The sequence below is a fragment of the bacterium genome (assembly GCA_035527515.1).
GTDB lineage: Bacteria > B130-G9 > B130-G9 > B130-G9 > B130-G9 > B130-G9.
This window is the reverse complement of sequence record DATLAJ010000063.1, coordinates 1-51,017: the sequence shown is the minus strand read 5'-3', so window position 1 is coordinate 51,017 and position 51,017 is coordinate 1. Positions and strand designations below refer to the sequence as shown.

The window sequence follows — 51,017 nt, the reverse complement described above, 5'->3', positions numbered from 1 at the left end:
AGCGCACACCACTATCAGAACGCCATGCTTGACCGGGTGGAGCTTGTAGGGCAGAACCTTCTTGCTGATCAGGTAGCCACGCATCTCGCCGCTGATGCTATCCATCAGGTCGCTGATGAACCTTATCCCGTCCTCCTCCAGGTCCCCCTCCGTAAGCTCTATCGTTCGGAATGCGTAGATGTTGGCGATCTCCTTATAGACCCTGTGCCGATCCACCCCGAGGTCCTGAACAAGTATCTCGCCAAGCTTGCGGCGGGTGGCCTCGACCTCCGAGCTCTGTATCTGAAGCGCCTTGTCCAGTATCTCCTCGTCGATGACGCCGTTATCGACCAGAGCGCTTCCAAATCTCCCCTGGGGTGGCGCAGGTAACATTATTGCGTTGTAACCCCCGGTCTCTTAGGCTTTATGATCGCCGTCTCCGAAGAGACAACCGTTATCGCGGTCATTACTATCAGGACGAAAAACGCGACGAAGACCTGCGCCCAATCGATGATCGCCTTCATCTTGTAGGTCGTCTCCTTCTCGTAGTAGTTCGCTACTTGCAGCGCTGTCTTACGAAGCGTCCCTGTCTCCGCACCGCCTCGCAGTCTATTGAGCGCGTTGTCGGTGAACACACCTGTCTTCTCCAGCGACTCGACTAGACCCTTGCCCTCCTTGATCATCATCGGAAGTGTGATCTCCTTGATCTGACGCTCCATGTAGCGATTGCGGCACGCCTCAGCCGCAGTCCTGAGCACGTCGATGTTCTCGCCCGAACCTGAGTAGAGCGCCGTGAACACCCGGCAGAATATCTCTATGCTGGTCTTATGTAGGACAGTGCCTATGATCGGCAGCCGAATAATATACTTATCAACAAAAAGCCGACCTTTCTTGCTGAAAGCGAACCTCAACCCAATTACTATCGGAACAATAACCGCGGCAAGGATGACGAACGCCTGGTCCTGCAAAAAATGACTCATGGCGAGCGTGAACTTGGTCATTGGAGGTAGTTCCATCTTGAACTTCAGGAACATCTCCGCCGTCTTAGGGAATATGTACCCAACATAGAACAGCGTTGCACACAGCAGTAAAAACACCGTCACCATTGGCATGATGAGTGCGCTTCTAAGGTTCTTCTTGAACGTCTGGTTCCGCTCCAAAAACTTCGCAGTGCTCTCGTATATCTCCACCATGTTCCCGCTTGTCGAGGCGACGCCAAGCATGTGCGCCGCAAAACGCCCAAGCGCCCCCTCCTGTTTGGCGAATACTTCCTTCCCCTCTTTGCCGTCCTTCAGGTCGCTGCTGATCTCCTTAATTGCGTCCCTCAGGGGCTTGTTCTGGATATCACCCCCCAACAGCTGTAGAACCTCGTCATAGGGCAGCTTCTCTCGCAAAAGGTCCGCGCCGAGCCTGATGAACATCACCACGTCCCTGGTCGGAGGACGCATGTTGAAGTCAAGCACCTTCCTCCGCACCGATATGACTCTGTAACCAATTGCGCGAAGGGCGCGCGCGAGCTCCTCGGGGGAATATGCCTTCCTTTCAGCTGTGACGGTTTTCTCTGTCCCCTTCTGGACCCTGTAAACGTAAGTCCGCTTCTTCTCTAAAGAACTGAGACTGAACCGCTTGGCCCGCATCAACTCCGCAAGCTTGAGATGTGCCGCCCTCTTGTTGCTGGCTGCAAGCATCCCCTGAACGGGCCGACCGGCCGCACTCATCCCGTGGTATCTAAACTCCGCCATCTGCTCTCGCCCCTTGCGTTAGATAAAAAAGGCAGGCCCAAAACGAGTTGGGCCTGCCCACAACATACTTGATTACTCTCCGCCGCCTGACGTCTTGTTGATCACTGTCGTAACATTGACCGGAGTTACTGTCCCGACAACGTTGACCGCCGTGGCGTCATCGTCCATCTTGGCCGTAACACACGTGCCTGTAACTGTTACCTGAGTTGCAGACGCGCCAGAAACAACGTAGCTGTCGCCGTTCCTATTTGTGGCAGAGCCGATGTCATCTACTGCAATGCCCACAAACGACTGACCACCGCCACCGAGCGCAGCCGGCTTCATGTAATACTGCTGAGCCCGTGCGCCCATGGACACGACATCCTGAACCACCTGGTCGACGTTGGCCTGGTCGGCGCCCTCACTGAACAGGCCCAGACCGATTACCACCGCGATCCCGACGATGATAATACTCAACACAATCAGCAATAGTTGTTGTTGTCCCACTTTTTTTCTCCTATTAGTAATACTGTGGGGTCGCCCGAATTACGGGCGGATGTTACCTCCACACATCAAAAACGATGTATGGCTAAATCCCTCCAGGCTTTCCGTTAGCACCTCCTTTCGCATTACTCAGAATGAGCGAGGTTGAATACCTCCGCTTAGCTACCTTCTCACTTGCTTTCATTTTCACTCTCCACTTATCGGAGCATGTTCCATGCCACTTTAGCGATCTTGTTGGCCGTTGCTGCTCTGCGTCCCCACAGGAAGCCTTGTTCGCAGAGTAGTACTTGTGCTGCGTAGCTTTAGCGGAGCAGTAAAGCCGCAAGACCGCCAGCCAACTGAATCGTCCGTATCCGGACCAATTGCAGCGCAGGAGCCATAACCAACTGGCCGGGCCTTGCTCCAAGCTGTTGCTTATGTGTGATTTCAGGCAAAGTCCGTTTCCGGACACTCACCCCGTTGGGCCTCGAAGGTGGGGGAAAACATCGTCAGCCCTGAAAGGGCTGAACGTGAATAGCCCCATGCAAGCCGAAAGGCGCAGCGTGGGGACCAAAGCAGCACGATCCTCAAGAAGGGTGGTGGGTGGGCACGGAGATTCCGCGACGTTCACGCACAGGTCTTTGTTCGACCTCGTTGGGGTCGCGAAGATGGATTTGAATGCAACCGTAACCCCGCGTTGCACACGGGCTACTCACGTCAGGCCCTTTCAGGGCCATATCAGCCGAGCTGGCCAACTCCACTTTTTTGAACGTCCAAATCACCGCTTCACAGACAATAACACAATCTACCGAGGCAAAGTCTTGGGGGAACTCCCGCATCCTGTGACCAGGAAAGTCGCAGCCAATGGCGAGTTTCGGCCTCCGGGAGAACCTACGCTCTGACGAGACAGTTGACGATCACCGCCAAGCTGTCCACCTCCTCCGGCAGGAGCATGTAATATTGAACTCCCATCTTTCTAACACTGATCTCCAGCTGTTCCGTATTCGCGTCAACCGCAAACAGGATCGGCACCTCAGGGTCTCGCGACCGCAATGAGGCGATCTCAGCTGAGACCTCGGCCGGGTCAGGCTCAACCTGGACTACGATTGCCGAGGGCGTAAGCAGGTTTTCTACCGGCATGGGCCTGTTCGGCAAGGGCGCATCCATCACCCTGAACTGCTGGTCCTTCAGGATGCCTTTGATCTTGCCGCATTGAGCCCTGTCCTCTGAGGCCACTATGACCGCGAGCCTCCCCGTTGGGAACTCATCTCGGCCCCTCTTCTCATCCGAATACTGCAATTCTCGCAACCCTTTCTCCTGTGATGCATCTTCCGCTGTTGCTTACATCCATAATAGTCTATGCAGAGATTGTGCCAATCTGCCCGGCATTCTCCGAACACCTTCTCTGACAGGCGATCGAATAAAAAGAGAACACACGCGTTTCTTGTAGGGGCGATTCACGAATCGCCCACAATATCTTGTGCCAATAGAGCAGGGCGGTTCGTGAACCGCCCCTACATCCAGGGCCAGGCATCCTTAAACACAGGGATTCTCGTATGCAGATGCACTTATTGGACAGCCTCCAAGGGGAGGGAGACATCCTGTTTCAGAACTGTCCGCTTCCGGTCACTGCCCTCTCGAGCTCAAGACCATAGCGCTCGATCTTGCGGTATAAGGCCTGTCTGCTTAGGCCCAAGAGCTTCGCCGCTTTCGCCTTGTTGAAAGCGCTCAGCTGAAGCGCTTTCTCGACATGCCGCTTCTCCAGCTCGGCCAAGGGAACAAACGAGGCGTGGTTGGGGCAGAACGTAATCGCCTTCGGCAGGTCCTTCGGTCCCACAACAGGACCGCTTGAGAAGATGATCCCGTGCTCTATCGCGTGCTTGAGCTCCCGCACGTTGCCAGGCCACTCGTATCTCATGATCAGCTCGCTGGCTCTGGGCGAAAGCCGTTTCGTAGCCTGCCCATAGGTCTTACAGTAGAGCCGCAGAAAGTATTCGGCCAAAATCGGCACGTCCGAACGACGCTCCCGCAAAGCCGGCAGCGTGATGATCGCTGAGACCAGGCGGTAGTATAGGTCCTTTCTAAACGAACCATCCTCAACTCGCGCCTCGAGGTCATCGTTGCTCGCCGCAAACACACGGACATCGACCTTCTGAGACTTGTTGCTGCCAATGGGCCGTATCTTCATGGAGTCAAGCACCCGTAGGAGGGCGATCTGAGTGCCCTGTTTGGCGGCCTCGATCTCATCCAGAAGGATCGAGCCGCCTGATGCCGATGCGAACAGCCCCAACTTGCTGGACGACGCTCCGGTGAAGGAGCCTTTTGTGTGCCCGAAGAGCTCGCTCTCGAGCAGTGATTCTGGCAGACTACCGCAGTTGACAGCAACGAACGGCGCATCTTTTCTTGCGCTGAGATTGTGAATCGCACGCACGGTCATCTCCTTGCCCGTGCCGGTCTCCCCCAAGAGGAGCACTGTCGAGTCGGTCTTGGCGAGCTGGACAACGCGGCGATATACGGCCTGCATTGGCTCGCTCGCCCCGATGAGGCCGCTCAGACGGTCGCGCGGCTCGAACGTGTCCGTCAGCCTCTGGAGCTTCTTGGCCATCTGCGCCTTCTCTGCTGCTCGCCTCGTCACAAGGACGACATGGTCAATCGTGCCAAACGGCTTTGTCAGGAACTCAAAGGCTCCCTGCTTCATCGCCTGAACGCTCATTGGGATGTCCCCGAAGGCCGTGATTATCACGACCTCAACGTAGTCGCTTCGCTCCTTGACGCGGCGCTGGAGCTCCATCCCGTCCATGCCGCTCATCTTGACGTCCGTTATGACGACGTCGAAGTCTTTCCCATTGCCAACCTTGCGCAGAGCCTCCTCCGCACCCGAGGCGCTCGTTGCGCTGAAGCCATCCTCTCCGAGGACCTCACAGAGAACGGAGCGAATCGACTCGTCGTCATCAACGACTAGAACATTTCCGCGAGAGGCCATGACTTGAGACCCTCGTATTCGCACTCATTTCAGATTTTCCCTAATCGCCTCCTTAGGAGGCCCTTCCGACAACTCTCTATTCGTATCTAGTGGGAGATAGCTTTATCGCAAACGTTCTGACAAAGCCGTCAGTGAGCCGGGGCAGGAGGCAATCAATTGGGAACTGCCGCCATTTTGACTTTCGGTCTGTCTTCGGCGTATGTTTGCCCTAGTTATCCTTATATTATCAGCGAGATAGCTGCTGGAGAGTGTGGTTTTGGGCACGGCAAAGGATGCGATTGTCGTCGTTGACATGTTAAACGGGTTCCTGAAGCCCGGATTCCCGCTCTACTGTGGAGATGAGGCGAGAGCTATTATTCCTAATATCATATCGCTCATCACCTCAAAACCCGATGCGGCGAGGGTCTTCGTCTGCGACAGTCACGCCAAAGACGATCCAGAGTTTAGGATGTTCCCTCCGCACTGCGTTGAGGGCACGGAGCAGTCGCGGGTAATATCGGAGCTCGAGGGATTTGCTGGACGCATCGTCAGAAAGCGGACGCTGGATGCGTTTTTCAAGACTGAGCTTTCGGGCATTCTCGATAGTATTGGTCCGCAGAGGGTTTACGTAGTCGGCGTATGCACGGATATCTGTGTGCTTTACACCGTGGCCGGGCTCAGAGTCAGAGGGTTCGAGGTGATCGTGCCTAAGAACTGTGTGGCATCGTTCGATAAGGATTCACACGAATGGGCGCTGAGGCATTTTGCAGACGTGCTGGGAGCGAAAGTTGAGTGAGTCACAGAACGGTGGCCTGAAAGCCAAGGACGTTATGACGCCGGACGTAGTAACCGTGTCGCCATCAACGTCCCTGAAGGCGCTGGGCCGGATACTGGCCGAGCACAACATAACGGGAGCGCCTGTTGTGAACGATGATGGGCGAATCGTCGGGATCGTTTCACAGACAGACCTCATGTTATCGCAGATCCGCACGCAAACCGGCAACAAAGACTACGAGGACATCTTCGATCTCTTTAGCGCGTCGCCCGAGGTAGGCGGTGAGCCACAGGTGCGATATGGGCATGCGCCTCGTTGGGTTGAGGACATAATGACCAAGCACGTCGTCATCGCCAGCGAGGATATGGGCGTTGTGGAGTTGGCCTCGTTGCTTGCTGAGAAGGGGATTCATCGCATTCCCGTGGCCAGGGATGGGAAGTTGGTGGGGATAGTGTCAGCGCTTGATCTTTTGAAGGCGGTTGCCGGGGCCTTGCGGGGCGAGTAGTGCTTTGGGCAGCGCGCTTGATTTCGCCCTTGCTTTATTGATACTGTTGGATATCATAAGTGCGTAATTTGATAGCTTTGGGGTTTGGGGTTCATCTAAGAAAGTGTGTCGAGGCGCTTGGAAAAGCTATTGACAGCCCTTGTTTTGGTAGCTTATTCTTACGCTAGGCTAACGGAGACAGTCTGAGATATCTTGCTCTGTTGCTTGGTTTTTGCTGGCTAAGCAGTGGTGGAATGTCATTTTGAAACTTTGAGGAGGGCTCTTAATGAGAAGAGCAACTGTTGTGCTGGTTGCCTGTATTGCATTTGTCGCAGCGGTCGATATTGGTCTGGCTGGGAGCGTTTTCGAGCCGGTGAGTCTGGGCACTCATTCTGCTTTGCAGAAGGCTACGACCTATCAGCCTAAGGCTTTGCTGAGGGATGACGTCGAGGTTAAGCATGGCGGGATGTTCCCTGTCCAGTGTATCTGGGGTTCAACCTACGATGCGCGCAGCCACAACGCCGGGTATGAAGGATCGATTCCTGAGGAGGGCGATAGCACTCTGCCTCAGACGGACCCCATGTATGACCCCAATGCGGCGACGATCGATTGGCCGTTCAGCCTAGAAGGCACATCTTGGCTCGACAGCGACCAAGGCCGGTCGGCGGGACAGGAGATCGCGTTTGTGGGTTACGAGGCCAACGATCACTACATCGCCACCATTTGGGCGATGAATGACGCCACCTATCTTTACGTTGCTCTCGAGATCGATAAGGCAGCGCTGGCTTCAGGTGCTGCGAGTAACATCGCGTTCTACTTCGATCCTGACCATTACACGGACCCCGGTCAGGCGCATTTTATCCAAGACAGCGCGTTCATGGTTGCGTTCGACATCACTTACACGGGCAGCGTTGCGGCCGATAGGAGTGGATGGTGCACGGGCAACTGGGACAAGAGCGACTCGATTGCCCCGTGGCCGGACAATTTCATGGTCTCGTCCGGCATCGACTACGCAGCTGGATTTGCCCCGAACATGGCCACGAGTGGAGACGCACGGAAGACCGGGCGTTGGCATTTTCAGATGCGCATCCCGATAGAGTATCTAGGCTGCACTACGCCGCTTGGCTCGACGCTGGGGATGGCGGTCTGCCTTCTCGATGACGAGAATGGCGATGGGACAGCCGAGGAGAGCGGCGCTGGCAGCGAGGAGCTTTGGTGGCCGGTTGACGTCGAGGACACCGGCGACTGTCAGGAGAACGGCTGGGATGCGACCGATGCCATGTATATGGGCGACATCATCCTGAACTACAAGGGGACGGGCAATATCTGCTGGGGCGATAGGTTGTGGGGCGTTTATTTCGATCTCACTGAGCTGGATGAGACCAGCTGGCTCATCCTCAAGAACCCTTATGATATGGCTCAGAGAACGGCGCTTCGCTTCTATGAATCCGACTATTCGTTCGACTTCAACGAGTCGGCTGGCTCCGTTACCAGCTACGTGAATGGCCCCAAGTCAGGCCTTGTCATCGCCAATGCGTCGATGTGCATCGATATCCCACCTCATGGGGTATATGTCCTGAACCTCCGGGACGTGCCGGACAGGGATACGGGCGATCCCGGTATCCTGATCAACTTGGTTGGCTCCATCGAGGTCTCAAACCCAGATCTCTATGGATACATGGCCCACATGAAGGGCATTACAACCGGGATTCACGCAAGCTCGGTAAACCTGATGGGCAATGCCCCGAGCGTCGCAGAATACAACGACAGGTGGCCTGATCTGACCGAGCAGGCGTCGCGCTCTGTTTTGGTGAACAACTACTACACCGTAGCCCAGGCCGACAACTACAGCACCAAGATAGCGGTCTTCAACCCGTCTTGCTGCTATTCGGCAACGGTGGGGCTAAGCGCCTACGAGTGGCCGGGCACAGACTACCAGGCCACAGACGCACCCTACGCGATCACCATAATCGACCCCGCGGACGGCGTTGTCCTGCCACCGCATCAGACAGTTGTCCTTGACCTCAGCGCGTTGTTGACGAACGCTATCGCCGGCAACCCGCTGTATAGGCGTGGCAGCGTGGAGATCCAGATACTCGATGGCGCCGACGTCGGCGCCGCCACCGAAAACGAGGTCCTGATCGGCACCGCTTGGCGCTATTCAGGCACCCAGGCCTATGCAGATGCGATGAGGGTCTATTACTTGGGAGAACAAGACTGAGCAGCAGCGCTTATTTTTAACTGACCTGAGAGCCCAATAACGGGTTCTACCGGTCTTCATAGAAGCCCTCCACGAAGCGCCTCAATCATTTGAGGCGCTTCCTTTTTTGGTCTGAGCAAAAAAGAAAGCATCTATGATCACGATCAGCACGCCCGCTAGGATGGAGGTACTCGATCTGCCATACGAGCCCGCGGCTGCCTTCTATGATTGAATTGCGCCTTGATGTCAAGAGGCGCCAATCGTAGTATGTGTGGTTCAAATTGGCGAACATCTGAGTTTTTCTAAGGAGGTTTTTATGAGTAAGAAGGTAACGCTCGCTCGGCTCAAGAGGGTGCGAGCAGAGCTCGCCCGGCAGGGGTTGGACGCCATTTTTGCGGCACACAATGACGCCGTTGGCAATCCCAATGTGAGGTATTTGTCAGGATTCTCTGGCTCGACCGGCATCGTCTTGGTTGGCAAGACTGAGGCTTTCATCATCACGGACGGCCGCTATTTCGAGCAGGTGGAACAGGAAGTTGCGGGCTTTGCGCTAAAGAGGCTCCCAGTTGGCGTTACGTATAGCGACTTTCTGTGCGAGACGATCAAGAACATGGGTGTCAAGACGCTAGGGTTCGACCCTGACCACATGCTCTACTCCTCGCATCAGAATCTCGCCAACACGCTGTTGGGCGTGGAGTTGAAGCCCGTTAACGTGGTCGTTAAGGACCTTCGGATTGTGAAGTCTAAGGAGGAGATAGACCTTACCAGAAAGGCATGCGAGATAGCGACTGAGGCCTTCTTGAGACTTATTCAGGTGAATGTCCGGGGCCGGACAGAGCGCGAGCTTGCGGCGGACCTTGAACACGAGATGCGCAAGCTTGGGGCGGAGAAGGCCTCTTTCGAGACGATCCTCTGTGCTGGGTCTCGTTCATCGCTGATTCATGGTAAGCCGTCGGACAACCAGTTCAGGCACGGAGACCTTGTCATCGTAGATTTCGGCGCAGTATATGGGGGTTACTGTTCTGATCTCACTCGGACCTGCGTGGTCGGGGAGCGAACAATAGAGCAGCAAGACCTGTTTTCCATTTTGAAGAAAGCGCAACACGCAGCTGCGAAAGCAGCTGTGCCGGGGGCCATAGGCAAACATGTCGATGCCGTCGCTCGTGACGTGATCAAAGAGGCTGGCTACGGGGACAAGTTTGGGCACGGACTGGGCCACGGTATCGGACTTCTAGTGCACGAGGCGCCGCAGCTTGGGCCTATATCAGAGACCAAGCTTCAGGCGAACATGCTGACCACGATAGAGCCTGGGATGTATTTCCCGGGCAAGGGCGGGCTGCGCCTCGAGGATGACTTCGTTGTTACAGATGATGGGGCGGTTCGGATTTCGGCTGGGCTTTCTCAGGAGCTTTTCGTTCTGAAGTATGATTGACGTTGCGGAACGTTTTGACATTAGTGCGGAGCAGACGCACCATATTATATGGTGAGGTAGATAACATTTCAGGAGGTCGGGATTGATCTCATCGAATAATCTGAGACCTGGGACTAAGATAGAGATTGATGAGAGTCCTTACTCGGTGGTGGAGTTCCAACACATAAAGCCGGGAAAGGGGCATGCATTCGTTCGGACGAAGCTGAAGCATCTGTTCACGGGGGCGGTGTTGGACAGGACATTTCGAGCAGGTGAGAAGCTCAATGAGGCGGAGGTGTTCGAGCGGAAGATGCAGTTCTTGTATAAGGAGCATAACGCTTACTATTTCATGGATACGGAGACATACGAGCAGGTGGAGGTTCCCGAGGAGGTGGTTGGCGAGGCCGGGGGCTTTATGCCGGACAACATTGAGGTCAAGATGATGTTCTACAACGATCTGCCGGCAGGAGTGGAGCTTCCCATATTCGTGAATCTCAAGGTTGCAGAGACAGAGCCGGGGATGAGGGGAGACACGGTTTCAGGCGCCACCAAGTTGGCGGTTTTGTCAACTGGGGCAGCGATTCAGGTGCCTCTGTTTGTTGAAGAGGGTGAGGTGTTGAGGGTTGACACCAGAACCAAGAGCTATTGCGAGCGCGTGCAGGAAAGATAAGGTTGGTCGCGGAGTGGGCGTAGACGTTGAACTAATCAAGCAGCTGATGCAGCTGATGGTCTCGTCGAACGTGTCGGAGCTAGAGTTCGAGGGCAGCGACATGCGTCTCAAGCTGAGACGTAACGGTGCAGCGCCTTCTGTTGCGGGCAGCGCGATGGCTCAGTCAGATCAGGCGGCTCTTGCTGGGGCCGCGGCGAGTGAGCTGGTCGAGAATGACAGCGACATCGCTGCCACAGAGGCCGTGGTGGTCAAGTCGCCGATTGTCGGGACATTCTATCGTGCTCCTGCTCCCGGGGCAGAGCCGTTTGTGAATCCGGGAGACTATGTTACCAAGGGCAAGACTCTGTGCATCATTGAGGCGATGAAGGTGATGAACGAGATCGAGTCCGATCTTGAGGGCAAAGTGGTCAGGATTCTGATAGAAGATGGGCAGCCCGTTGAGTATAGCCAGCCCTTGATGTGGATCGAACCCGCCCGATAGAAGGGGATAAGCTCCTCTGATGTTCGAGAAAGTATTGATTGCTAACCGAGGGGAGATAGCCCTCAGAATCATACGCGCGTGCCGTGAGATGGGGATCAAGTCGGTCGCTGTCTATTCGGAGGTTGACGAGGATTCTCTGCACGTTCGCTTCGCTGACGAGAGCGTCTGCATCGGCCCCGCGAGGAGCGACAGAAGTTACCTAAACATAGGTAATATCATAAGTGCGGCGCTCGTGACGGGTGCGGATGCGATTCATCCTGGGTATGGTTATTTGGCGGAGGACCCTGGCTTCGCCAGGATATGTGAGGACCATAGGATCAAGTTCATAGGCCCGTCGCCAAGATTGATAAGACTGATGGGCCACAAGGCAAGCGCCAGGGCCACAATGAAGAGCTTCGGGGTGCCGACTCTGCCGGGTTCGGACGGCGAGGTAGAGACCGCCAAGGAGGCGCTCGAAGCGGCTTGTGAGGTTGGCTTCCCTGTCCTGATCAAGGCTTCTGGAGGCGGCGGCGGCAAGGGGATGAGAATAGTTCGACACGAGGAGGAGATGCCGAGGGCATTCCAGGCCGTGCAGAGCGAGGCCGCGGCAGCGTTTGGCAACCCAGGAGCCTATATCGAGAAGTACGTCGGCGAGCCCCGGCACATAGAGTTCCAGCTTCTCGCCGATGAACACGGCAACGTTATTCATCTAGGCGAACGCGAGTGTTCCATCCAGCGGCGTCACCAGAAGCTAATCGAGGAATCACCCTCCCCTGTAATAACGGCAAGGCGTCGGCATTCTTTGGGAGCTCTTGCGATCGATGCAGCGAGCAAGCTGGGCTACACGTCCGCTGGGACGATGGAGTTTTTGATGGACCCCCAGGGGCAGTTCTATTTCCTTGAGATGAACACTAGGATTCAGGTGGAGCACCCGGTCACCGAGTTCGTAACCGGCGTAGATATTGTCAAGGAAATGATAAGGATCGCTGCTGGCGAGAAGCTCAGCCTCAGTCAATCGGACGTCAAGTTCAACGGCCACGCCCTCGAATGCCGCGTCAATGCAGAGCATCCGGAGACGTTCGCTCCATCGCCAGGGAAGATCACAGCCTGCAACGTTCCGGGCGGGATCGGCGTCCGGATAGACACCGCCATCTATAAGGACTATGTTGTTCTCCCTTACTACGATTCGCTAATCGCGAAAGTGATTGTCCACGCTCCGACGCGTAGGGAGGCCATCGCCAGGATGCAGCGCTGCCTCGAGGAGTTTGTGATAGAGGGCATAGAGACCACAATACCGTTTCAGATGGAAGTTATGAGGGACCCTGATTTTCAGAGGGGCCGCTTCTCGACCGGGTTTGTGCAACGCTTACTTGGCCAGGCATCGGCCGAGGGGGAGCGTGAGGACAAGCGCGTCAGGTCAATGCGCAGCGCTTAAGGCTGGACGAATTGCAGCGAAGTTATGATTTCAACGCTATAAGGCTCTGTGTGATACTTGAAACAGGTGGAATGAGCGCCAAACACTCGCTAGCGCTGGCAGAAGAAGTCCTCGGCGCGGACTGCAAGTTCATCCAAGTTCGTGAGAAGCAAATGCCGGACAGGGACCGCCTCTGGTTGCTGCAAATGGCAGTTAAGCGGGCGAGGCTGCGCGGCGCTTGGGTTTTTGCGAACGACCGGCCTGACCTTGCTCTTCTCGCCGGTGCGCACGGAGTTCATGTAGGCCAGGGCGATGCAGCGGTGGCCGATGTTCAGAGGCTTTTTGCCAGCTGCGGAGCTGAGAACACTATGATTGGCCAGTCGGTTGGCTCGAAGGACGAGGCGATCGCGTCGCAATCTGCGGGCGTGGACTATGTGGGTTGTGGCGCCGTGTTCCAGACCAACACCAAGTTGGACGCGGTCGAGGTCGGGCTTGAGACACTCGCCGTCGTCGCGGGCAGCATAGATGTCCCTGTTTTCGCGATAGGCGGGATAACCCTGGAGCGCGTGGGAGACGTGATGTCGGCCGGGGCGCATGGGGTAGCCGTGTCCAGCGCCATATTGAATGCCCCGGACCCAGCCCGCGCAACGAGGGATTTCTTGGCCGCCATAGACCGTGGAGAGGGCCTAGCGTGATGCGGTCTGCGGAGCGAATGACTTTCCTTGCGACCTTGGTCGTTGTGGGCATCTTGTGCAGCTCAAGTATCTGGGCGCAGGAGCAATGGCCGTGTTTCATGCACGACATCAAACACAGCGGTATGGCGATGGCGCTGGGGCCGGGTGTTCCCGACCTTGAGTGGGTCTTCCAGACCGGCGGCAAATTCTGGTGCTCTCCGGTCATCGATGCCGAGGGAAGAATCTACGTCGGCTCTGACAACTTCTACTGCCTCAACCCCGATGGAAGCGAGGCGTTTAGGTTCAGCGCTCTTGACGACATCTCCTCGACGGCCGCCGTCGCCGAGGACCTGGGCGTCTTTTTTGGCTCCTACGATCACAATTTTTATTGGCTGACGTTGGACGGCGAGCTTGTAGCCAAGTTCGACACCGGCGACTACAACGACGGTCCGCCGACGATCGGGACGGACGGGTCGATATACTTTGGGTCTCGCTCCGAGAGCTTTTACGCGTTTAGAAGCGACGGGACGCTGAACTGGAGTTACGATGCCTACGACTGGATCGCCTCGGCGCCCGCCATTGCGGATGACGGGAGTATCTACGTTGGGGCGGACGATCGCCGGTTGTATGCTTTTGCGCCGTTCGGCGAGCTGAAGTGGTCTTATCACGGCTATGATTGGATAAGCGGCTCGCCCGCGATAGGCCCTGGCGAGATGGTTTACGTGCCATGCCGGGACAACACGATGACCTGCCTTCAGCCCAGTAACGGCGAGGTATTCTGGCAATATGAAGTGCTAGATGACATCACGTCATCGCCCGCGGTCTATGCTGATGGCTCGATATACTTCGGCTCTTACGATAAGTACCTCTACTGCATTCGGCCTGAGGGCAGGACCAAGTGGTCTTTCAACGTTGGGTCCGAGGTCCATTCTTCCTGCGCTCTAGACCTGGACGGCAATTGCTATTTCGGCGCTTTAGACGGCCGGCTCTACAGCCTCGACTCGGCCGGGAACCTGAGATGGACGTTTGAGACCGGCAGCAAGATCATCTCCTCCCCCGCCATCAGCGAGAACGGGACGCTCTACTTCGGGGACATCGATGGCAACCTCTACGCGCTGGGCGGTGGCTCGACCGATTACACGCCCAGGATTGGGCTCCATCTCAACAGGGCGACTTACTCTGTCGATGACACAATGAGTGCGTTCTATTACATCATCAACCCGATGCCATCGACGCTTGACGTGGACGTTTATCTCGCTCTCTGGGCGGAGGGGCAGCTGCTCTATTACCCCACGTTCTCACAGATTCCATGCGTCTTTGAGACAGACGTCTCCATAAAGCCTCGGTCAACGAGGCGCTCGCTGTCGCTGTTGGACTTCACGTTCTATCGTGGTTTTTCGCTGTCTAAGGGCCGTTGGTTCATCGCTCTTGCGAGGACAGGCACATACGAGCTGATCGGCGAGATAAACTTCGCTGATTGGGAGTTTGAGGGCTAAAGGTCGCTTGGGGTTGGACTGGTGGGTTGCGCGGGCTTCGGGGTCAGGAGCAAGTAGTTGCTGAGGCGCCTCGCTTATTCACGAGCGCAATTATCGCGTTGCACAAATAAGGGGAACCTAGCATCGGCCGTGATGGTTCAAGATTCTAAACTTGACAGCTAAATCGTATGTTTTGTATGTTGTATGCTGATGTCAGTTGTCTTTTGGGGTTCTCCCTGGCGGTTTGACTGGAACGATGGAGTCGGGGTTAGGAGCTTACCTTTAACGGAGGACAGAATGGTTAGGTTGCAGAGAGAGATGTGGAGTACTCTGGTGTTTTTGATGGCGGTCGTAATGCTTGCAGCGCTTTTGGGATGTGGTGAGTCCGAGAGCCCGCAAGTTGGCACCCCGGAACAAAGGGCACAGCAAGAAGCTCCGGTTCAGCCTGGTGCGGCCAAGACGGTCGATGAGAGCGATGCGTTGGCGAGGATCGGTGACGTTACGATAACCAACGCGGACCTTGAGCAGGAGATTGCAGATATTCCTGTTTATATGCAGACGAAGTTCAAGACCAAGAGTGGCAAGATCGAGTTGCTCAACAAGATGGTTGAGAACGAGCTGTTGGCCAAGGCTGCTGTTGATGCGGAGCTGGACAAGGACCCCGATATAATGCGTAAAATCGTGGATGCTCGCAAGAAAATCCTTCAAAACGAGTATTATCGCACGCACCTGAAGGACAGGGCTGGCGTTGAGGATGAGAAGGTTACGCAGTATTACGAGGCCAATAAGGACAAGTATAAGACCATGGCAAGGGCTCGTGTGCGGATGATCGTTTTCTCGGACGAGAAGGCGGGTCAGAAGACGCTTGAGGAGCTCAAGAAGGACCCCAAGAAGTTCGAGCAGCTTGCCAGGGAGCGGTCGAAGGACGAGTCGACTGCCGGCAACGGCGGTCTGCTGGGTTGGGTTACAGATGGCGGTTACATTCGTGGCCTCGGTAAGGACCCGGGCGTCAATGATGCGGTCTTCGCGCTGTCCGAGGGCCAGATGAGCGACGTAATCAGGGCCAAGAAAGGGAGCTACGTGATCGTTAAGGTCGAAAGCCTCCAGCCGGCGGCATATCGCCCGCTTGAGGAGGTTAGAAGGCGCATCGCGGACGACCTTCTGGTGAACGACGAGGAGATCAAGAAATACTATGACGAGCACAAGGACGAGTTCATCAGCAAGGAGCGCTTGAAGGCCAGGATTCTGGTTCTTGAGAATGAGAAAGGTGCCAAGCAGGCAAGGCAAGGGCTGTTGAAAGGCCTTACGGTTGATAAGTTCTCGGAATATGCCAAGAAGAACTCGATCGACAAGACGAACGCCAGGAATGGTGGTTATTTGGGCTACATAACCCAAGGGAGATACATCCCAGGCATCGGACGCGATCCGGCAATTGAGAAGGTCATCTTCGCTCTCAACGAGAACGGGATCAGCGAGCCGGTCAAGACCAAGAAGGGGTGGAGTCTCTTCTATGTTGAGAAGAAAGAGCCATCAACAATGAAGCCCCTTGAGCGTGTTAGAACGCTGATTATGAACAAGTTACGCCGGCAGGTGCGCGAGCAATCACAGAACGAGGCAATGAATGCTCTGAAGAGCAAATATGGCTGCCAGGTCTTTGAGGACAAGGTTACAGGAACAGAATCAGAATCAGAACCAGAACAGTCAGGGCCCTCATCCAGGGATATTCGCGACATTTTCAAGCCGAAATAAGCCAAGTCCAGCACAAAGACCGATGGACAAGACCGCGAGCAATAGAGAGGGTCACTTAACAAAAAAAGCGGCCGCGCAGGTTTCAGAGCAGATTGACCCTGACCTCGAGCGCAAACTCAACCTTGCGGTTCTCGTGTTCATTGTGATAATGCTGCTTTGCGTCATAATCATCCCTGGAAGCTGGTTTGATAGTGCGTCAATGTGGTGCAGAGATCACGTGCCGGGATTCTGACGAGACAAGAGATGGTTGCCGGCGTAGCTCAGAGGTAGAGCAGCTGATTCGTAATCAGCAGGTCGTAGGTTCAAATCCTATCGCCGGCTTGAGCTCTTAACCTGAGCATGCTGGCAAATGCTGACATTAAACAGGAGAAGATAGGTGCCAAAGCAGAAGTCTGCGATTAAGCGGCTAAGGCAGAGCAAGGAGCAGAGAGCACGTAACCGTATCCGCAAGACCAAGATGAAGTCCACCGTGAAGAAGCTGAATGCCGCTATTGGTGAGAGCCCAGGCACGGACAACGAGAAGGTAGTGGAGCTATACAGAAGCGCGGCCTCGGTGATAGCTAAGACCTCAAGCAAGGGAACGATACATAGGAATACTGCCGCGAGGAAGATCTCCCGTCTCACTAAGGCCGTCAACAAGGCGATTGGCGCAGACGGGCTTGCTGGCGAGCAACCTAAAGCCACGGTAGCGTCACTGTTTGAGGCGGAATCTGTCCCAGAGGCCCCTGTCTCTGGGCCTGTGGGAGTTGTCTCTGAGCCTGTGGTGGAGAAACCAGAACCCGCGGAATCGCCGACGCCGATGGAGGACCCGAGCACGCGCGACTCAGAGGCCGCGGCGGAGCCCAACATTCCACCGGATTCCCAGGAGGGCTCCGGAGAGATTCCCGAAGAACAGGAAACGGCCCCCGAGACAGCAACGGAGCCGAATGCCAGTGAATCTGAAGAACTGGCAGACGAGCAGCCTGTGAGGCCTGACGAGTAACCAGCCCCGTGGCGCCCGCCGCGGCCTACGGCCTAAAGGGCGCGGGGCAAGCGGTGGTCCCACATGACAGGTTGGGCTTTCAGGGCACGACAAGCGCTGTCTCTACAACAGGAGTTTTCGTATTTTTTGATTAAGGAGTGTTGTGTTGTTGGCTGTGGGTTTTGGTTTTGGTCAAGAACAAAAGTGGAATTAGGATTGACGTGATGCTGTGTTTCGGTTCCCCGAAGGGGGGCCACAATAGTAGCCGTAGGTGGAACCTACGGAATCCGTTCACGTCGGTATCCTCGCGATCTTAAAAGGGGGTCGAACAGCCCGTCCAGAGGGCTATGTTCAGCCCTTTCAGGGCTGTTTTCCTTTCCTCCTCTAACCCTGATCCGTAGGTTGCACCTACTGCTACTCACGTTCATCCCCTTGCGGGGATGCGGGAAGAACGCCGTCAGTTGAGCAGGCCCGGGCACGATTACGAAAACTCCTCAAACACTGCGGTTGACAGGCAAGGGGAGGGTCATTATAGTTTAGGTCAATTTCGTTTCTGTGATGGGTTATATTCTCGCTATTACGTTAGGGAGGAGTCAGATGCCTCGAGGTGCGATTTGTTGCGCTGTGGCCGTTTTGCTCATACTGTTATCGACGGGCGTCATATATGCCGATGAAGTTCGGCGGCAATTGGCCGCCCCAGTCCTGCACGGTCGCGTTATGCCCGAAGGGATGGAGACCGAGCTTACCTGGGATACTGTTCCCGGCGCCTATCAGTATTTCATCGAAAGAGATTTCTCGCCTGATTTTGACGTGGAACCGTTCGGGCAATGGTATCGTATTCCGGCAGCTTCGCGTTATGCCTTTCGGGATACATCTATAAACGAGGAGATGCGGACCCTATACTACAGAGTAAAGACTCAACCCTCGCAGTTTGACCTAACAGCCCAGGAGAGTGATTTCTCCAACGTTGTGGCCCTAACGCCGATCGACCCGACTCCCGATCCTGACGTTGAGGTTCTGATCACCCCCGCGTCGTTCGACTTTCAGACTTTCATTTTCTACAAAGAGCTAACTGTGAAGAACGTATCGAGCAAGCCCTTGAAGGTCTCCTTGTGGCCTAGCACAGAGGTCATTGCTCTGTCCACGTCCGGGTTTTGGCTGGACCCATGGCAGTCTGGAACTGTGGGGGTCTCTCTTGACCGCAGTGCGCTCGACCCGGGATTTTATTCCGGTTTTGCGATCTCGTTTCTGTCCAACGCAGGAACGGTGGCGCCCCCACCAAACCAGGACGGCCAGATCGAGATCGAGGCGCAGGTGGCGGGTCCGGTCGAGGTTGCTCCTATTGGACCATATTTCCTCAGAGACGACACGCCAAATCAGAACGGTTTGATCGACAGTGGGGAGAGGGTGAACTGCCAGTTCAAGCTGGTCAATACGGACAGAAATGTCCAGGCGCTTGATTTGACGGTTCGCATTATTCCGAGGGCGAACGTTTCCCGCGTTGATGTAGGTGCGGTGAGTCATATTAACAACCTGTCTGCAATGGAGACCGTTTATGTCCCGTTCACATTCACGGCCGCTCCTGTCTATTTTGGGTGCGATTCGGCGGAAGGGCCGATTGTGGATGGGGAGTTTCTCGTCATTGTTGCCGACACGTTTGGCTACTCGTGGGAGCAGACGGTCACGATCGGCATCTGCACACCGCTTGACCTGACCGTTGTGAGCTTCGCCATAGACGACGACAATCAGGGCGTTTCGGCCACCGTCCCACACACTCATAACAAGATGATTGAGTGCGGTGAGATCATCGAGGCCCGAGTTACTTTTATGAGCAACTATGGACTTTTGGACGGCACTCTCAGTCTCTCGGATGATCAGCATTTTGACTATCTGCCACTCGGCGACTCGTTCTCATACAAAGATGTCGATGACCTCAAGCTCATTCCCTCTTGCGGCGAAGTAACCCCTGATAGGGATTTCGAGTTCAGGGCAGTCGAATATGACGCATCTCCGATCACCTTCAGGCTCACCATTGACGCCAACATAGCGCCGGGCGTTGACTACGCGGCCGATGCAACCTATCCAGTTACCTACTACGAAGACTTCCTGGTCAATAGCCCATTCGGGCCGGAAGTTACGGTAACATCGACCAATTATGCGCCCCGGATGATCACGGACGATTCGTTCACGATTCTCGCTAACGTCCGGAACCTAGGACCCAAAGACCTGCAAGCCGACCTTTATGTCGCCGCGCTCTATCAGGGTGAGATATTCTACCTGAGCGAAGGACTTCCCACGCTGGGGCCGGCGCCTCTTCGCCCGAGCATGTATCTCACACGGAACACGCCCGGGCCCAGGCGGATAGTCGCCTATCATTGTCCCGGCGTCGCGGGATGGGCGCGGACAGGCCTTTTGTTCGCATCGGTTTTGCAGGTGCCGGACGAGACGGTTTACAGTCAGGACCTGTGGTATTCGTTTGATTGGACCATTGTAAATATCAATTATTAGTCTGTTGCCTTTTGGTTGCAGCTTCTGGTTGTGTTGTGGCTGCGCCTCAATAGGTTCTTTCGTTATCTGCTCGCTCTACTTGTGAAGGCAAGGGTGGTCTTCCGAGAGGTGAGGAGCCTTAGCGTTAAATTCCTATCTGACTGAGCTCAACTTAAAGATGATGGGCGCAGTTCAGTCGAGTAATATTTGCTGGTAGAGGTTCATGCCAAGAGAGGTCCTCGATTTCGAGCGTCCGATTGTCGAGCTTGAGGAGGCGATAGCGGAGCTCAAGCAGGCGGGGGACCCGGAGTACAAGGACCGCATACAGGCCTACCACAAGAGGCTCAACAGGCTATACACCGAGACGTTCTCGAACCTCTCTGCCTGGCAGCGGACGCGGCTTGCGCGGCACAAGGACCGGCCTTACACGCTTGACTACATCTCGCAGACGACGAGCAAGTTCGTCGAGCTGCACGGGGATAGGTATTTCCGGGACGATCCAGCAGTAGTAGCGGGTTTGGCGGTTTTCAGAGGGAGAAATGTTGTGGTTGTTGGGCAGCAGAAGGGTAGAGATGTGAGTGAGAGGATATTCCGTAACTTCGGCATGCCCAATCCGGAAGGCTATCGGAAGGCCCTGCGAGCGATGAAGCTCGCGGAGAAATTCAAAAAACCTGTGGTCTGCTTCGTTGACACGCCGGCCGCGTATCCTGGCATAGGGGCTGAGGAGCGGGGACAGGCTGAGGCGATCGCTCGCAACTTATATGAGATGTCGATTCTCAGAACACCGATACTGGTGGTGGTTACGGGTGAAGGAGGCAGTGGAGGAGCTCTTGGGATCGGTGTTGGGGACAGAATCTTGATGCAGGAGAACGCGATATACTCGGTGATTCCGCCAGAGGGTTGTGCTGCGATACTATTCCGCGACGGTAAGCGCGGCCCCGAGGCGGCTGAGGCGCTGAAGATAACATCACTCGAATTGAAAAGACTTAGGATAATAGACGAGATCGTCAAGGAGCCGCTTGGAGGGGCACATAGAGACTTTGCGCTTGCCGCCTCGATTCTTGGGGATAGGATTCAGTCTAGCCTTGATGAGCTCTGTAGCCTCGATCTTGATGAGCTGCTCGACGGTCGGTTCAAGAAATTCAGGGCGATGGGCTGTTTCATTGAGAGGACGAACAAGAAAAAGTCTTGACTTGAGTGCGAGGGACACTAACATTCGGGTTCTTGGTTGTGGATACTTTATTGGTACAAGGCGTGGCTACTACGTCAATTGAAAGGAGCCTTTTAGGGAAATGAAGAGCATCGCTTTAAGTTTATTCGTATTGTTCATTTTGGCAGCATCTTTGACGATCCTGTCCTGTAACCAGAAAGACAGGGCTAGCGACATCGACGATTATCGACCGAAGATTCTCGATGTAACGGTCAAACAAGGCGAGACGATACTTCGTAAGCCCTATGTGTTGTCGAAGAGCGTCATTGAACCCCTTGTGTTTGAGGTGAGTGTGCATCATCCTGATGCGACAACGGATGACCCAGCCGGAAGCGGTAGCATCTTGAAAGTCTCTGGCGGCTTTCAGGACCCGGACTTTGGGAACGAGAGCTATCAACGTAGGGTTGAGCAATACATGGGTAAGTTCCCCGATTGGAACCACACAATCGGGCCCATCAATAATAGTCTTGCTCGCGATAGTTATCTGCCCGGCGAGGTCTTTTACGGGATAGGCTTTACCGGTGAGTTCTCGGACAGCGGGCCCGGTATGGCCAATGGGCCGGACGAGACGGCTGGAGACGGCGTTTCCACAATACGAAGAGACAGCAGGCTGGACCCCAATACCAAGTCCAATCCTGCTCGCCCGTGGAAATTTTACTTCTGGGCAGAGGACATCAGTGGGAACGATTCAGAGCCTTATTGGGTCAAGATAACTATTACAGAATAAACGTTAGCGCGTCTGCACACAGTTTTAGCTTTGGATGAGACTAGCTGCCGCTCCGTGCAAGTGCCGGAGCGGCAGTTTCGTTTTTTGTTGAGGCGGCGCTGGGGCCTTTCCCCGAGGACCAGGTTCTCGGTTCAGACATACCGACACAGACACAGCTGGCTTCGTGCATGAAGTTTGCTTTCACGCTCGGCTACTGTATTGTTGACGTGGCTTACATTGAGGCCGATGATCACACTTATCATATATGCCGAGGCTGGTTTTGACGAATCAATCCCGCGTCCTACGCGTTCTCTTGATGGCCGCGTTTCTGTTGCTCATCCTGTGGTTAATGGGGTGCGACAGGGAGACCACTTTCTATGTCGGGGCGAAGTTCTACGCCGTCAACAACACCGAGGAGGGACTTCACGTCTATCTAAACTCTATTTTCCAGTTCAGCCTGGGCCCGGGGCAGGGAGACGAGGTTGATGACCTCGATGAGGGAGAATACACCGCCGCGGCGAGGCGCGAGTCGGACGGCGCCGTTGTGAAAGAGGAGGAGGTCTATCTCCACGAGAGGGAGAAGTTTCGCTGGGAGATTCGCTAGCTTCAGTAATGACGTTACCCATAATTCGGCGGGTCAGACCCGTTTGGGCCAGTCGCCTTGAAGAAGCCTATCCGCCTGGGCAGACTGCTCCCTTTGTTTAGGTCGCTTTTGCTGGGCCGTTGACGAGCGCTATCGGGAAGACCTGTTCGATCTGGTCAACGTATTGGAACGTCATCCCCTTTACGAGATGCTGCTCGAGGTCCTCGATGTCCCCCCTGTTGTTCTTGGGCAAGATTATTTCGTAGATGTCCGCCCGCTTAGCTGCGAGAATCTTCTCCTTGATTCCACCAACTGGCAGGACCTTCCCCCGCAGCGTCAGCTCCCCCGTCAGCGCCACGTCGCAGCGCACCTTTCTCCCCGTGAAGAGCGAGACAAGCGCCGTCGCGAGGGTTATGCCTGCACTCGGCCCATCCTTAGGGATCGCACCGGAGGGGATGTGGATGTGCACGTCAAGCTTACCGAAATCGGTCTTGCCAATGCCAAGCTTATCCGCCCTTGAACGAACGTAACTCATCGCCGCCTTCGCCGATTCCTGCAAAACGCTCCCAAGCTGTCCCGTCAGCTGAAGGTCCTTGGCGCCACGCATCTTGGTCGCCTCGATGAAGATTATCTCTCCACCGACACGGGTCCAGACCACCCCGGTGACAACACCAATCTCCGCCTTCCTTTCCTTCGTCTCTGGGAAGAACTTCACTGCGCCGATGTATTCACGCAGCGACTTTACCGTAACCACGCGAATCCTCTTATCGCCCCCGGCCACGACCTTTGCAACCTTGCGGCATATCTTGCCGATCGTCCTTTCGAGCTCCCTCAAACCTGCCTCGCGTGTGTAGCGGGAGATTATGTGCTCAATGGCGTCGGTCTTGAACCTCAGCATCGAGGGCTTCAGCCCGTGTCCATCAAGCTGCTTCGGGAGCAGAAACTGTCTCGCAATTCTAAGCTTCTCCTCGTCCAAATACCCCGGAAGCTCAATTATCTCCATCCGGTCGCGAAGCGCCGGCGGGATTGGGTCGAGAATGTTCGCCGTGGTGATGAACATGATTTTGGAGAGGTCGAACGGGACCTCGATGTAGTGGTCCGCAAACGTGTTGTTCTGCTCGGGGTCGAGGACCTCAAGCAGAGCGGAGGCGGGGTCCCCGCGGAAATCAGCACCGATCTTATCGACCTCATCCAGAATGAAGACTGGGTTGTTGGCGCCGACGCGCTTGATCTCTTGTATTATACGTCCGGGCAGCGCCCCCACGTAGGTCCGGCGATGCCCTCGTATCTCGGCCTCGTCCCGCATTCCCCCGAGCGAGGCCCTGGCGAACTTGCGGTCCATCGAGCGCGCTATGGATTTGCCAAGCGAGGTTTTCCCAACGCCCGGCGGACCAACGAAACAGAGAATAGGGCTCTTGAGGTCCTTTTTGAGGCTCCTAACGGCTAAGAACTCGAGCACACGCTCTTTGACCTGCACGAGGTCGTAATGGTCCTCGTCCAGTATCTTCTGCGCTCGCCTAAGGTCGAGGCTGTCTCTAGTGCTTTTACTCCACGGCAGCCCAATGAGCCAATCCAGATACGTCCGAATCACACTGTATTCCGCCGCAGCGGGAGGGACCATGCTCAGCCTCTCGAGCTCCTTTTCGGCGGCCTCCTTAGCGTCAGGTGGCATGCCTGCCTCGGCAATCTGCGAATAAAGGTCCTCGACCTCGCGCGACTTCTCGTCAGTCTCGCCGAGCTCGCCCTGGATGGCCTTTAACTGCTGGCGAAGAAAATACTCCCGTTGCGATTTCTCTATCTCGCTCTTCGCCTGCGACTGTATCTTGGAACTAAGCTCCAGAACTTGAAGGTCCCGATTGAGATACCCAATCACCTTGGAGGCCCGTTTCTCCACGTCGAACGTCTCGAGAAGGTTCTGCGCCTCGCTCGTGCTGATCTTCATGTGAAACGCCACGAAATCACATAACTGGCCCAGATCTTTGATATTCATCCCGGCTACATACATCTCCTCTGAGAGATAGCGCGACGCATCGACCAGTTTCTGAAACTGAGCAAGGATGTTCTCCGTGAGCGCCTCCACCTTGACGGACTCGATGTGCGGATCGTGCACTTCCACCGCCTCCGCCTTGAAATATGGTCTCACGCTTGTGATTGATTTTATTTTGACGCGGTTTAGGCCCTGAACAATCAGCTTGGCGCTCTTGTCGGGCATCTCGAGCTTCTTGGCAATGATGCATGCGGTTCCAACTCTGTAGAGGTCCCTCTCGGTGGGTTCGTTCGTTGCCGGGTCCTTCTGAGTAACCAGTGCGATCATGTCCTTCTCTTCTCTGACAGCCGAGACCAGGCTGATGCTCCGCTTGCGCCCAACCAGAAGCGGCATAACGGTGTTCGGAAACAGGACTGCATCTCTCAGCGGCAAGACCGGCAGAAGCATGGCCTTGTCCTGACGCTGTTGCGACTTATTGGGCTTTCGCGATCTACTCTGACGACCCGGCAAGGCGCTCACTCCTTACCAGTTTGGGAGTTCTCGCCTTCCAAGGCGCCGGCCACCCGCAACATGCCTGCCTCGTCAAATGCCCTCGCAATCAGCTGCACACCCACTGGGAGGGCGTTTTCCTCGCTGTTGTAAGGGATTGAGATTGCTGGAAGGCCCGCGAGATTCGCCGGAATAGTGAAAACGTCGGATAGATACATCGTCAGCGGGTCGTCGAGCTTCTCGCCTATCTTGAACGCCTCCTGGGGGCTTGTTGGTCCCATCAGCACATCCACCTTCTCGAAAGCCGTCCGCAAGTCTTGGATTATCAATGTCCTCACCTTTTGAGCCTTGAGGTAATAAGCCTCATAATACCCGGTACTCAGAACAAATGTGCCCAAAATTATCCTCCGCTTGACCTCCTGCCCAAATCCATCTTCTCTGGTCTTGCGATACATATCAACGAGGTCTGAATAGGACGAGGCCCTGTGTCCATATCGCACGCCGTCGTAGCGCAACAGATTGGAGCTGGTCTCCGCCGTGCTCAGAATGTAATAGACCGCGACTGCGTAGTTAAGGTGCGGCAGCGAGACTGGAACTATCTCCACACCGAGTCGCTCGAGGGAGAGCATGGCATCCTGAACTGCCCTGGCCACCAGAGGCGTGAGTCCCCCCTCCACGTGCTCTTTGATGACGCCGACCTTCAGACCCGATAAGTCTCCGTCGAGCAATTTGCTGAACTCCGGCACAGAGAGATTGACGGACGTTGAGTCCCTTGGATCGTACCCGGCGATGACTTCCAGCAACAAAGCGGCATCCTGGACGTTTCTCGTGATCGGGCCAATCTGATCGAACGACGGGGCGAACGCCACGAGCCCGTAGCGGGAGACACGGCCGTAGGTTGGCTTGAGACCTACGACGCCGCAGAAGCACGCCGGCTGCCTGATCGAGCCGCCAGTATCCGTCCCAAGCGCACAAGGAGCGCATCCGGCAGCGACAGCGGCAGTTGAGCCGCCGCTTGACCCGCCGGGGGAGCGATCGAGGTCGTGTGGATTCCTTGTGATGCCAAAGAAGGAGGTCTCAGTGGATGAGCCCATGGCGAACTCATCGAGGTTGGTCTTGCCCAGGATTACCGCTCCAGCGGAGATAAGTTTCTCCGCAACCGTGGCGTTGTATGGGGAGACAAAGTGTTGTAGGATTCTGGAGCCGCAAGTAGTGGCCTTCCCAGCTACGCAGATGTTGTCCTTGATGGCTATTGGGACGCCGAAGAGCCGCATCGAGGACCGTGCCTCGCCACCAATAGAATCAAGAGCTTTGGCACGCGCCAATGCCCCCTCGTCATCTAACGTTATGAACGCATTGGTCTCTGCCTGTCGCTCGTGCGCCCTGGTCAGAAACGACCTCGCGGCCGCCTCTGCCGAAATCTCGCCGGCCAGGACCTTCCCGCCAAGCTCCGAGAGCGAAAGCCGCCAGATGTCCATCACACTCTACCTCTGTTTTGCCTACTGTAAAGAGTTTTGGTCCACTCCGAGGCCACATAAGCAATAGCTTTCAACATCACAAACCGCATGCGATCATCAACCAACACAAAGCAGGCATGCCCGGCGCTGAACAAGCACACAGACAATTACAGCGTCGGGCCTATGAGGACAAAGGTAGCCTCAAAACGGACGCAGTCCAGGACTCCGGCTAGCGCGTCGCGGAGAATCGACCAAGTAGATGCACCTCGTCAGACGATCTTCTCGTCCTGTTCCTTTTTCTTGCCCTTCCAGACGTCCCGAATGATCCCGTAGATAGTCAGACCCAAGGCAATCGTAACTGACGACCACAGCATCATCACAAAAAGCATGACGACGGTGTTGAGGAGACCCTCTTCGACCGTGCTGAATTGTAGGTCAAAATTCACGTGCTCTCACCTCCCTCCAAAAACTGTCGCAAACTACTCGAGTTCATTTTTCTAGAATCTGCACTCGACTGTTGTCTTATTTCTCACAACTGGAAAAACCATCCATGCCTGCTCCAAACAGCTCTGAGACCACCTACTATCTCCCAATCCTTCTTGCAGAGCTCAACTACCTCTATCAACGAACGCACCCTAACCAGCCTTTTTTGCAGGTGTCCTATATTCTGTAAGAATCATTGCGGCAAACTATATGTTAGCGGCCAACTTCCGTCAAGCGCCTTGCAGCTCTTGACACGCAGCCCGAGATTGGCAAAGCTACCAATGTAGTGAACGTGCTGGTCTATTTTTTGTTTTACGGACTGAGCGGAGGCGGATAGGTCCTGGTGGGTCTTCTGGACTTCAAATCCAGCAAGGGGCGGCAGAAACCGTCTCTGGTGGGTTCGATTCCCACACGCTTCCGCCATCTCGCAACTAATAGAAGCGCTGTAGCAGAAGACAGCGACTCGCTACATTGCTCGCGCGAGGATTGCGAGGCGGTAATAGATTGGAGAATCTCCGGTGCACCTCCGAGAGTTTGGCGGCCCGCCTGGAGAAACGTAGGCTCTTCATTCACCTTGGGGCAGGGGTTTTCAGGCCATGTATCTGAACTTTTTTCACCTTGATGAGATTCCATTCAATCTGACGCCGGACCCAAGGTTCTTCTTCATGAGTAGAAACCATCTCGAGGCAGTGGAACACCTCGAGTTTGGCATTCAGCAGCGCAAGGGCTTCGTTGTGATCACCGGCGAGGTTGGGTCGGGGAAAACCACGGTCTGTCGGGCGCTTCTCTCTAGGCTCGACGGCACAAAGACCGAGACCGCGCTGATCCTCAACCCGATGCTTTCGCCGCTGGAGCTTTTGCAGGCAATCAACGAGGACCTTGGGCTGGAATACGAGGACAACAGCCGTAAACGGCTGACAAAGATTCTGAACAAGTTCTTGCTTGCGCAGTTCGAACGCGGCGGAAATGTCGCTGTGATCGTCGATGAGGCGCAAAAGCTTTCCGAGGACGCCTTGGAGCAGATTCGGCTGCTGTCGAACCTTGAGACCGCCAAGGACAAGCTGATCCAGATAGTCCTTCTCGGGCAACCAGAGCTCGCCAGTGTCCTCTCACGTCCCTCAATGACGCCGCTTGCGCAGCGCATTGCGGTTCGCTATCACTTGGGTCCGCTCGATTTCGAGCGGACCTGTCAGTATGTTGCTCACCGGTTGCGGGTTGCCGGATGTCATCAATCTGTTTTCACCAAAGGTGCGCTGAGGGCGGTCTTTCGTTACTCTGGCGGCATCCCTCGCAAGATCAACCTCGTCTGCGACAAGGCGCTGCTCTGCGCGTTTGGTATGGGCGAGCTTCAAGGTCAGAAGGTTCATGTCAGAAGCGCATTGGCGGAGCTTGGGCAACATCGCTCGGGTTTCTCGGGCGCAGTGCGGCGCTTGTCCTCGCGCAAGTGGGCGATAGTGGCTGTGGTGCTGGCAATTCTCTCCACATGGTACGTCTCGGCACGGTGGTTTGCGCCCAGGCCTGGGGGCAGCCCGATACCGAATGCTGCTGTTGTGGATAATCGGGGCCTGAGTTCTGCTGCGAAGTCCGGCTCCAGCGCGCACCGAGTTTCAGAGCCTACGTCAAGAGTTGAGCCAGGGCGTCCCTCGAGAGGGATGAGCGGCTTTGACCGAGACGGCGCCTATCGGGTCGAATCGGGAGAACTTGCTCCCTTTGGGGCGGTCATAACACTCCTCAGATTGTGGCACGAGAACCTCAACGGGGTGCTTGCGAACGGCGACGCGTCCTCAATATCCTCGGCCGCTGAGGTCTGGAAACTGATAGACCATGCGGGCTACCGGATTGAGTCTCGCCGGACGACGCTCTCGCGTGTCAAGCTCCTGGACGTTCCGTGCTTGATAATGTTGAGGAAACAGGCACAGGGCCCGGCCACGTATTGTGCCTTGTGCGGCTTCAACGATGGGACGTTCCAGGTGGCCGATCCAACTTCTGGGCTTTTGAGGCTTGTGGAAACGGATCTTGACAAGCGCTGGACGCAAAGAGCAATATACGTGCTGCCGGACATTGCTGGGCTGAGATATACGTTGCGGCTCGGCAAGAGAGGGCCTGATGTGATGGGTTTTCGGGCTAGGCTTTTCAATCTGGGACTTTTGGGTGATTCCAGGAGCGATAGATACGACGCAGAGTGTGCCGAGGCCGTCAAGAGGTTCCAGCTGTTGAGTGGGCTTATCCCTGACGGGATAGCAGGCTGGCGGACTAGGATTGCACTTGTGAGGGATACGTTTGGAAGCCAGGCGCCGAGGCTGAGCACCTGGCCGCCGGGTAATGTTGGAGTTGGTGGTTGAGCATAATTCACGACGCTTTGAAACGGGCGGAGAGCGAGAATAAGCCGCGTGGCGAATCGCCCGGGCAATCGGGAAAGCTGTCTGAGCGAGGCAGACCCACGAGGCAGATGTGGCAGCTTCTTCTGTCGATTGGTGCGCTCTGTCTCGGGCTTGCGGCGCTGGTTGCGGCGATATCGCTGCTTCTATACCCAAGTGGCGAGCGCTCGAGCGCGGAGGCCAGACAGGAGCTTAGTGCTCGGATACCTATTCAGAGCAGCTTGCCCACAAGTGCCGAGACGCGGCCACAGTCGCCATTGAGCCCCATAGCAGCTGGCGAGCAAGCCCAGGAAGTTGCAGCGCCGAGCAAGCCTAGCGTTGCGCCAGATAAAGGCCAAAGGCCAGAGAGCGAGATCAGTAGTGCGACTCACCCAGGTAATGCCAAGGCCCCAACTGAAGCCCAGAAACCTGACCGGGCTCCGGCTAGCAAGAAACCTCCTGCCAAGTCTCTGTTCATCACGATGTCGCAGGGCAAGCAACCAGTTCTGAAACGTGAGTCTCCGAAATCGACCAAGAAGGGCAAGATCGACATCCGTTCAGCGGGTCGTGTCAAGACCGCACTCGACCTTGAGAGAGAACGTCGGGCGCTCTCCCTCTCTCATCTCAAGAAGGCGCAGAGTTTTGCCGACAAGGGCAATGTCCAACTTGCGCGTCAGCATTTTGAGAAGGCTATTGAGAGCGAACCGGACAACGTGCTGGCCTTGATGGGTCTCGGGTCGTTTCTGCTCAGCCAGGGCAAGCCCGTCATGGCGGAGCGCTTCCTGCGCAGGGGTGCTACCCTCGACAAAGGCTCGAAGGAGATCAAGAGCGCACTCTATGAGTACCTCGGTCAGGCTCTAGCCGGGCAAGGGCAATATGAAGAGGCGGTTAATGCGTATCAGACGGCGATCGCCCTGAACGATGGCAACCTCAGCGCCTACAACAATATGGCGGTGGCTTACAAGAGGCTCGGCAAGCGGGAACTGGCCAAGCGCACATACTCGCGGCTCTTGATCGTCGAGAACAGGGCCCCGTTGGGTTATTACGGTCTTGGCTTAATGAATGATGATGATGGCAAGACCGACGAGGCCATATTCGGCTACTCTCGTTTTCTGGTTCTTGCCGGTTCGCGTTATGAGGAGCTCCAGGAGCAGGTCAGGAAGAGAGTTACCTTTTTGAGGGCCAAAAAGGAGCGCGAGAAGAAGCGGAAGTTCGTTCACAAGGAGATCTATGTCCCATAGGCTAGCCTTGTGTTCACAGTGCTCCGCGCGAGCAGGACGGCGGCACAAAACCGGGGCTGATGGTCGCGTTTTAGTCGAGCGTGTCTGTGCGGCGTTGGTGGAGCGAGCGATATAATGATTGAAGAGATTAAAAGGATCGAGCAGGAATCGCGAGAGGAGTTCGCCTCGGCAGTTGGCTACGAGGAGCTTGAACAGCTCAGGATCAAGTATCTCGGCAAAAGAGGCATTTTCGCCTCATTCCTAAAGAGAATTGGCGCACTGGACAGCGAACTCCGGCCGGCCGCGGGCAAGGCCGTTAACGATGCCAAGATAACGGTTGCCTCGTTCTTTGAGGAGGCAAAGTTGCGCATCGAGTCCTCCGCTGGCGCGAAGTCCTCTGCCACATTCTTCGACTACACACTTCCCTCATATCCGTTCCCAAAAGGCTTTTTGCATCCATGCACACGGGTGATGGATGAGATACTGGACATATTCATGGAAATGGGGTTCGAGGTTGAGCTCGGCCCAGAGGTTGAGCTGGAATACTACAACTTTGAGGCGCTCAACACCCCGAAGGACCATCCAGCGCGCGATCTTCAGGACACTTTCTACATATCCGGAGATGTCCTGCTTCGGACGCAGACGTCTCCGGTTCAGGTAAGGGTGATGGAGACAATAGACCCGCCGGTCCAGATGGTCTCGCCTGGGGTAACTTACAGGCGTGACGCTGCGGACATGACACACTTACCGATGTTCTCTCAGGTGGAGGGTCTCATGGTGGACCGCGGGGTAACATTTGGCCATCTGAAGGGCATTTTGGCGGAGTTCGTGAGACAGATGTTTGGCGAGGGTCGGCGCACGAGGTTCAGGCCACACTACTTCCCGTTCACAGAGCCAAGCGCCGAGATGGACATCAGCTGCGGCGTTTGTGGCGGGAAGGGCTGCCGGGCATGCAAAGGGATTGGGTGGCTTGAGATCCTTGGCTGTGGGATGGTCCATCCGCACGTGCTGGAGCTGGTCCACTATGATACGGAGGAGTTCACGGGATTCGCGTTCGGGATAGGAGTTGAGCGCATCGCGATGCTCAAGTATAACATCGATGACATCAGGCTCTTCTTCGAGAACGACCTCCGCTTCCTGAAGCAGTTCTAGCCTCTGTGCCCAGTTCTCGGCGCGCTGCCCTTGACGTTTATTGTTTGAGTGAGGCGACCGCCGCGGCCGCGTCGGCTAGGAGCTCATCAGGACTGATGGGCTTGCCGACCGCCTTTTGCATCCAAAGATCAGGATAGATGTTGCCCAAGGCGCACATCCGCTCGAGGTTCGAGGGCAGGTCGTGGTGCTTGAAGTAGTTCTGGACCTGGTAGCTGATGATGTGCCCGATGGGGTAGTCCGGTAGGTAAAGGCTGTATGAGACCATGTGCGAATAGATGCCCAAGAGCGAGTAGTCGGACTTGCCCAGATGCGGTTCCCAGTATTTTGACCACAGATTCTCTGCGATGGCTATGACGTTTCGCTTCAGGTCATCTGCGGTCGCTTCCGGATGTCCATACAAGTAGCGCCAAGCCTGCATATCAACGAGAGACATCGAGGCTATCTCGCAAGTTGACAGAAAGGTGTGGATTGGGAGCTCGGAGCTCTTTTCGGCCGGTGGCAGACCGAGAATCTCCCGGTCCTTGCCCTGAAACAGGAAGGCTATTGCCTCGGTAAAGGCCGCGTTGGGAACGCCCTCGAGGGTAGGATGATCGATCATGTTCATGCTGAACGTCTGCTCAACGGTGTGCCCCAGCTCGTGCATCGCAATGTTGAACGACCGGTAACTCATCTTGCCCTTTTCGGTGCGAATCCTCAGAAGCGCCTTCTCGCCTCTCATCCCCGCGCCGCGAGCGTGGCCTGCGCTGCGCGAAGGCTCCGCAAGGATGTGGTCGGCAAGATACCTGGCCTTGGGGTCTGAGAATCCGAGCCTATTCAGAATCTGCGGGAGCTTGGCGTTGAAAGCATCGATGTCCGGAAACTGCTGCTTCACGAGGTCGTCGAGTTCCGCCTGGCTTTCCATCGGATTGAACCCCTGATACCAGATGTCGTAGGGCCTGAGCTCGCGGCCCAGCCGCTTCCGCATCTCGCGCGCGACTTCACTCAGAACTGGCGAGGAGAGCAATTGCACAAACACCGCCTCGACCTTAGCCTCGGGCATCTGCCTGTGAATGTTGAAACGGCGGTCTATCAACGTCCTATTGACGGTGTAGTATGCGTCTTGGGCACGCTGCGTCTTGAAGGCCGCAAGCCACTTTGCGTATCTTCGGTCGCCCTCCGGTGTGGAGTCGATCCCCTTGCCACCAGCATCGAAGCACTCGTTTGTGTAGGGGTTCCAACGGATATCACTGCTGTTGATGACTTGCTGGGGGATGGTTCCCTGAACAATGTGCCTCATAACTTTCAGAATGAGCTCCTGCTTGGCCTGGCCGGACGGGTCGGCGTAGAGCGCCTTGAGCTCATCCCGAAGGCCCCAGTGGGAGATGAGCCTCTTCTCCTCGTCGTAGAGCCGCTTGCCGTTCTCATCGAGGAGGCAGTTCATGAAGATGTTGTAGTCGTTGATATAGGTGTCCGCGTCTTGCATCGCGAGAAAAACTTTGTGAGAGACCTCCGCCGGCACCCTGCTCTCGTAGGCCGCCTGCCTCATCTCGACCCACTTCTCTCTCGACCACTCGGCGTGGTGCTCCACCATTGATTGAAATGTCTCACGCTTGAAGTTGAGCAGAATGACGAACGGGAGCTTTAGGTCGAACAGATCGTCGGTCAAATGCTTGAATGGGTTGAATCTCGCCAGAAGCTCATCTTGGGCCGAAAACTGGACTATCTCGAGGTCCTTCCACCTGCTAAACGTGGTATAGACCTCCAGCAGGTGTCCCTGGAGCTGCTCAAACACCAGCTCCAACTTGTCCCGAAATGAGGCAAGCTCCTCCAAATCGTCTATGAAATACTTGACGCAGAACTCCTTGAGGTCTTCCCCAGAACCATCCCTCTCCTCCCAGAGAGACAGCACCTGCTCAACGCCGGTCTCAGCCCGCTCGCTGCTCCTAAACCGACTGTTCATCTCATCGAGAATCTGCTGCTTCTGCTCGGCCGCGGTCTCAGACATCAAGCCTCCTTCACTCTCGTTATCACTGTGAAACGTCAGAATCTGAGCAAAACACCGGACGAGGCCATAGGGACTGAATCCCAGAAGGAGCCACCATCATGCGCCAGCGTCACTTCTTCTTTGACTTGTTTTTTTTGAGTATCGGAACGATGAGCTTCTGACCTGGCCTGATCTTGTTGCTCTTGAGGCCATTGGCCTGCTTGATCGCCCTGACGCTAGAGCCATATTTCTGCGCGATCGCAAAGAGCGTATTGCCCGACTTCACACGGTGGGTGATAGTTTCGGACCATTTGAGCCTCGCTGCACTTGGTTTACTCGGCTTGCTCGATCGCTTGGAAAGCACAGGGACCAAGAGCTTCCGGCCAGCCCGGATGCGCGATGTCCGCATCCCGTTGGCCTGCTTGATCGCCCTGACGCTCGAGCCGTAGCGCCTCGCGATGCTGGAGAGCGTTTCGCCGGATCGTATGCGGTGCGTAAGTATCCTCGAGTGCGCCTGCGTGGGGAGTTTTCTGTAGGCCGCAAGGAACTTGTCCTTCCTGCCTTTGGGAATCTTTAGATTGTACCTTGAGTATATTGGAGGCGTGCACCACCGGCGCAGTTCCGGGTTCAGAGCCCTTAAGGTCTTGTAGGTGGTTCCGGCGCACTCGGCTGCCTTTTTCAGGCCGAGCCAGCCTTGAATCGTAATCTCGTCATACTCAACAGGGTCCTCGTAATCAACGTAGAAGCCAAACTTCTCGGGATACTTGGCAATGATCGTGGCCGCCATGAAACGAGGGACGTATTCCCTTGTCTGGGGGTGAATCCTGGCGGATGACATAACATCCCAAAAATCGCTCGTGCCACACTGCTCGATAGCCTGTCGGACCGCACCCTCGCCGCCGTTGTATGAGGCAAGCACGAGCTTCCACGACGCGAACTCGTCATAAAGGTCCTTCAGGTAACCAATGGCGGCCCTTGTCGACTTCTCGGGATCACACCGCTCGTCAACCCAGTAGTTCATCTTGAGGCCATAGCGGCGGCCAGTGCTCGGCATGAACTGCCAGAGCCCCCTGGCCCTAGCATACGAGGTTGCATAAGGGCTGAATCCGCTCTCGACTATGACAAGGTATGCCAAGTCCTCCGGGAGCCCGGCCTTGTGCAGCTCTTGTTTGATCATGGGCATGTAGCGCCCTGAGCGCCTCAATGTTCTCTCGATAAACGCCCGGCTTGCGGTCTGGTATTCCTCGATGAAGTGCCTGACCGAGTTGTTCAAGACGATCGGCACCGTGTAGTTCTTAGTATTGAAGTGGCTCCACCTGTTGTCGAGGTAGATGTCCAGGGCATGGGGGTTGGACTTCAGTATCTTGGCGTTGAGGTCGTATATCTGCTGGTAGAGCTCGGCCATCTTCGGGAACTCCACGAGCTCGATCTGCGAATCGAGAATCGTCAATAGCGCGGTATCAAGATACGGCATGGCCTCTCGAACAAGGCCAGTGTCGTATAGATTGCGAGCACAACGCAGGAAGCCCTCCGTTTTCTGGTAAGTGTTCTGGAAGTACTCCTGCGTGATGGCGAAGACCTCCTCGGGCTGCCTCGGGGGCTGCGAGGCAGTGTTCTGAGGTTCAGCACTGGCTATCACCGCGGGCGAGCTCACCCGGGCAAGGTCTGTTCTATTGGCGCAACCAATCAGAGAACCAAAAACGGCGCCGCAGACCAAAAGCACGAGTGAACTGCGGCGCAACTTCGCCCTCTGTAAAGTCGCCTTGAGATGGGCCGTGCCCGACCACCGGTCAAGTGCACTAGACATCAGTATCCTCCACACGGACGAGCACGATGGTTGTGTTGTCATAGCCGCCAGCCTGATTGGCCATCTCGACCAGAACGTCGCATGTGTCGTTGAGACTCGGCAGCGTCTGGTCGAGGACCGTCGAGAGAATCGCATCGTCGTCCAGAACGCTCGTGAGCCCGTCGGTGCAAAGCAGTATCAGATCGGTGTGCTGCAAAGGGACTCGAGAGACATCGGCCTGAACTGTGCTCTTCGTGCCAAGAGAGCGGGTGACGAGATGTTTCATTGGATGGTGTCTGGCCTCCTCGAGGCTCAAAACGCCCTCCTGATACTGCTCATAAACCCAGGAGTGGTCCCGTGTCAAGAGCCTCAACGAACCATCACGAACAAGATAAACCCGGCTGTCGCCAACGTGAGCAATGTTAAGCTCCCGATCGCGAATCCAGGCGACCGACATGGTTGTGCCCATCCCCTCAAGCGATCTGTCCTGCCTACTCTGCTCAAACACCCTAGCATTGCCAATCATCATGGCCGCGCGCAAGACGTCCTCAGACCCCGAGAGGTCCATCGCAAGGCCATAAGGCGGCGTGATTTCGGGGTCCTGAAGATAATGACCCAGGTAATCCACAAGAGCATCGACGGCGATCTTACTGGCTACCCCACCACCGGCGTGGCCACCCATCCCGTCCGCAACGACAAAAAGACCTATCTTGTCGTCCGCGAAGTAGCTATCCTCATTAACTCGTCTCACGCGACCCAGATCGCTCTTCATGCCGTGCGACACCTCGAGGTAACTCATCGCCGCCGCCCCTTCTGATAACGCCAAACTGCCCTATTGTGTTCCTCTATGGTTGCTGAGAACTTATGCTGACCATTGTTCATTGAAACGAAATAAAGATAGCCTACGTCGCCCGGATACAACGCCGCCAGCAAGGACGCCTTCGAGGGCGAACATATCGGGCCCGGCGGCAAGCCCTTTCTTATGTATGTGTTGTATGGCGTATCTGCCTTAAGGTCATCACGCGTCAGGTTTCCGTCAAAGTCCCTAAGACCATGAATCACTGACGCATCTATTTGCAGCGGCATGTTTCGCCTCAACCTATTGTAGAGCACGGCCGCGATCAACGGCCTCTCCCGCTCCAACGCCGTCTCCTTTTCTACTAACGAGGCGATCGTAACAATCTCGTGCAGCGTCGAGCCTAGCTCGGCAATGCGACTCTGATAACTCTGCCCAATCACGCTTTCAAACTCCTTGACCATGCGCTCGGCAACCTTTTGCGCACTTGTTCCGGGCTCAAAATAGTAGGTTTCAGGATACAGGTAACCTTCGAGACCATTAGCCCTGATGCCTAAGTGTGCAGCGAAAGACTCATCATTGCAAATCATAAGGAAGTCCGACTCCAAGATTCCCAAACTACTCTCGACTATCGCCGCGATGTCCTTCAGTGTTGAGCCCTCAGGAATCGTCACACGACGGAGGGCTATATTCCTAGGGCAAAACGCTCGGATGAGTTCCCTGGGCTTGAGCCGCGGAGGGATTCTATATTCACCGGCCGGGATGCTCGCATCCATCAGCCGACATACAAGCGCGAAGTCAAACACACTTCTGATAACTCCCTGCGACGTCAAGACCCGAGCCACATCCCTGACTGACATGCCTCGCTCGATTCTGACTAGGAACGGCTTACTCGCCATGTTAGTTGGATTATCAAAGTAATTCTTGAAGTAAATCACTGGCGCCGAGGCAACAAGAAGCACGGCCAAAACAAGGAGGAAAAGAACCCGCCACAATCTCCCCACTATGGCCCTTCACGACTCTTGGATGTTGTTGCCAGGCGGTCCAAATAGCCCTGCAATATCAAAACCGCGCTCATCTGGTCCAGCCGTCCGTCCCGCCTCGTCGCGGTGCGCCCTGCATCGTGAAGGGCACGCTTGGCGATTCTGGTCGTCAGTCGCTCGTCCCAGAACTCGACGGTTACGTTAAGCTCATTCCTCAATAAATCAGCAAACTCCTTCGTTGTTTTTGCTCTCGGCCCGACACTCCCGTCAAGATTCAACGGAAGTCCAATGACGATCGTGTCGATCCCGCCCTCCTCAAATAGGCGCCCGATCTCACTGAGAGCCTCCTTCTGACTGGACACGAACAGGGTCTCGCGCGCAAGTGCTATCGAACATGAAGGATCGCTCACAGCAACACCGATCCTGCGCTCGCCGAGGTCAAGTCCAAGCACCCTCAATTCATCTTCTCCCACCGGGAAATCGACAAGCGTCGCTACGTTATTATCACGCCGGCGTATCCAACAACCTGCGCCTTGTTACTGCACGTCTCGCCGGACGTCTGGTATGAGACTAAAGCGGCGGAACTTGCGCCGAGCGCGTTTGCGGCCGAGAGCGCTGTAACCGTCGCGGTCACCCCGCACATCGAGATATTATTGGACATGACTACGTCATAGAGACCTTGGGCGTCCAGCGCAAGGACCCTGTCGATCGCCAGATGGTCCATCTTGACCGCGACTTCATGGGGGATGTAGTGGGACATGTCTGTGCTGGCGACGATGAGGACGCTCTTGCCCGAGGCTCTGATCACGTCTGCGAGTTCCTTGCCCAAAAGATCGGCACTTCTAAAATCATAAAGCCCGAGACATATTGGGACAATGGAGAAGCTGCTGTTGAAGAACTGAATGAATGGCAGCTGAACCTCGAGGCAGTGCTCAGAGTGGTGAGCGGCCTCGTCAAGGCGTGCGACGCTCGAGCGAGATATAATCGAGCTCGCGAGGTCCTGGTCGATCGGGACCTCGCCCATTGGCATGGACCAAGAGCCCTCGCCGAAGACCGCTGCCGGGGCGCCAACTCCACTGTGGTTAGGGCCTAGAATAACATAAGTGTCATAGTTAGGTATCCGGGAATAGACCTTGCCAGCGACCGGCCCCGAGCATACGTAGCCCGCGTGGGGGCACATGATTGCCTTCGCCCGAACCTTTTGCGGGACGTCCTCAACGTAAAGCCCCACTTGCTTTCGCAGGGCGGAGCCTGTCCTCTCGTAGAACTGGCCAGCCACGGCAGGTCTTCTGATCATTGACATCGCTCAATCCACCTATTTTGGACCATAGTATTTCTCAAGCGCCGAAAGCAGTTGAGACGTTGCGCAGACAACCGGCTCCACACGCCGCTCGGTTCGCGACTCAAGCCTCCTTAATTTGGCGCGGTCTGTCGGATCATCGGTTGCAACGTCCAGCACTCCGTTTGAATACTTGACTGGCAACACCGTAAACTCGTATGCAATCTCCTTGGAGAATAGGTTTATCGTTCTGGGCGGTATCGACGAGCTCGAGAGGTCAACACACATGCAGCCCCACTGTTTCCCCAGCGCCCTTGCGAGCTCTTCCTCCGTAATGAACCCCATTCTCACTAGTATCTGTCCAATGCGCGATGGGTCGTTCTGTTGTTCCACAAGCGCTTGCTCCAGCTGCGGGACAGTGATCATCTTCTCGACAAGCATGATCTGGCCCAATCTCCTGTCCGTCGGAGAAAGCTTCCAAAACTTAGACCCCTTGTCGAGCAGCCGGTCGCCCGAATAGGCTTGCCGGACCGCTATCACCACGTCCTCCTCGGGCGCAAAGACAGCCTTCACCGGACGGCCGATCTTCTTCTCCAGCTCCGCTACTCGCTCGGCGTCCCCTGCGTCCGGAGTGGCCAGCAGAACCTGACCTTCACCCGTAAAATCGAACGGCAGCGCCCGCCCACGCTCGGCGTCCTCCTCGGAGAGAAGCGCCAACGCTGAACTTTTGCACGAGAGCATAAGAACATCGACCCAGGGCGTGCCCTTCTGCTTGCTCAGCGCCGCCAAGACTGCCTCGCGCGTAATAAGTCCTGATTCGACCAACAGCTGGCCGACCCGCTTGTCCGATTGGTCCTGCCCCTTGAGGCACAAAGATAACTCCTCGCTGCCAACGATCCCGTATGCGACCAAGATATCCCCAAGTCGCATGTTGGTCATGTCCTCAAGCGGCGCCTCCTCTTCCTCGGCCTCCGCTTCGGCCTCCTTGCCGAGCTCTACGAACCTCTCATAGCAGGCATTTGAGCAAAACCATCTGCCGTCGCTAACGAAGCCACTGCTCGCCCAAAGAGACTCCAGAAAACCGGTGGGGCGATGATGATTGCACTCAGGATTCGCGCACTTCACCATCCTAAGACCCAATTACTCCTTGATCACTACCCCTCGAACGTTGACACACTTGGCCCCGTAAAGAACCGTGCCGGCGAGATTGACGCCTCGCATGTCAGCGTTGGTGAGGTTTGTATTGCGCATGTTGGCGCTGCTGAGGTTTGCCCGCACGAACTTGGCACCCGTGAGGTCCATATCCTGAAGGTCAGCGCCCGTCAGGTCTGCCCCGCTGAAATCAGCGTTCTTAGCGTTGCTCCGGTTCATGTAAGCGTTCTGAAGGTCTGCATCCTTGAAGATCGCGTCCTGAAGGTCCGCCGACCCCAGCTTGACATGCATCATTCGGGCCTTCGTTAGGTCTGCCCCGAGAAGGCTCGCCCCGGTCATAGGAACATTCTCGAGAACTGCCCCTGTCAAAACCGCCTGGGACAGATTGACCCTATCCAACCTCGCTTGGTTGAGGTTCGTTGCCCCCCTCAGGTCAAGGCCAGAGAGGTCAGCTTCGCTCAAGTTAGCGCCATCGAACTTGGCCTGAAGAATACGCAGGACGCCTGTCAGCACCGCTCCCGATAGGTCCGCACCCCAAAAATCAGCGTCCAGCACATTAGCGCCCGCCAAGACCGCCTCCTTCAGGTTGGCAAGCCGGAAAGCAACGCTCTTAAGGTCTGCGCCGGTGAAATCTACCCCTTTGAGGTTAGAACTTGTCAGGTTAGAACCAGTAAGTGTGGCCTCCGAGAATATCGCTTTCTCAAAATTGAGATGTGAAAGGTTCTCGCCGGATAGATCGAGCAGGGCCATGTTCTGGCCAGCAAGTCCGCGGCGTGTGACGATGAGTTTAAGCACCTTGGCTTTACTGAGTGACTTCAATGCGGACTCCTTCCTCGATTACAGTCTCCGTTTCCCAATTGAGCGTCCATAAAACAACACCGATAATGATGACATTCTGATCGCCCAGAGTCAAAGCCCTTTAATCACGTTTGTCGTGTGTCCGAGCGCCTCACGCTAAGCAATATGCCGATTATGACGAACGTTGCGGCGGCGTAAAGGAACAGAAACACCGCCTGCTCTATCTTCAAAGTCGAAACCAAGATACCCATAAGGCCCATGAGGCCGGCGACCAGATAGATGAAAAACACAGACTTGGATTGGCTCATCCCGAACGAGACGAGGCGGTGCGAGAAGTGATTCTTATCCCCAACGAATATCGGCCGATGGCCCCGCCAGCGTATCCAAACAACCGATGCCGTGTCAAAGATCGGCACAGCGAGCACCAGAACCGGCGTCATCACCGCGAGCCGCGGGACATCGGTAATCCTAGTATAGACGCCCAACACTGCTACCGACGCCAGTGTGAACCCCACAAACATGCTCCCAGCGTCGCCCATGAATATCCTCGACGGATGCAGGTTGTACCGAAGAAACCCAAGACAGCTCCCGCCAATAGCAAGCGAAAGAATCGACACCGTCAGCTCACGCTGCATCACTCCGATCACCGCAAATGATATTGCGGCGATCACGCTTACGCCGGCCGAAAGCCCGTCCATGTTGTCTAGCAGGTTGAAGGAGTTGGTTATGCCCACTACCCAGACAACCGTTACCACAAAAGCCAGCACGTCGTTCGCGTCCAAAACGTAGATCGACAGCCTGATGTCCCCCCAAATGATAATCACCGCAGCCACCACGCTGACCGCAATCTGCATTAGCAGCTTCACCCGTGCCTTGATAGGCCTGATGTCGTCGATCAACCCAACGGTCATTATCACAAGACCGCCGGCCGCGATCGACAACACCTGCAACGAATGCCCCGGCTCAACGTAGCCAAATAGCCACAGAACAAACAGAACAATGTCGAAGGACAAAAGAATCGCAAGCCCACCCAAGAGCGGCTTCGACTCCTTGTGAACCTTTCTCGTGCCAGGGTGGTCCAGCACGCCAAACCGCAACGCCATCCACCTGCATACCGGCGTCAGAATCAGGGAGAGAAGTATCCCCAATACAAGGATGCCCGCCTGGAAAAGGATCAGCCCCTTTGGGCCGACTATACTGTCCATTGCCTAATGTCCATCAATGCAGTTGTGGAAGCGCTCCCGACCAAACGAGGGCGAAGTTTCTTTGTGAGACGCTATTCCCTGAAGAACTCTATTGTCCTCCTCAGCGCCTCCTCGAGGTCAACCTCCGGCTCGTAGCCCACCAAATCGTGAACCTTAACAAGCGCCGGCTTGCCGCGCTCGATGTCCTCAAACCCCCTCTCGTAAGCATGTTCATAAGGCACAAACTCTATCTTCGATTCGCTCTTGGTCAGCGAGATAATCAGCTTCGCAAGCTCGTGTATGCTGATCTCCTTATCGTTGCCAAGGTTGAACACATCCCCCACTGCCCTAGGCTCGTCGCAGAGCTTGAGCAGGCCGGACACTGTGTCGCCAACGTAGCAGAAGCATCGCGTCTGGGAGCCATCCCCATAGACGGTAACGTCATGGCCCAAGAGCGCTTGCTTGATGAAACGAGGTATCACCATCCCATATTGCCCAGTCTGACGGGGCCCGCACGTGTTGAAGAGCCGCACGATCACGACCGGAAGCTGCTTCTCCCGGTGATACGCAAGTGCCAGGAACTCGTCAACCGCCTTCGAGGCGGAATATGACCACCGTGAGATCGTTGTTGAACCGAGGACTCTGTCCGCACCCTCGCAGAGCGGGCTCTCCTGATTCTTGCCGTATATCTCCGAAGTCGAGGCCAGCAGCACCTTGCATTTGCGCCGATTGGCTGCCGCCAAAACGTTCTCCGTTCCCTTGATGTTGATCTGAATCGATCTCAGCGGGTTGTCGATTACATACTTGACGCCGACCGACGCTGCAAGATGAAACACTACATCGACCTTGCTCACAAGGTCCACCAGCAGCGCGGCGTCCATGATCGTGTCGATAACGAGCTTGAACCGCTTATTGCCGTCTAAGTGGCTCACATTCTCGATCGAGCCCGTGGAAAGGTTATCTATCGCAATAACATGGTCGCCTCGAGCAAGCAACGCATCGCAAAGGTGCGACCCTATGAATCCCGCGCCCCCGGTTACCAGTGCCTTCATTACTCCTGCTCTCCATCAGCCATTAGTGCAGCCCCGTGTCCCCAAACTCCGAATCAATCCCGACTCCGTAGATCGTCTGCGTCCATCTCGTATTATCAGCTCCCATCAACTGATAAAAATCGCGACCGCCAGCGTCCAGCAAAAGGCTGAAACTTGTCTTGCGAGCACCATCATAACGGCCCTCGCCCTGGTTCAAGTGCCCCTTCATTGCCCAATACATGTCGTTCCCCCCATTATCAACCAGCGCAGAGAAACTCCGCGGGCTCGAGGCGCCCTGGCTGAAATCTTGCGCCAGGTACACATCGTCTCCGGCGTTATCTACGAGTATCCCGACCGAATTGTCGTGCGCACAGCCCTGAGAGAGCGACCGACACACATACGTATCGTCCCCATCGTCGTCAACAAGAAGGCCAACAGCGAGGTGTATGCCGGATGCAATCGAGTACTGCCTCGACAGGTAAGTATCATTCCCGCTCCTGTTCATCAACATCCCTAGGCCGAACCAATACGCCCCCGCCGTGCCGAAGAAATCGCTTATGAACGTGTCGTCTCCTGCGCTGTCGATCAAGAGCCCAACTCCGCCCGAGGCGTGCGGGTCGCCGACGTAATTCAACCTGACGCCGAACCCGTAGCCCTGGGACATCGAAGTCGTCCGCGGCGGCTCATACTGATGCTCATATTCCCCTCCGGCGAAGTAAAGATCGTCACCGGCGGTGTCATTCAGAATGCCCGCGCCGCAGATGTAGCCAAACGCCTGTGCATGTTCGTCCGCAGAATACGAATCGCTCCCACTGCGGTCCAGCAACAGACCTACTCCCATGAAGCCCGCTCCCTGACAGCAAGTCTCACCGTAATACTGGTCGTCGCCGCTCCAATCACAGAGCACGCCAACGCCTCCCCAGCCCGCACCCTGCGAGTAGTGCCCGGCCTTGTAGTAGTCATTCCCCGAGAGGTCCAGGCAAAACCCTACACCGAGATTACCGGAGCCCTGGGCATTGTCATGCACCGTCCGATAAGTGTCATTGCCCGAAATGTCTATTGTAACCTGTGCGCAGATGCTATCGCGAAAGTCATTCGGCAGATATGAGTAGTAGTTGTCATCTCCGCCCAAGTCCACGATAAGCGTCGGGAGGCTCTCTGGCGTCGGCTCAAAGTCCGTGCGATACGTGGTCTCACCATATCCACCAAGTATCAAGGCGCCTATCGGCGTCTCGAACGAGAACACAACGTCTCCGCTAACCGAGGGCACCTTAGTCCGGTCTTTTGCCCCAGCAGCAATCGCCCAGCCAGACCCAGACCGCCCTGCGCCCAACAGCGAATCGATCACGCTCGCTACCAACGCAGCACCTTGCACGACCTTCGCCCGATCAACCTTGTTATAGACCGCAAACATCGAGAAGAGCGGCGACATATTGCTGATGAAGTTGGGGTCCATGGTGTTGTAGAAAATATCCTGCCTCTCGCCAACGGATAGCCCCTCAAAAGCCTCGTCCCGAAGACGCATCGCCTCGTCCATCGCAAGAAACAACAACCCCAGCGCCTCCTGTATGCTCCGCCCGATCATTCCGTCGATCAATGCGAGCTTCGCCTCCTGCTCCGACGTGAGCGCCTCGCCATGGCGTTGATAGACTGCGCGGATCGCCTCTTCCAGGGGCTTATCCCCAAACCTGTGCGAGAAGGATACCGGCTCCACAATAACGTCGGCCATCGACGAGGCCTTGAGTATTTTCGCCTGAAGCGTTGAGCAGTCAAACTCCAATTCGTCCGAAAGCTGCCTCAGCACCGAAGGCCCCTGAGCTGGCTCTTGAGTGAGCAAGTAATCAACCAGAGCAAGCCTGTAAGGGTCCTTCGCAACAGGCGCCGGGTCAATCGCCAGGGCCGCGTAGCTATAACCTGCCATCTTCATCGCCTCGTCAAGCAGCGTCCCGGGTCCCTCGGGGCCAGGTCCTTTTTTCGGCTGAAGAACAACCGGCAATAAAGAAGAATCCTGCTTCGTGGCTACATTCTTGTGAGTGCCGCCTTGAGGCGCAAGCACAAGCTCGCTGTAAAGCGCATTCCCGCCGGGGGTATCTATCACCGCGCGGCTATACCTGTCCTTGAGACAGTAGAACTTCCCATTCATGCATGGCACATAAAGCCGACCCGCACTGTCAAGCACAAGTGAGGCGTAAACACCGCTGCCGTTGCTGCCAAGCTGAGAACTCTCCATCTCGTATCTCATCGCAAGCCAGCTACACGTGCTGTTCAGACCGTAAACACACCGCCCAAGCGTCCCCACGTAGGTATTCGAATTGGCGTCCAAGAGCGGAGAGGACAGATAATACGTGGGCGTCGTAGCCCCGCTGAGGTAGCTCGAGGCTGCCGCCCCGGAGGGGCTCAGCCGGTAGAAAATATGTCCAATCGTCCCGAACCGCACATACCCATCCCCGTCAACCGAGCACGAGCCGAAAATAGCACCGTCAGCCTCAAACCGCCACGCCTCGCTTCCATCCGGATTGACCTTGAACATCGTCCCACCAAGTGTCCCGAAGTGTATCCCTCCGTCAGGGCCTACCGCAGGCGTCGTGAATATCTGAGAGCCTGCATCGAATCGCCACTTGAAGCCGCCATTCACGTCAAACGCATATAGCCTGCCATCGTAGGAACACACGTAAACGTCTCCCGCAACCGAGGCCGCTGGAGATGAACTCACCCAGCCCTCCGTCTGATAAGACCAAGCAAGCTCCCCGGTCGTGCCCAGGGCATAGACCTTGCCGTCGTCCGACCCGAATGCCACAGTATCCACTCCGCCAGGCGAGTAGCCCAAGGGCGAGGAATAGACCGCCCCCCCCGTCTCGTAAGACCACAGAAACTCTCCTGAATAAGTCAAGGCATACAGATTGCCGTCCAACGACCCGACGAACACCTTGCTGCCCAAAAGCAGCGGCGAAGAATAGACCTGGCCGCCCGTCTCGAAGGACCACAACAGCTCGCCGTTCATGTTCAAGGCGTGTATCTTCTTGTCGTTGGCCCCGAACACGATTAGGTCCGCCGCCTCGTCAATTGCTGGGGTCGAGCATATCCAGTCGCTAGTCGTTCCGACCTGATATGACCAGGCGATCTTCAGGTCGGTCGAGCCGGGCCCTGGCAACCCTGAGACGCCCGTCCTCTGAGGCCCGCCGCGGAACATCATGGAGCCGCCAAACGCGCTCGACCAAAACACCAAAACCAGCACCATGAAGATAGTTGGAACAGCAAAACGCTTTTCAAGATACATAATCAAGCTCCCTAAGATAGCGAGGTCCTAAACTTCTTCATTTAGCAGGGCGAGCCCGAAGCCACCGAAGTCCGCCCATTGAAACTGCAAAAGCAAACAAGCATTCAACCAGAATTCGCTATCGGCTGCAAGTCGTTTGGGAAGAGGAGTTTTCGTAATGGTGCCCGGGCCTGCTCAACTGACGGCGTTCTTCCGGCATCCCCGCAAGGGGATGAACGTGAGTAGCGGTAGGTGCAACCTACGGATCAGGGTCAGAGGAGGAAAGGAAAACAGCCCTGAAAGGACTGAACATAGCCCTGTGGACGGGCTGTTCGACCCATTCGGGCTCGCGAGCATACCGACGTGAACGGATTCCGTAGGTCCCACCTACGGCTACTATTGTGGCCCCCCTTCGGGGAACCGAAACGTCAGCATCACGTCAATCCTAATTCCACTTTTGTTCTTGACCAAAACCAAAACCCACAGCCAACAACACAACACTCCTTAATCAAAAAATACGAAAACTCCCGGAATCTCAAGGCGCCTGATAGTGGACGCGCTGAGGTATGCGCGAGGGCGGAATCGTCTTTTTGTGCCGCTATTGTGCCGCAGAGACGACAACAGGTGTGTAAGAACAAGGTTAAATGGGAAGAATAGGTCTTGAGGGGATCCAGGGGTAGAAATCGTCGGGATCGCCCCATAGAGAGCGCGCCTGGTGCGATTCGAACGCACGACCTACGGATTAGAAGTCCGTATGAGGGGCTTTGAATATCGGCTATATAAGGGATATGGGGGGGATAGGACGATTGTGTGTGCACTTAATGTGCACTTTCCGCGACGGACCTCATATTCTTGGCCTCTGCGACAGCTTCGTCTCTTGGCCGGATTTCTGGAAGCAAATCGACAGCTGCTCGGAGCCTCTCCTCGCTCGTAGAAAGATACATAAGCGTTGCGCTGAATTGCGAGTGCCCCAGAATCCTCTTGATTGTGATCAAGTCCACACCCTCAGAAGCTAAACTGGTCGCGAATGTCTTTCTCAAATCATGGAATTTGAAGTCTGCTATACCTGCGCGTCGCAACGCGGTGGCAAACGACCTCTTGACCGAGCCAATCGGGAACAGTCGGTCACCCTTTTGATCTATGGAGGATAGGACCTAGATGGCCTGGTGGCTGAGTGGGACACTTCTGTCCTTGTCGCCTTTGCCAGCTCTTACGGTCAGGATACGGCGCCGAAGGTCAATGTCGCGCCATTCCAAGTTGCGCAGCTCTCCGGCCCTCAAGCCCGTCAAGAGAGCAATCGAGACGAGCGGCAAGAGCAATGGCTGTTCGCTTTCGCTACACGCCTGCAAGAGCCGTCTTTGCTCGTCCTGAGTCAGGAAGCGCAGACGGCTTCGCTCCTTGAATGGCTTGATCTTCGCGGCTGGGTTGGCCTTGAGCGATCCCCATTCGATCATCTTATTATAGGCGTGCCGAAGCATTCCAACTTCGCGGTTCACGCTTGCTGGCTTGACCCCGGAATCGATCCGCTTGTGTCGATACGCCTCAAGATCCGTTACCGCTATGTCGGTTGCGCGCCAATTGCCGAACTCCTCGCACAGCCTCTTCGTAAGACCTTTGTCGCGCTCGTATGTCTTCGGTGCTTTCGCAGTGGAGGCCCAGCTGAGATACCTATGAAGCATCTGGTGCACGGTCATTTTCGTGATCTCTCGCTTGCCCAGGAACTCACCTTTGGCAACGGATGCTCGGCGCTCACTCAGGATGCTTCTGGCAAGTTTCTTTGACCTCACTTTGGTGCTCTCCCGGATGAGCTGACCATTGGGACCGGAATAGCTGATCCACCAGAAGGGGCTGTTTGCACGACGGTATAATCCCCTTTCGTCACCACTATCGGCTGGCATGGCGCTGCACCTTCTTCCGTATTCGACTTCGCCTTCGCAAGTTATGCGCGTCGTTTCGACACTTTCTAGAGCAGTACTTATCGTCGTTGTGACAGAGCCAGAACAAACGCTTGCAGCGAAGGCAGTTTCCCACGACTGGTTGATGGTTGTCCGGTTGCCTATCGAAGCGCAGAAAATGGAGCATGCAATCGGTTATGTCGACTTGTAGGCATTGGTCATTGGAACCTATATCTGCCAATGTAATGACTTCCGGAAGTTCGAAGTCATCTTCGGCTATATATGTCGGGACATATAGAATATCGGAATTATGCAACATATATGCTCTGCAGCGCGCAGCGAACTCTCTCGGATCATAGTCGAGAGAGCGTGGCATCGACGCTACGAAGAAGGATGCGGTGTCGGCGGTGAGGGTTTCTGGGAAGAATCCAGCCAATGCAGCGGCCAATTCGGAGCGACCATGAGGCCGAACTAGGACATCAGGTCCGGTTATTCCTAGAATGTCCTTTGTTGCCTGCTTAAGCGCTTCCCACTGCTGGGATCGCTCCTCCGTTAGTCTGATATCGGCGATGGTGGCGATTGAAGTATGCCAGTCCATATCTGGAATTGGGGGGCCTGGTGGTGGAAATGGTGAGGTTTGTTTAATCAACGGAATAAAACGCTGCTCGAAAAGTAACTTGTGCTGGCGCCAGCGATAGGATGGGGAGCGCCAGATGGGCAGCAGTTCTTTTGTAATTGGATCCCGGAAAAAGACATGTTCAGCCATGATCAGAACCAACGGCTTCTTTGACTGACTATGATTCTTGCGTAGGTTCTGCCGGATTCCCTTGAGGAGACGCTTTCTATCGTCGGGAGTCATGAGGTCAGGATTGTCCTGCAGCCGGAGCATATGGAGAAGAAGATCGGGAGGGCTGTAGTCGCGGTCTATTGCCTTCTTTGGTTTTGAAAAGAGCTTGTTGAAGTGTCTTCTGATGGCTTGCCAGAGATAGGTTGTCAGGAGAGGGGGATATTCCATGTGGTATTGGGGAACTTGGCGTTCGTCGCGCATTCTCTGGAGGACTTCAATAGGGTCGATGACTCCTCGTGAAACCGCCGATTATCTCGGATTAACGCTTAAGGGCTTGTATTCCCGCGTTGCTATGAGACAGCTACCGTTCAGCAGACTCGGCGGAAGTCTGAGGTTCCGGAGAAGTGAACTGGACGGGCTTCTGGAGGAAACCAAAGTCGAGCCGATCGTCTTAGGTCGATAAGGCACCAAAAGTGAAGGCCCCTTGGAGCCTGGCCGGGCTCCGGGGCCTTTAAGATAGGGATTATCACTTGAGCGACAATACCACAAGTATCTCGCCACAGTCAAGCGCGGCCGGGAACGAGCCGAGAAGGATCCCGGAGGCGCTTATTGGTCTGGTCACATGCCTGCCGCTGGCGGCGAATGCAAAGAGGCCACCGCTATTCAAAGGGTGGCAAAAGATGAGGCCCGAGACTCTAGAGCGTGTTACGGAATCCATTTTCTGCAAAAACAGCTGCGGAGTCGGCTGGAGACTGGATGGCCTAGTCGTCCTCGACGCTGACAGCAAGGAGAGCGTTGAGTGGATGGAGGGGGCAATCGCCTCAGGAGCACTACCTGAAACGGTCTCGGTGGACACTCATCGGGGACGGCACTACTTCTACCGACGAACAGAGCAAATCAAGAAAAAGGCCAAGATTGGGTTGCCGGGCAATATCCGAATCGATGTCTTGACCGGCCAGAAATGCTATGTAGTCGCCGTCGGTTCAGAAGCTGAGGGATACACTCGGGACTGGACACCAAATAGAAGCCCGGATGATATAGACGTAGCATGGCTCGATGATCAGGAAATCGAGGTGATTCAGAATTGGCTGTCGGAAACGGAACAGATAAAGCCGCAGCGTCGCACAAACCAGACGTTTGGCGAACATGCCTCTGAAACGGTAGCGGCGCCGGCGACGTCGCAGAAGCGTCCCGATTCCTCGCTCGAATTTGATTACGAAAAGGGGGTTGAGGAAGGCCGACTGGACGCGACCTGCTTTGCCCTTGTCCTGTTTTACTGGCGGCGTGGGAGAAGTCGGCAAGAAATCAAAGACACGCTACTTGGCTGGAACCTGCGCAACGTGCCTCCCTGGTCCAAGAGTGGAGACGGGTCAAGTCCTGAAGACTGGATTTGGGACAAGATCGATCGGATCTGCCACTTCAGGCCCGTCATGTCAAAGCCGTGGCCGAAAACTAAGAGGGCGCGGTGTGAGAAGAATGTGATGATGTGGGCGGCGGAAAGCCTTGAGATTGATCCTGACATTTGGGTCTTGCTGCCCGACGCAATCGACGATTTCATAGCATGGTGCAGTCGCGCGGGAATGGTAGTATGGAGTCGCAAGATGGCAGGAATGGCGATTAGGGCGGTCCTGCCGGTGAGCATAACGGAATACTCCTATCCGAGAAAAGGGGTCAAGCATCAGTACCGGTTACACGGAATTCGGCTCCGGAAGGCCAATAACCCTTCATATGGCCCAATAACCCGTGATAGATAGGCAGATCAAGCCCCGGCAAGGCGGCTACTGAGCCGCAATAACCCGTCATCCTCGCGCGCCTCAGGGTTATAAGGGTTTTTATGAATCTTGAGCTTATTTATGGGAGAGCAACCAAACTACCCACAAGGCCATGAGGAAGCTATACTTAACATCTGCATGTCTGGCCTAAGAATCTGCGGTCTTCAGAAGTATCAGCGGATTTGTGGAAGGATGTTGCGTGGGGCTTGTTCGGCGAGTGCCTAGACGATTTCATACGCATGAAGGCAGAACCCATATGGAGCATTGGGCATAGGGTTCGGGTGAGACATGGACATCCGATCATGACGGGGTCGCCGTGTCGGGGGATGATGTGGCCGGATTGCTGATAAGTTATATGGGTCAGCCTCGGACGGCACACTTTGTGCCTAGACCGAGGCTGCCACTATATTTTGCGGATGTCAAGGTATGTAGATGCCTTGCCGTGATATATACGCCATTGAGCGTGCAAGATGCACAAGATATGGGAATAAGGGTGGCGTGTCCAGGGGAGGCGCGGATGTGTGGCTGTGCGAGTTTGGGTTCTTTGCGATCCACGGCCGCGAAATAAGAAACATCGATTACAGAGATGACATGACCTGTATATGGAATCACCGGTCAAGGATTCGATGAACGCCTGAATTCAGAGCGTGAGGGCTGTGGGCTAACTGCAGAGCGAAGGTGGCCGTGCCGAAGTACACTGAGACCGGATTAAATGCGAAGAGGGGCCTCAGAATAGCCGACGAAGGCGCAGAATCCTGCACAAGTGACCGGACAGCCGGCGCTTAA

The 51,017-nt window shown here is 55.6% G+C and carries 41 protein-coding genes, 3 tRNA genes and 1 pseudogene; 23 read left to right on the top strand and 22 right to left on the bottom strand.

The window, feature by feature from the left end; translation table 11 throughout:
* From VM163_04750 to VM163_04730, 5 genes are all read right to left on the bottom strand, one after another.
* On the bottom strand, positions 1-372 hold a 372-nt coding region (locus VM163_04750; protein HUT03180.1), incomplete at its 3' end, for a type II/IV secretion system protein.
* Positions 372-1,721 (bottom strand): type II secretion system F family protein, encoded by a 1,350-nt coding sequence (locus VM163_04745; GenBank protein ID HUT03179.1) that lies wholly within the window; start codon positions 1,719-1,721, stop codon positions 372-374. The genes VM163_04745 and VM163_04750, both read right to left, overlap by 1 nt.
* 72 nt (positions 1,722-1,793) lie before the next feature.
* Positions 1,794-2,207 carry a hypothetical protein gene (locus tag VM163_04740; GenBank protein HUT03178.1) on the bottom strand — a complete coding sequence of 138 codons (414 nt, stop codon included), beginning with the start codon at positions 2,205-2,207 and terminating at the stop codon, positions 1,794-1,796.
* Positions 2,208-3,074: 867 nt separating this feature from the next.
* On the bottom strand, positions 3,075-3,491 hold the full coding sequence (locus tag VM163_04735) for a hypothetical protein (GenBank protein HUT03177.1): 417 nt from the start codon (positions 3,489-3,491) through the stop codon (positions 3,075-3,077).
* A gap of 298 nt (positions 3,492-3,789) precedes the next feature.
* On the bottom strand, positions 3,790-5,166 hold the full coding sequence (locus VM163_04730; protein HUT03176.1) for a sigma-54 dependent transcriptional regulator: 1,377 nt from the start codon (positions 5,164-5,166) through the stop codon (positions 3,790-3,792).
* 256 nt (positions 5,167-5,422) lie between these two features.
* On the opposite strand from VM163_04730, the gene VM163_04725 reads away from it, so the two are divergent.
* From VM163_04725 to VM163_04645, 17 genes are all read left to right on the top strand, one after another.
* Positions 5,423-5,941, top strand: coding sequence for an isochorismatase family cysteine hydrolase (locus VM163_04725; protein HUT03175.1), 519 nt, complete (start codon positions 5,423-5,425; stop codon positions 5,939-5,941).
* Positions 5,934-6,425 carry a CBS domain-containing protein gene (locus tag VM163_04720; GenBank protein ID HUT03174.1) on the top strand — a complete coding sequence of 164 codons (492 nt, stop codon included), beginning with the start codon at positions 5,934-5,936 and terminating at the stop codon, positions 6,423-6,425. Before VM163_04725 ends, VM163_04720 begins: the two co-directional genes overlap by 8 nt.
* A 265-nt stretch (positions 6,426-6,690) precedes the next feature.
* Positions 6,691-8,625: a hypothetical protein gene (locus VM163_04715; GenBank protein HUT03173.1), complete on the top strand. Its 1,935-nt coding sequence runs from the start codon at positions 6,691-6,693 to the stop codon at positions 8,623-8,625.
* 295 nt (positions 8,626-8,920) lie between these two features.
* On the top strand, positions 8,921-10,036 hold the full coding sequence (locus VM163_04710; GenBank protein HUT03172.1) for a Xaa-Pro peptidase family protein: 1,116 nt from the start codon (positions 8,921-8,923) through the stop codon (positions 10,034-10,036).
* Between the two features lie 82 nt (positions 10,037-10,118).
* Complete coding sequence (gene efp, locus VM163_04705; GenBank protein HUT03171.1) at positions 10,119-10,685, top strand: elongation factor P; 567 nt, start codon at positions 10,119-10,121, stop codon at positions 10,683-10,685.
* A gap of 13 nt (positions 10,686-10,698) precedes the next feature.
* Complete coding sequence (gene accB, locus VM163_04700; protein HUT03170.1) at positions 10,699-11,166, top strand: acetyl-CoA carboxylase biotin carboxyl carrier protein; 468 nt, start codon at positions 10,699-10,701, stop codon at positions 11,164-11,166.
* 19 nt (positions 11,167-11,185) lie between these two features.
* Positions 11,186-12,580: an acetyl-CoA carboxylase biotin carboxylase subunit gene (gene accC, locus VM163_04695; GenBank protein ID HUT03169.1), complete on the top strand. Its 1,395-nt coding sequence runs from the start codon at positions 11,186-11,188 to the stop codon at positions 12,578-12,580.
* 50 nt (positions 12,581-12,630) lie between these two features.
* Entirely contained in the window at positions 12,631-13,254 is a 624-nt protein-coding gene (locus tag VM163_04690; GenBank protein HUT03168.1) for a thiamine phosphate synthase, read from the top strand.
* Positions 13,254-14,729, top strand: a complete 1,476-nt coding sequence (locus VM163_04685; GenBank protein ID HUT03167.1) for a PQQ-binding-like beta-propeller repeat protein — start codon at positions 13,254-13,256, stop codon at positions 14,727-14,729. Before VM163_04690 ends, VM163_04685 begins: the two co-directional genes overlap by 1 nt.
* 276 nt (positions 14,730-15,005) lie before the next feature.
* The gene (locus tag VM163_04680; protein HUT03166.1) at positions 15,006-16,457 is read left to right on the top strand and encodes a peptidyl-prolyl cis-trans isomerase; all 1,452 of its coding nucleotides are present in this window, start codon (positions 15,006-15,008) and stop codon (positions 16,455-16,457) included.
* 22 nt (positions 16,458-16,479) lie between these two features.
* Positions 16,480-16,689: a hypothetical protein gene (locus VM163_04675; GenBank protein HUT03165.1), complete on the top strand. Its 210-nt coding sequence runs from the start codon at positions 16,480-16,482 to the stop codon at positions 16,687-16,689.
* A gap of 17 nt (positions 16,690-16,706) precedes the next feature.
* Positions 16,707-16,778 (top strand) — tRNA-Thr (locus tag VM163_04670).
* Between the two features lie 55 nt (positions 16,779-16,833).
* On the top strand, positions 16,834-17,439 hold the full coding sequence (gene rpsT, locus VM163_04665) for a 30S ribosomal protein S20 (protein ID HUT03164.1): 606 nt from the start codon (positions 16,834-16,836) through the stop codon (positions 17,437-17,439).
* A gap of 576 nt (positions 17,440-18,015) precedes the next feature.
* Positions 18,016-19,926: a hypothetical protein gene (locus tag VM163_04660; protein HUT03163.1), complete on the top strand. Its 1,911-nt coding sequence runs from the start codon at positions 18,016-18,018 to the stop codon at positions 19,924-19,926.
* 202 nt (positions 19,927-20,128) lie between these two features.
* Positions 20,129-21,097 carry an acetyl-CoA carboxylase carboxyltransferase subunit alpha gene (locus VM163_04655; GenBank protein HUT03162.1) on the top strand — a complete coding sequence of 323 codons (969 nt, stop codon included), beginning with the start codon at positions 20,129-20,131 and terminating at the stop codon, positions 21,095-21,097.
* Between the two features lie 100 nt (positions 21,098-21,197).
* The gene (locus VM163_04650; GenBank protein ID HUT03161.1) at positions 21,198-21,842 is read left to right on the top strand and encodes a hypothetical protein; all 645 of its coding nucleotides are present in this window, start codon (positions 21,198-21,200) and stop codon (positions 21,840-21,842) included.
* 259 nt (positions 21,843-22,101) lie between these two features.
* Positions 22,102-22,425 (top strand): hypothetical protein, encoded by a 324-nt coding sequence (locus VM163_04645; GenBank protein HUT03160.1) that lies wholly within the window; start codon positions 22,102-22,104, stop codon positions 22,423-22,425.
* 97 nt (positions 22,426-22,522) lie between these two features.
* On the opposite strand, the gene lon is transcribed toward VM163_04645, so the two are convergent.
* The 3 genes from lon to VM163_04630 form a co-directional block, all read right to left on the bottom strand.
* A complete protein-coding gene (lon, locus tag VM163_04640; GenBank protein HUT03159.1) occupies positions 22,523-24,901 on the bottom strand; it encodes an endopeptidase La in 2,379 nt (792 codons plus the stop codon).
* Between the two features lie 5 nt (positions 24,902-24,906).
* Positions 24,907-26,358, bottom strand: a complete 1,452-nt coding sequence (gene gatA / locus VM163_04635) for an Asp-tRNA(Asn)/Glu-tRNA(Gln) amidotransferase subunit GatA (GenBank protein HUT03158.1) — start codon at positions 26,356-26,358, stop codon at positions 24,907-24,909.
* Between the two features lie 248 nt (positions 26,359-26,606).
* Positions 26,607-26,783 (bottom strand): hypothetical protein, encoded by a 177-nt coding sequence (locus tag VM163_04630; GenBank protein HUT03157.1) that lies wholly within the window; start codon positions 26,781-26,783, stop codon positions 26,607-26,609.
* Between the two features lie 362 nt (positions 26,784-27,145).
* Here VM163_04630 and VM163_04625 point away from each other — a divergent pair.
* The 4 genes from VM163_04625 (at position 27,146) to pheS (ending at position 31,549) form a co-directional block, all read left to right on the top strand.
* Positions 27,146-27,243 (top strand) — tRNA-Sec (locus VM163_04625).
* A 173-nt stretch (positions 27,244-27,416) separates the two neighbouring features.
* The gene (locus VM163_04620) at positions 27,417-29,162 is read left to right on the top strand and encodes an AAA family ATPase (GenBank protein HUT03156.1); all 1,746 of its coding nucleotides are present in this window, start codon (positions 27,417-27,419) and stop codon (positions 29,160-29,162) included.
* Complete coding sequence (locus VM163_04615; GenBank protein HUT03155.1) at positions 29,159-30,418, top strand: tetratricopeptide repeat protein; 1,260 nt, start codon at positions 29,159-29,161, stop codon at positions 30,416-30,418. Before VM163_04620 ends, VM163_04615 begins: the two co-directional genes overlap by 4 nt.
* A gap of 114 nt (positions 30,419-30,532) precedes the next feature.
* Positions 30,533-31,549, top strand: coding sequence for a phenylalanine--tRNA ligase subunit alpha (gene pheS / locus VM163_04610; GenBank protein HUT03154.1), 1,017 nt, complete (start codon positions 30,533-30,535; stop codon positions 31,547-31,549).
* Between the two features lie 37 nt (positions 31,550-31,586).
* Here pheS and VM163_04605 read toward each other — a convergent pair whose 3' ends face one another.
* The 11 genes from VM163_04605 to VM163_04555 all read right to left on the bottom strand — a co-directional run bounded on the left by VM163_04605 (position 31,587) and on the right by VM163_04555 (position 45,798).
* The gene (locus VM163_04605; protein HUT03153.1) at positions 31,587-33,533 is read right to left on the bottom strand and encodes a hypothetical protein; all 1,947 of its coding nucleotides are present in this window, start codon (positions 33,531-33,533) and stop codon (positions 31,587-31,589) included.
* A gap of 109 nt (positions 33,534-33,642) precedes the next feature.
* Positions 33,643-35,319, bottom strand: coding sequence for a LysM peptidoglycan-binding domain-containing protein (locus VM163_04600; GenBank protein ID HUT03152.1), 1,677 nt, complete (start codon positions 35,317-35,319; stop codon positions 33,643-33,645).
* On the bottom strand, positions 35,312-36,097 hold the full coding sequence (locus tag VM163_04595) for a Stp1/IreP family PP2C-type Ser/Thr phosphatase (protein ID HUT03151.1): 786 nt from the start codon (positions 36,095-36,097) through the stop codon (positions 35,312-35,314). The genes VM163_04600 and VM163_04595 overlap by 8 nt, the downstream gene beginning before the upstream one ends.
* Complete coding sequence (mltG, locus tag VM163_04590; GenBank protein ID HUT03150.1) at positions 36,094-37,098, bottom strand: endolytic transglycosylase MltG; 1,005 nt, start codon at positions 37,096-37,098, stop codon at positions 36,094-36,096. Before mltG ends, VM163_04595 begins: the two co-directional genes overlap by 4 nt.
* Complete coding sequence (ruvX, locus tag VM163_04585) at positions 37,098-37,529, bottom strand: Holliday junction resolvase RuvX (GenBank protein HUT03149.1); 432 nt, start codon at positions 37,527-37,529, stop codon at positions 37,098-37,100. The genes mltG and ruvX overlap by 1 nt, the downstream gene beginning before the upstream one ends.
* A gap of 41 nt (positions 37,530-37,570) precedes the next feature.
* The gene (gene amrB / locus VM163_04580) at positions 37,571-38,374 is read right to left on the bottom strand and encodes an AmmeMemoRadiSam system protein B (protein ID HUT03148.1); all 804 of its coding nucleotides are present in this window, start codon (positions 38,372-38,374) and stop codon (positions 37,571-37,573) included.
* An 18-nt stretch (positions 38,375-38,392) separates the two neighbouring features.
* The gene (locus VM163_04575; protein HUT03147.1) at positions 38,393-39,484 is read right to left on the bottom strand and encodes a hypothetical protein; all 1,092 of its coding nucleotides are present in this window, start codon (positions 39,482-39,484) and stop codon (positions 38,393-38,395) included.
* 12 nt (positions 39,485-39,496) lie between these two features.
* Positions 39,497-40,327 (bottom strand): pentapeptide repeat-containing protein, encoded by an 831-nt coding sequence (locus VM163_04570; GenBank protein ID HUT03146.1) that lies wholly within the window; start codon positions 40,325-40,327, stop codon positions 39,497-39,499.
* Positions 40,328-40,431: 104 nt separating this feature from the next.
* Positions 40,432-41,511, bottom strand: a complete 1,080-nt coding sequence (locus VM163_04565) for an MraY family glycosyltransferase (GenBank protein ID HUT03145.1) — start codon at positions 41,509-41,511, stop codon at positions 40,432-40,434.
* Positions 41,512-41,582: 71 nt separating this feature from the next.
* Positions 41,583-42,542 (bottom strand): GDP-mannose 4,6-dehydratase, encoded by a 960-nt coding sequence (locus tag VM163_04560; protein HUT03144.1) that lies wholly within the window; start codon positions 42,540-42,542, stop codon positions 41,583-41,585.
* 22 nt (positions 42,543-42,564) lie between these two features.
* Positions 42,565-45,798 carry a PQQ-binding-like beta-propeller repeat protein gene (locus VM163_04555; GenBank protein HUT03143.1) on the bottom strand — a complete coding sequence of 1,078 codons (3,234 nt, stop codon included), beginning with the start codon at positions 45,796-45,798 and terminating at the stop codon, positions 42,565-42,567.
* Between the two features lie 157 nt (positions 45,799-45,955).
* On the opposite strand from VM163_04555, the gene VM163_04550 reads away from it, so the two are divergent.
* Positions 45,956-46,144, top strand: coding sequence for a hypothetical protein (locus VM163_04550; protein ID HUT03142.1), 189 nt, complete (start codon positions 45,956-45,958; stop codon positions 46,142-46,144).
* Positions 46,145-46,484: 340 nt separating this feature from the next.
* Here the strand turns inward: VM163_04550 and VM163_04545 are convergent.
* From VM163_04545 to VM163_04535, 3 genes and pseudogenes are all read right to left on the bottom strand, one after another.
* Positions 46,485-46,613 (bottom strand) — tRNA-Ser (locus VM163_04545).
* Positions 46,596-47,231 (bottom strand): annotated as a pseudogene (locus tag VM163_04540) (site-specific integrase). The gene VM163_04545 and the pseudogene VM163_04540 overlap by 18 nt, the downstream one beginning before the upstream one ends.
* A gap of 430 nt (positions 47,232-47,661) precedes the next feature.
* Entirely contained in the window at positions 47,662-48,720 is a 1,059-nt protein-coding gene (locus VM163_04535; GenBank protein ID HUT03141.1) for a hypothetical protein, read from the bottom strand.
* A 269-nt stretch (positions 48,721-48,989) separates the two neighbouring features.
* Between VM163_04535 and VM163_04530 the strand changes: the two genes are divergently transcribed.
* Complete coding sequence (locus VM163_04530; GenBank protein HUT03140.1) at positions 48,990-50,213, top strand: bifunctional DNA primase/polymerase; 1,224 nt, start codon at positions 48,990-48,992, stop codon at positions 50,211-50,213.
* Positions 50,214-51,017: the final 804 nt, after the last annotated feature.

Bases quoted from the DNA above. Each gene is read 5' to 3' on its own strand.
- VM163_04745 (HUT03179.1), bottom strand. From the start codon at position 1,721: ATGGCGGAGTTTAGATACCACGGGATGAGTGCGGCCGGTCGGCCCGTT.
- VM163_04730 (HUT03176.1), bottom strand. From the start codon at position 5,166: ATGGCCTCTCGCGGAAATGTTCTAGTCGTTGATGACGACGAGTCGATT.
- VM163_04715 (HUT03173.1), top strand. From the start codon at position 6,691: ATGAGAAGAGCAACTGTTGTGCTGGTTGCCTGTATTGCATTTGTCGCA.
- VM163_04710 (HUT03172.1), top strand. From the start codon at position 8,921: ATGAGTAAGAAGGTAACGCTCGCTCGGCTCAAGAGGGTGCGAGCAGAG.
- accC (HUT03169.1), top strand. From the start codon at position 11,186: ATGTTCGAGAAAGTATTGATTGCTAACCGAGGGGAGATAGCCCTCAGA.
- VM163_04685 (HUT03167.1), top strand. From the start codon at position 13,254: ATGCGGTCTGCGGAGCGAATGACTTTCCTTGCGACCTTGGTCGTTGTG.
- VM163_04680 (HUT03166.1), top strand. From the start codon at position 15,006: ATGGTTAGGTTGCAGAGAGAGATGTGGAGTACTCTGGTGTTTTTGATG.
- VM163_04675 (HUT03165.1), top strand. From the start codon at position 16,480: ATGGACAAGACCGCGAGCAATAGAGAGGGTCACTTAACAAAAAAAGCG.
- VM163_04660 (HUT03163.1), top strand. From the start codon at position 18,016: ATGCCTCGAGGTGCGATTTGTTGCGCTGTGGCCGTTTTGCTCATACTG.
- VM163_04655 (HUT03162.1), top strand. From the start codon at position 20,129: ATGCCAAGAGAGGTCCTCGATTTCGAGCGTCCGATTGTCGAGCTTGAG.
- VM163_04650 (HUT03161.1), top strand. From the start codon at position 21,198: ATGAAGAGCATCGCTTTAAGTTTATTCGTATTGTTCATTTTGGCAGCA.
- gatA (HUT03158.1), bottom strand. From the start codon at position 26,358: ATGGACATCTGGCGGCTTTCGCTCTCGGAGCTTGGCGGGAAGGTCCTG.
- VM163_04620 (HUT03156.1), top strand. From the start codon at position 27,417: ATGTATCTGAACTTTTTTCACCTTGATGAGATTCCATTCAATCTGACG.
- pheS (HUT03154.1), top strand. From the start codon at position 30,533: ATGATTGAAGAGATTAAAAGGATCGAGCAGGAATCGCGAGAGGAGTTC.
- VM163_04605 (HUT03153.1), bottom strand. From the start codon at position 33,533: ATGTCTGAGACCGCGGCCGAGCAGAAGCAGCAGATTCTCGATGAGATG.
- VM163_04600 (HUT03152.1), bottom strand. From the start codon at position 35,319: ATGTCTAGTGCACTTGACCGGTGGTCGGGCACGGCCCATCTCAAGGCG.
- VM163_04595 (HUT03151.1), bottom strand. From the start codon at position 36,097: ATGAGTTACCTCGAGGTGTCGCACGGCATGAAGAGCGATCTGGGTCGC.
- amrB (HUT03148.1), bottom strand. From the start codon at position 38,374: ATGATCAGAAGACCTGCCGTGGCTGGCCAGTTCTACGAGAGGACAGGC.
- VM163_04575 (HUT03147.1), bottom strand. From the start codon at position 39,484: ATGGTGAAGTGCGCGAATCCTGAGTGCAATCATCATCGCCCCACCGGT.
- VM163_04565 (HUT03145.1), bottom strand. From the start codon at position 41,511: ATGGACAGTATAGTCGGCCCAAAGGGGCTGATCCTTTTCCAGGCGGGC.
- VM163_04560 (HUT03144.1), bottom strand. From the start codon at position 42,542: ATGAAGGCACTGGTAACCGGGGGCGCGGGATTCATAGGGTCGCACCTT.
- VM163_04555 (HUT03143.1), bottom strand. From the start codon at position 45,798: ATGTATCTTGAAAAGCGTTTTGCTGTTCCAACTATCTTCATGGTGCTG.
- VM163_04550 (HUT03142.1), top strand. From the start codon at position 45,956: ATGGTGCCCGGGCCTGCTCAACTGACGGCGTTCTTCCGGCATCCCCGC.
- VM163_04535 (HUT03141.1), bottom strand. From the start codon at position 48,720: ATGCGCGACGAACGCCAAGTTCCCCAATACCACATGGAATATCCCCCT.